Annotated in this window: 43 protein-coding genes, 1 tRNA gene and 2 pseudogenes; 25 read left to right on the forward strand and 21 right to left on the reverse strand. The window is 58.2% G+C overall.

Annotated elements, in window-relative coordinates; all coding sequences use genetic code 11:
• The 4 genes from VGK14_RS06265 to VGK14_RS06280 all read left to right on the forward strand — a co-directional run.
• Positions 1–982: hypothetical protein (locus tag VGK14_RS06265; protein ID WP_331508092.1), on the forward strand; the 982-nt coding region annotated here is incomplete at its 5' end.
• Positions 983–1,008: 26 nt separating this feature from the next.
• Positions 1,009–2,109, forward strand: coding sequence for a glycosyltransferase family 4 protein (locus VGK14_RS06270; RefSeq protein WP_331508093.1), 1,101 nt, complete (start codon positions 1,009–1,011; stop codon positions 2,107–2,109).
• A gap of 13 nt (positions 2,110–2,122) precedes the next feature.
• Positions 2,123–2,818 (forward strand): polysaccharide deacetylase family protein, encoded by a 696-nt coding sequence (locus tag VGK14_RS06275; protein ID WP_331508094.1) that lies wholly within the window; start codon positions 2,123–2,125, stop codon positions 2,816–2,818.
• 98 nt (positions 2,819–2,916) lie between these two features.
• The gene (locus tag VGK14_RS06280; protein WP_331508095.1) at positions 2,917–3,927 is read left to right on the forward strand and encodes a glycosyltransferase family 9 protein; all 1,011 of its coding nucleotides are present in this window, start codon (positions 2,917–2,919) and stop codon (positions 3,925–3,927) included.
• Between the two features lie 313 nt (positions 3,928–4,240).
• Here VGK14_RS06280 and VGK14_RS06285 read toward each other — a convergent pair whose 3' ends face one another.
• From VGK14_RS06285 to VGK14_RS06315, 7 genes are read right to left on the reverse strand one after another with little or no spacing between them, the layout of a single operon-like run.
• Complete coding sequence (locus tag VGK14_RS06285; protein WP_331508096.1) at positions 4,241–5,161, reverse strand: glycosyltransferase family 2 protein; 921 nt, start codon at positions 5,159–5,161, stop codon at positions 4,241–4,243.
• Positions 5,154–6,884 (reverse strand): carbamoyltransferase, encoded by a 1,731-nt coding sequence (locus VGK14_RS06290; RefSeq protein WP_331508097.1) that lies wholly within the window; start codon positions 6,882–6,884, stop codon positions 5,154–5,156. The genes VGK14_RS06285 and VGK14_RS06290 overlap by 8 nt, the downstream gene beginning before the upstream one ends.
• Before the next feature lie 12 nt (positions 6,885–6,896).
• The gene (locus VGK14_RS06295) at positions 6,897–8,369 is read right to left on the reverse strand and encodes a lipopolysaccharide kinase InaA family protein (RefSeq protein ID WP_331508098.1); all 1,473 of its coding nucleotides are present in this window, start codon (positions 8,367–8,369) and stop codon (positions 6,897–6,899) included.
• Positions 8,345–8,506 (reverse strand): hypothetical protein, encoded by a 162-nt coding sequence (locus VGK14_RS06300; RefSeq protein WP_331508099.1) that lies wholly within the window; start codon positions 8,504–8,506, stop codon positions 8,345–8,347. The genes VGK14_RS06295 and VGK14_RS06300 overlap by 25 nt, the downstream gene beginning before the upstream one ends.
• On the reverse strand, positions 8,503–8,703 hold the full coding sequence (locus tag VGK14_RS06305) for a hypothetical protein (RefSeq protein WP_331508100.1): 201 nt from the start codon (positions 8,701–8,703) through the stop codon (positions 8,503–8,505). The genes VGK14_RS06300 and VGK14_RS06305 overlap by 4 nt, the downstream gene beginning before the upstream one ends.
• Before the next feature lie 23 nt (positions 8,704–8,726).
• Positions 8,727–9,578, reverse strand: coding sequence for a lipopolysaccharide core heptose(I) kinase RfaP (gene rfaP, locus VGK14_RS06310; RefSeq protein WP_331508101.1), 852 nt, complete (start codon positions 9,576–9,578; stop codon positions 8,727–8,729).
• 1 nt (position 9,579) lies between these two features.
• Positions 9,580–10,710 (reverse strand): glycosyltransferase family 4 protein, encoded by a 1,131-nt coding sequence (locus tag VGK14_RS06315; RefSeq protein WP_331508102.1) that lies wholly within the window; start codon positions 10,708–10,710, stop codon positions 9,580–9,582.
• A gap of 57 nt (positions 10,711–10,767) precedes the next feature.
• Between VGK14_RS06315 and waaC the strand changes: the two genes are divergently transcribed.
• The 4 genes from waaC (at position 10,768) to dnaJ (ending at position 15,765) form a co-directional block, all read left to right on the forward strand.
• Positions 10,768–11,742: a lipopolysaccharide heptosyltransferase I gene (waaC, locus tag VGK14_RS06320; RefSeq protein WP_331508104.1), complete on the forward strand. Its 975-nt coding sequence runs from the start codon at positions 10,768–10,770 to the stop codon at positions 11,740–11,742.
• Positions 11,743–11,986: 244 nt separating this feature from the next.
• Positions 11,987–12,562, forward strand: a complete 576-nt coding sequence (gene grpE / locus VGK14_RS06325) for a nucleotide exchange factor GrpE (RefSeq protein ID WP_331508105.1) — start codon at positions 11,987–11,989, stop codon at positions 12,560–12,562.
• Positions 12,563–12,628: 66 nt separating this feature from the next.
• Positions 12,629–14,560, forward strand: a complete 1,932-nt coding sequence (gene dnaK / locus VGK14_RS06330) for a molecular chaperone DnaK (protein ID WP_331508106.1) — start codon at positions 12,629–12,631, stop codon at positions 14,558–14,560.
• An 86-nt stretch (positions 14,561–14,646) separates the two neighbouring features.
• Entirely contained in the window at positions 14,647–15,765 is a 1,119-nt protein-coding gene (gene dnaJ / locus VGK14_RS06335; RefSeq protein ID WP_331508107.1) for a molecular chaperone DnaJ, read from the forward strand.
• 45 nt (positions 15,766–15,810) lie between these two features.
• On the opposite strand, the gene VGK14_RS06340 is transcribed toward dnaJ, so the two are convergent.
• Both VGK14_RS06340 and VGK14_RS06345 read right to left on the reverse strand, forming a co-directional pair.
• Positions 15,811–16,563, reverse strand: a complete 753-nt coding sequence (locus VGK14_RS06340) for a tetratricopeptide repeat protein (RefSeq protein ID WP_331508109.1) — start codon at positions 16,561–16,563, stop codon at positions 15,811–15,813.
• Entirely contained in the window at positions 16,563–19,553 is a 2,991-nt protein-coding gene (locus tag VGK14_RS06345; RefSeq protein WP_331508110.1) for a bifunctional diguanylate cyclase/phosphodiesterase, read from the reverse strand. Before VGK14_RS06345 ends, VGK14_RS06340 begins: the two co-directional genes overlap by 1 nt.
• Positions 19,554–19,850: 297 nt before the next feature.
• Here VGK14_RS06345 and VGK14_RS06350 point away from each other — a divergent pair, with 297 nt between their 5' ends.
• Positions 19,851–20,129, forward strand: coding sequence for a (2Fe-2S) ferredoxin domain-containing protein (locus VGK14_RS06350; protein WP_331508111.1), 279 nt, complete (start codon positions 19,851–19,853; stop codon positions 20,127–20,129).
• On the opposite strand, the gene VGK14_RS06355 is transcribed toward VGK14_RS06350, so the two are convergent.
• Entirely contained in the window at positions 20,126–20,695 is a 570-nt protein-coding gene (locus tag VGK14_RS06355; RefSeq protein WP_331508112.1) for a hypothetical protein, read from the reverse strand. The two genes, VGK14_RS06350 and VGK14_RS06355, sit on opposite strands and share 4 nt — an antisense overlap.
• Before the next feature lie 216 nt (positions 20,696–20,911).
• On the opposite strand from VGK14_RS06355, the gene VGK14_RS06360 reads away from it, so the two are divergent.
• Positions 20,912–22,051, forward strand: coding sequence for a L,D-transpeptidase Cds6 family protein (locus tag VGK14_RS06360; protein WP_331508113.1), 1,140 nt, complete (start codon positions 20,912–20,914; stop codon positions 22,049–22,051).
• Here VGK14_RS06360 and VGK14_RS06365 read toward each other — a convergent pair whose 3' ends face one another.
• The 5 genes from VGK14_RS06365 to folB all read right to left on the reverse strand — a co-directional run bounded on the left by VGK14_RS06365 (position 22,052) and on the right by folB (position 28,334).
• A complete protein-coding gene (locus VGK14_RS06365) occupies positions 22,052–23,719 on the reverse strand; it encodes a GAF and HD-GYP domain-containing protein (protein WP_331508114.1) in 1,668 nt (555 codons plus the stop codon).
• Between the two features lie 11 nt (positions 23,720–23,730).
• Complete coding sequence (locus VGK14_RS06370; protein WP_331508115.1) at positions 23,731–24,465, reverse strand: FHA domain-containing protein; 735 nt, start codon at positions 24,463–24,465, stop codon at positions 23,731–23,733.
• 16 nt (positions 24,466–24,481) lie between these two features.
• Positions 24,482–25,306, reverse strand: a complete 825-nt coding sequence (locus VGK14_RS06375) for a Stp1/IreP family PP2C-type Ser/Thr phosphatase (protein WP_331508116.1) — start codon at positions 25,304–25,306, stop codon at positions 24,482–24,484.
• Entirely contained in the window at positions 25,303–27,849 is a 2,547-nt protein-coding gene (locus VGK14_RS06380) for a serine/threonine-protein kinase (protein WP_331508117.1), read from the reverse strand. The genes VGK14_RS06375 and VGK14_RS06380 overlap by 4 nt, the downstream gene beginning before the upstream one ends.
• Positions 27,850–27,977: 128 nt before the next feature.
• A complete protein-coding gene (gene folB / locus VGK14_RS06385; RefSeq protein ID WP_331508118.1) occupies positions 27,978–28,334 on the reverse strand; it encodes a dihydroneopterin aldolase in 357 nt (118 codons plus the stop codon).
• Positions 28,335–28,374: 40 nt separating this feature from the next.
• Here folB and plsY point away from each other — a divergent pair, with 40 nt between their 5' ends.
• The gene (gene plsY, locus VGK14_RS06390; protein WP_331508119.1) at positions 28,375–28,986 is read left to right on the forward strand and encodes a glycerol-3-phosphate 1-O-acyltransferase PlsY; all 612 of its coding nucleotides are present in this window, start codon (positions 28,375–28,377) and stop codon (positions 28,984–28,986) included.
• 1 nt (position 28,987) lies between these two features.
• Here the strand turns inward: plsY and tsaD are convergent, their stop codons facing one another.
• Complete coding sequence (gene tsaD, locus VGK14_RS06395) at positions 28,988–30,004, reverse strand: tRNA (adenosine(37)-N6)-threonylcarbamoyltransferase complex transferase subunit TsaD (protein ID WP_331508120.1); 1,017 nt, start codon at positions 30,002–30,004, stop codon at positions 28,988–28,990.
• 98 nt (positions 30,005–30,102) lie between these two features.
• Here tsaD and rpsU point away from each other — a divergent pair, with 98 nt between their 5' ends.
• The 9 genes and pseudogenes from rpsU (at position 30,103) to VGK14_RS06435 (ending at position 38,200) form a co-directional block, all read left to right on the forward strand.
• Positions 30,103–30,315, forward strand: a complete 213-nt coding sequence (gene rpsU / locus VGK14_RS06400) for a 30S ribosomal protein S21 (protein ID WP_331508121.1) — start codon at positions 30,103–30,105, stop codon at positions 30,313–30,315.
• 16 nt (positions 30,316–30,331) lie between these two features.
• Positions 30,332–30,778: a GatB/YqeY domain-containing protein gene (locus VGK14_RS06405; protein WP_331508135.1), complete on the forward strand. Its 447-nt coding sequence runs from the start codon at positions 30,332–30,334 to the stop codon at positions 30,776–30,778.
• Between the two features lie 82 nt (positions 30,779–30,860).
• Entirely contained in the window at positions 30,861–32,612 is a 1,752-nt protein-coding gene (gene dnaG / locus VGK14_RS06410; RefSeq protein ID WP_331508122.1) for a DNA primase, read from the forward strand.
• Positions 32,613–32,665: 53 nt separating this feature from the next.
• Positions 32,666–34,567: an RNA polymerase sigma factor RpoD gene (gene rpoD, locus VGK14_RS06415; protein WP_331508123.1), complete on the forward strand. Its 1,902-nt coding sequence runs from the start codon at positions 32,666–32,668 to the stop codon at positions 34,565–34,567.
• A gap of 6 nt (positions 34,568–34,573) precedes the next feature.
• Positions 34,574–34,652: transfer RNA gene (locus VGK14_RS06420), tRNA-Ile, on the forward strand.
• Positions 34,653–35,050: 398 nt separating this feature from the next.
• A complete protein-coding gene (locus tag VGK14_RS06425) occupies positions 35,051–35,272 on the forward strand; it encodes a hypothetical protein (RefSeq protein WP_331508124.1) in 222 nt (73 codons plus the stop codon).
• A 302-nt stretch (positions 35,273–35,574) separates the two neighbouring features.
• Positions 35,575–36,807 carry a porin gene (locus tag VGK14_RS06430; RefSeq protein ID WP_331508125.1) on the forward strand — a complete coding sequence of 411 codons (1,233 nt, stop codon included), beginning with the start codon at positions 35,575–35,577 and terminating at the stop codon, positions 36,805–36,807.
• Positions 36,808–36,967: 160 nt separating this feature from the next.
• Positions 36,968–37,042, forward strand: a pseudogene (locus tag VGK14_RS14595) (SEC-C metal-binding domain-containing protein); the annotation flags it as partial.
• Between the two features lie 96 nt (positions 37,043–37,138).
• Positions 37,139–38,200, forward strand: a complete 1,062-nt coding sequence (locus VGK14_RS06435; protein ID WP_414691704.1) for a tetratricopeptide repeat protein — start codon at positions 37,139–37,141, stop codon at positions 38,198–38,200.
• A 9-nt stretch (positions 38,201–38,209) separates the two neighbouring features.
• On the opposite strand, the gene VGK14_RS06440 is transcribed toward VGK14_RS06435, so the two are convergent.
• From VGK14_RS06440 to rsmI, 3 genes are read right to left on the reverse strand one after another with little or no spacing between them, the layout of a single operon-like run.
• Positions 38,210–38,446: a hypothetical protein gene (locus VGK14_RS06440; protein ID WP_331508126.1), complete on the reverse strand. Its 237-nt coding sequence runs from the start codon at positions 38,444–38,446 to the stop codon at positions 38,210–38,212.
• Positions 38,447–38,451: 5 nt separating this feature from the next.
• Positions 38,452–39,501, reverse strand: coding sequence for a dihydroorotase (gene pyrC / locus VGK14_RS06445; RefSeq protein WP_331508127.1), 1,050 nt, complete (start codon positions 39,499–39,501; stop codon positions 38,452–38,454).
• Positions 39,498–40,346, reverse strand: a complete 849-nt coding sequence (gene rsmI / locus VGK14_RS06450; RefSeq protein WP_331508128.1) for a 16S rRNA (cytidine(1402)-2'-O)-methyltransferase — start codon at positions 40,344–40,346, stop codon at positions 39,498–39,500. The genes pyrC and rsmI overlap by 4 nt, the downstream gene beginning before the upstream one ends.
• 69 nt (positions 40,347–40,415) lie before the next feature.
• Between rsmI and VGK14_RS06455 the strand changes: the two genes are divergently transcribed.
• Genes VGK14_RS06455 through VGK14_RS06470 form a run of 4 tightly spaced genes read left to right on the forward strand, consistent with a single transcriptional unit; the run spans position 40,416 to position 43,288 of the window.
• On the forward strand, positions 40,416–42,014 hold the full coding sequence (locus VGK14_RS06455; protein ID WP_331508129.1) for a penicillin-binding protein activator: 1,599 nt from the start codon (positions 40,416–40,418) through the stop codon (positions 42,012–42,014).
• On the forward strand, positions 42,011–42,358 hold the full coding sequence (locus VGK14_RS06460; RefSeq protein WP_331508130.1) for a YraN family protein: 348 nt from the start codon (positions 42,011–42,013) through the stop codon (positions 42,356–42,358). The genes VGK14_RS06455 and VGK14_RS06460 overlap by 4 nt, the downstream gene beginning before the upstream one ends.
• A gap of 3 nt (positions 42,359–42,361) precedes the next feature.
• The gene (locus VGK14_RS06465) at positions 42,362–42,937 is read left to right on the forward strand and encodes a BON domain-containing protein (RefSeq protein ID WP_331508131.1); all 576 of its coding nucleotides are present in this window, start codon (positions 42,362–42,364) and stop codon (positions 42,935–42,937) included.
• Between the two features lie 42 nt (positions 42,938–42,979).
• Positions 42,980–43,288 (forward strand): DUF3579 domain-containing protein, encoded by a 309-nt coding sequence (locus tag VGK14_RS06470; RefSeq protein WP_331508132.1) that lies wholly within the window; start codon positions 42,980–42,982, stop codon positions 43,286–43,288.
• A gap of 3 nt (positions 43,289–43,291) precedes the next feature.
• Here VGK14_RS06470 and VGK14_RS06475 read toward each other — a convergent pair whose 3' ends face one another.
• Both VGK14_RS06475 and VGK14_RS06480 read right to left on the reverse strand, forming a co-directional pair.
• Positions 43,292–43,747: a TlpA disulfide reductase family protein gene (locus tag VGK14_RS06475; protein ID WP_331508133.1), complete on the reverse strand. Its 456-nt coding sequence runs from the start codon at positions 43,745–43,747 to the stop codon at positions 43,292–43,294.
• Positions 43,744–44,307: a YqhA family protein gene (locus tag VGK14_RS06480; RefSeq protein ID WP_331508134.1), complete on the reverse strand. Its 564-nt coding sequence runs from the start codon at positions 44,305–44,307 to the stop codon at positions 43,744–43,746. The genes VGK14_RS06475 and VGK14_RS06480 overlap by 4 nt, the downstream gene beginning before the upstream one ends.
• A 113-nt stretch (positions 44,308–44,420) precedes the next feature.
• Between VGK14_RS06480 and VGK14_RS06485 the strand changes: the two are divergent.
• Positions 44,421–45,325 (forward strand): annotated as a pseudogene (locus tag VGK14_RS06485) (hypothetical protein); the annotation flags it as partial.

Consider the following 45,325-nt stretch of genomic DNA (forward strand, 5'->3'; position numbering starts at 1 on the left):
CTATCTGGTGGTGTTGCCAATGCTTATTTTTTTACAGCGCCAACTTCCCAACAGGCTAATGCTTTTTGCCAAGGCGAATACGCTGCTGATACTGGCGGGATTGGGGCTATTGCTTGCTGTGCTGCTTCATCCAACGTTGGATATCCACAAAATGGGGCGGTTGGGCGATCCTCTAATCCTGGTCAGGAACACCTATCTGCAGTTGGCGCATGGGCTTGTCGATAAAGCGCATACCTACGGGGCCACCGTTCTCGGCAAATTCATCTCTTCTTACGGCATGGATGGGCTGCTGCTGACGCTGATTTATATCCTGATCGTCAAAGCCGCGACAGCGTCCGGATGGATGCAAATGGTGTTGGCAATCTACGCGCGGAAATTTCTCAAACCGAACCAATTGCCTGCATTTCAAAAGGTTTTTGCCTGGCTGATTGCGGTGGGGCTGACACATGCTGCATTTATGCTTTTGAGTGCTTTTTTGCTGCCAAAAAGATATTTAATGCCACTTGGATTCGTCATCATAGTATATGCAGCTTTCGGGCTGGCTGAGTTGCATAGGTCATGGCAACAGAAGCCCTGGCGTCCTTTCCGGAAAAACTGGAAATTCCCGCTCGCGGCTGCTGTGCTGACAACACAATTGGGGATGATGCTGTGGTTGTGGAGCCCGCATAAAAGCTACGAATTGGATGCAGCAAACTGGGTGGCGGCGCATGCCACAGCGGGGAGCCGCATATATGCCGATTCAGCGCGTTTGCGATATTACGCGAATGCTGACCAGTCTTTCCGGCACGACCTAGTATCTGTTGAAGAGATTCAGCAGCTTTTCACAGCAGGGCAAATGTCGCAATACGATTATATTCTGGTGCATGCATCCGGCGATCGTCAGGCATTGGCCAGCTTCCTGGCCGGGCAGTCGGGGTTGACAACCGTAGCTGTGTTAGATCATGGGCGTGATGCCATCACGGTCTATAGGCTGACACATTGATGTTTAGATAAGGGTGGAGAGGAAGCATGCGGATTCTTCATACTGAATCCAGCCTTAACTGGGGAGGCAAGGAATTGCGTGCCCTGGAGGAGGTTCGGTGGCTAAATAACCATGGTCACGAAGCATGGGTCGCGGCAAGGCCGAACTCCAAGATATTGGAATGGGCCGAGGCATGGGGTTTGCCTTTTTTTGTCGTACCGTTCCGCGGCGTCGCCCGCCCGGCAGCCATCAGCAAGCTTTACGCCCTGATCCGTAAATGCAGGTTCGATCTGATCGACTGCCATGACTCTCACGATGCCTTGCATTGTGCCATCCTGCGTCTGCTGGGCGCCAAGGTGGTCAGGACCTTGCACAGCGAAGGGATCAATACCCGCCTATTGCAAAGATTCGTCTGGCGCCATGGTAACGACCGCATTATCGTGGTATCTGAAGTGTTGAAGCAGCGCCTTGTTGCCATGGGGTTGCAAAGTGCAAAGATTGATGTGATCAACGAAGGGATCGACCTGACGGAGTTCGATTTCCGGCGTACTGGAGACAAAATTCGTGTCGAGTTCAACATCCCGTCCACCTGCAAAGTGGTGAGCAATATTGGCATGATTCGTCCCAATAAAGGTCAGCGCTACCTTGTCGAGGCCGCCGATGCAATTGTATCGGCTGTTCCCGAGGCTCGCTTCCTGCTCGTCGGTGAAGCAACGCGCCCGGAGTTCGACAGAGAACTGAGAGCGTGCCTGGAGGCTTCCCCTCAACGCGACAAGTTTATTTTGACCGGATATCGAACAGATGTAGCCGACTTCATCGCGGCATCCGATTGTGTGGTCGTCAGTTCGACCGCGGAAGCCCATTCTCGTGTGGTCCCCCAGGCTTTTGCAATGAAGCGGCCTGTTGTGGCTACGAATGTCGGTGGGCTGCCTGAGCTGGTCAAGCCCGGAATAACAGGTACGCTCGTGCAGACTGCCAACCCATCGGCCCTCGCAGCTGGGGTAATCCAGGTATTGCAAACCGACACAAGTGAGGTGTTGGATAACGCCTATTCCATGGCACTGGAGCGATTCCAAATAGATGGCATGATGCAGCGAACGCTGGAGAGCTATGAACGGGCTCTAGCAAAGCATCAGTCGATCCGATAACAGGCGAGTCGTTATGCGTTCAATTCCCATCCTCATGTATCACAATATCGGCCGTCCTTTACCAGGGGATCGCAAGCCAAAACTGTATGTGCGCGCCGATATCTTTTCCCGGCAAATGGCATTGCTGCGTTTGCTTGGTTTTCGCGGCATATCCATGAGTGAGGCCATGCCTTACCTGCGCGGGGAGTTGCAAGGCAAGGTGGTCGTCATCACGTTTGACGATGGCTATGCCGATACCGTCGATCTGGCGCTCCCGACGCTGCGGCGTTACGGCCATACCGCCACCTGCTATGTCGTCAGCCAAAGAATTGGTCAGCACAATACGTGGGATGCCGATCAAATCGGTGCCCACAAACCGCTCATGAGCAAGGAACAGTTGCTGTATTGGAGCGCTGCGGGCATGGGGGTAGGGGCGCATACGCAAACGCACCCCCATCTTCCCGATTGCGACGATGTAAGCCTTCTGAACGAGGTGGCGGGCTCCAAGGCTGAGCTTGAAGCCTTGTTGCAAACCCCGGTGGCTCAGTTCTGCTATCCATATGGCGCACTTGACCGGCGTGTGGTCGAGGCGGTGCGGGCAGCCGGGTATGATGCGGCTACGACTACCGGCAGGGGGCTTGCTGTTGTCGGTGGCGATCTGCATACGCTGCCACGGGAAAGGCCAAGAGTGTCCCGAATTTTATATAAACTGGGTTTGGGGTTGGGTTAGCGGTGGCATCCGAGTTTCTCCTGTCTTATCGCACATCTACAGCCACTGGGCTGCCAACATAACCGTATTATGTAACGCTATAAATGGAAATATTGCCGATGCAAACTAAAGATGGGCATTTGCCAAAAAATCTCGGAGATAAAGTACTTCTCGTGGCGGCCAGCCACACAGGAAATAATATTTTCTGTACTCCCGCAATTCGATTTCTCAAGAAACATTACCCTAATACGATATTTGATCTGGTTGCTTTAAACCAAAAAAGCGCTGAAGTTTTCTACGGCAATAACGACGTAAGCACGCTGTTTATTACCGATAAAAAACATAAGCTCACCAAGCTCGCCAAGAACTACTCGACAGTAATTTGCTTATATTACAAGTCGGTAGATGTCGTATCCGGGATCGAAAAGAATTTGGCATCTGTCCCTCCCTTGGTATCAGGAGTTCATCATGCAGATCAGGTACTTAATTTTGTAGCTGACTATACGGGCCATGAATTGACCGAGGTGGATCGTGCCTACGTGATTGGCAATGGGTCAACTACAAACTCATCTCCAATAGCCAACGCTGACATCGGAAATGACGATATTTTGATTTGTATGCATCTTGGATGCGCCAGAACGGCAATTCATGGGTGGAAATTTTTCTACAGGCATAAAACAATGCATCAGAAGCTTTGGCCGATCGATAGCTATATCGAGCTGGCAAACCAGCTGATTCGTGCAAATTCAAGAATTAGATTCGTGATAACCGGCACAAGGCATGAAGCATTTCTTGGCAAGAGATTTGAGAAAAGCGTTCCTGGTACCATCAATTTAATCGGGAAGACCTCAATTCCTGAACTATTTAAATTGATGAGGGATATGAATTTGTTTATCTCTCAAGATTGCGGCGTACTACACGTTGCATCTGCTTCCGGTGTCCCCCTGCTGGGCTTGTTTGGACCAACCAATCCCGCAAACACTGGTCCATATCCAATGAAAAAAAATCATATTGCGATAAAAAAGGAATCGATGGCAGCCATCAATCCCACGGAAGTTGTAGCCGCAGCCTTGAGGCTGCTGGATGATTTTCCCAAAACCAGAGTCCTTGAATCTCTTGGAAGCCACTGACCGCGCCCGTGAGATTGGGGAGCAGAAACTGCGCCAGTTCTGGAAAAAACTTCTAAATCGCTCAGATTCGCAACGCGGACGGCCGGCGTTGAAGGTCGAGCGCTCGCAACAGGAGTTCCGCCGCCGGTATCCGCATTACCGGATGGGCACCGGCACTTACGGCATACCTTTGGTCCATGGTTGGCATGATGGAACAACGCTGGTTATCAGCAACTTAAGCTGTGTTCGGACGATATCGCGGAATTCCTCGACTATGCTCGCTCACGCACCCCGCGTTGCCAATAGCCGCTGATGGCTGGGTGACAAAGACGGTCTAGCGGGTTTCCTTGAGTTCATCGAGTACCTCGCCGGCCACAATTCTTGCCGCTTCCAGTCTCTGCTGCTGGTCGAGAGAGCCTTGGCGTTTGCCGACACCTAAAAATCCCCGTATCGCCACTTTCATAAAACCCAGGCAAGTCGTGGCAAGAGACATTCTGGCGATGTGCGCTATGTCTTTTGCAGCATAGTGTTTCCTGCAAAAGAGAAAGAAGCCTCTTTTTTTTCTCAGATACTTATCCAGCGATGTGGACTCTTGCTCACTCCCTCCTCCGACATGAGTGATTTTTGCGGCGTCGCAATATCCGACTTGATACCCTGCCAATCTTAGCCGAAGGCAAATGTCGGCGTCTTCGCCATATAAAAAGAAATCCGGATCAAACCCCCCGATTTCCTGAAATACCTTCTTTCTCATCGCCATGCAGGCGCCCAGTATCCAGGCGTATTTTCCAGGCAGGGATTTTATTTTGGATGTATGCCTCAAGCGCTTTGCAGAAGGGTATTGTGTTCTGGGAAGTACAAATTTGTTCTTTGAAGGCTCATGAATCTCGGGGCCGACAATGCCCATGTCGTTATTTTGCGTGAGATACGAAACCAATGCGGATATCGCATTGGTATTCAGCAATTTTGTGTCCGGATTGATCAGCAGTAAGAAATCGCCATTGGCTACCGATGCCGCCAGATTGTTGGCTCGGCCAAACCCCAAATTCTCCTGGTTTTCGATAACGACGATTTGTTCGCCAAACGTTGCGCGAAGAGTTTTTACGCTGTCATCCCGGCTGTCGTTATCGACGACGATAATCTCGAGGCCGTCGATATCCTGCTCCAGTAGCGACCTGATGCATTCCGCAGCATAAGAGCCGGACTTGTAGTTGACGATGATTGCAGAAACCGGAATAGGGTTTCGAACATTAGTCATAGATATCCGATTTGGTAACCAGCACGTCTTCCATGATGAGATATTGCAGGTCCGAGCCGAAGAACATGTCGAGCGCGTCGGCCGGGCTGCACACCATGGGCTCGCCGCGGCGGTTGAGCGAAGTGTTGAGCACTACCGGGATACCGCGCCGCTTTTCCAGCTCCTCGATCAGCCGGTAATAGCGCGGGTTGGTGTCCATTGTCACCACCTGGGCGCGCGCAGTGCCGTCTTCGTGCACGACTTCCGGGATGCGCGCTTTCCAGTGTTCGGCGACATCGAAGGTAAAGGTCATGTAAGGCGCTGGATGGTCGGTTTGCAGGATATCCGCCGCCGCGCGGTCCAGCATGCTGGGGCAGAAAGGCCGCCAGCGTTCGCGGTATTTGATCTGCGCATTGATGCGATCGGCCACGCCCGGATGACTGGGATCGCCGAGGATGCTGCGGCAGCCCAGCGCACGGGGGCCGAACTCCATGCGGCCCTGGAACCAGGCCAGCGGATGGCCTGCTGCGAGCAGTTCCGCGCCCTTGGCCGAGGCGTCGTCTATGCGCTGCCATTGCGGCTTCGCCGGGTGCGCCTCGCAGGCGGCGATGCATTCCGCGGTGGTATAGGAAGGCCCCAGATAGGCGTGACGCATGGGTTCGACATTCTCGCCCAGTTCCGCCGCGACGTAGGTGGCCGCGCCCAAGGCGGTACCGGCATCGCCGGAGGCCGGCTGCACAAACAGCTCCTTGACGCCCGGCAGCGCGATGATGCGCTGGTTGAGCTTGACGTTGAGCGCGACGCCGCCCGCCATCGCGATACGTCCGGTCTCGCGGACGATATCGCCGACGTAGTGGTCGATAAGCTTGAGTGCGACGGTTTCCAATAAATCTTGCACCGCCGCCGCGTAATGGATATACGGGTGGTCGATCTCATCGCCATTCCGCTTTGGCCCCAGCCAATCCACCAGCGCCTTGGCGAAATAGTAACCCTTGCCGTTTTCCTTGTAGCGGCGTAGCCCCACGACGTTGATGAGCTTGGTATTGACGCGAAAATTCCCGCCATCGAATTCCAGCAGCCGCGATAAGTCGTATTTCTTCGGGTCGCCGTAAGGCGCCATGCCCATCACCTTGAACTCGCCGTCCAGCATCTCGAAGCCGAGGTATTCGGTAATCGCGCCGTACAGCCCGCCCAGCGAATCCGGGTCATAGAATTCCTTGATCTTGTGGATCTTGCCGTTTTCGCCGTAGCCGAAAAAGGTTGTCGCGTATTCGCCCTTGCCGTCGATGCCGACGATCGCGGTTTTTTCCTTGAAGCCGCCCAGATGATAGGCGCTGCTGGCATGCGCCAGGTGATGCTCTACCGGCACGAAACGCGCGCGGCTCAGGCCGAGCTCTGCCATCAGCGCCAGCACATGGTCGCGGTTGCGGCGGAAGCGGCGGTTGCCGTTGAAGATCGCATCCAGCGCGCGGTCCGGCGCATACCAGTAGCGTTTGGCATAGTGCCAGCGGGCGGGCGAGGTCAGCGGGATTTCCGCGTAGGGAAACGCTACCACGTCCACCTGCTCCGGTTGAACGCCGGCTTCGCGCAGGCAGTATTTCGCGGCCTCGAGCGGATACTTGTTCTTGGCATGCTTGTCGCGCAGAAAGCGTTCTTCTTCGGCCGCGGCGATCGTCTTGCCGTCGACCAGGATCGCGGCGGAGGCGTCATGCCCGACGGCGCCGGATAAACCCAAGATTATCATTGTTTGCTAGTCTCACATTACCCCGGCTGCAGCCAGCACCGGGTCATTTCCATAAACATCGCGCAGCGCTTGCCGCATTGGCTCCAGCAGGGCGGCATCGTGCTCCCAATTTCTCAGCAGCCGCCGCAGGTCGCGTGCATGCCGTCTCCGGAACAGCCAATCCCAGCGATATTCCTTGAGGCTGTCCAGGTCGATCAAGACGGGCTGCATGTCGACGATCTTGATATTGGCTGCCTTGAGATCGCCATGGGCGAAGCGCAGCCTTTGCATTTTGTGCAGCAGCTGCGCGACATTCATCGCTACTTGCTGCCGCTGCTGCGGCGCGACTTCTGCCATCCATGCGCCGACATCCGGTCCTGCCACGTATTCCGCCAGAAACCAGGCCCGGCGCCGGATGAAGCCCCAGCGCTGCTCCAGCAGGGCCACCGGCGCGGCCGTGGCGATGCCGGCGATGCGCAGGCGATAGGTATTGGCCCACGACAGCGCCGCGCGCGATTTCCTCAAGGCCCGGCCCAGTCCGTGACGCAAATTCTTGATATTGTACCGTTTGACGACAATTTTGCGTCCGGCCTGCTCGATCAGGCCAACCGTGCAGGTGTTGCCGGTCTTGAGGCGCGTGCTCTGCTCCAGCAGGATGTCCGGAGCGGCCAGCAGACTGTCCAGTCGATCCATCCATGCCCGTGCGACGACCAGGAATTTCGAACGATCCTGTTCCACATGCACATCGCTGCATTCGCGGAACACCTTGCGGTCGGCATACTCGGTGATGACCTCGCGGCGGATGCGCCTGACTTCGCGCTCCAACGCTTTCTGTTGCGCGGGCTGCGGCATCCGCCCGCGCTGCTCGCAATAGTACTGGTACAGCTGCGCTGCCCAGCCGTCATCATTGGCATCCAGCTTGGACAGTAAGCGTGCCAGGTTGGAAATGGCGGTGCGCCGGGCGCACCAGCCCGGCAGCAGGCGGATGCCGTCGCCGTCCAGCGTGTAGATCCGCTCGCCTTGTACGAGGAAATTCTTGAGATAAAGATCGGTTTGCAGCAACCCCGCCTCATGGTGCGCGGCGACGGTTCGCGTCAACGCCATTGCCAGCGCCAGCCGCTGCGGGCCATTCAGGGTGTTGTACATGACATCTTCGGCATTGGCTGAATCGGCGATCGACTGGTACAGCAGTATTTCGCCAGCCCCGTCCGGCAGTGTGGACGCATGCAGCAGCGTCGGCGTCGACAGGCGTTTTTCGGTCAACCATTGGGAACCCTGCCGGTCGCGTGCAGCATGGCGCGCCGCATGCGGTCCGAGGAATATCTTGGCAAACACTGCCTGTTGCCGCCACATCCCTTCGCAAACCAGGCGCTTACCCGGCACGCGCCGGACGATGCGGCTGCATTCCAGCGTCGTGCCATCGGCCAACGTCAGCGTAAAAGCATCCCCGCCCTGTACCGACAATGCCAGCAGGTCGGACGTCACGGCTTGAGCTGCAGCTTGCATAGCTTGAGTTCGCCGGATTCCGCCACGGTTTCTGCCGTCGTGCCGGCCATGGACGGCACCCGTTCCGTAATCAGCCAGATTTCAGCCTGGCGTTGCAACGCCAGCGGCGCCAGTATGCGGATTGCAGTTTCGTTCACGCCGCCCGCCTTGTAACCGACAGCAGTGAGCCAGTATGGCAGCGGCGGCTTTTGCAGCCGCAATTCGCCGGTACCATCCAGTCGCCGCTCGCGAGCATTTCCCGCGCCGCTTCGGCAATGCGCACTTCCTGGATTCTGTACACGGCGCGCGCGCCGAGACTGACCAGCCGCGCTGGTATCAGGGGCGCTAATAACACCAACAAAGTGTTGACGGACGGTTTCACTGGATTTTTTCCTGCGTTGAAGCTGGCGATGTGTTCGGCCAACGGCCGTGGAATTTGCGGTAAAGCGTGCGGGCCCTGGCTTCCACCTGTTTCCAGAACGGCTGTCCATGCGCCAGCGCATGGCGCAGAGTGCCGCAGTAGAGCCGTACGAAGCGCAAATAATCGCGCCGGCTCAGGCCCGCATCCATCGCCGAAAAGTAGAGCGCGGCGATATCCTTCATGCGTGCGGTATGAGGAATGGTGTCGCGGATGCCGACGCGGTGCAGGTCGAGCAGATACAGCAGGATTTCGCCATCGGCCAGCCGCGCTCCATCCAGGCAGAAATGGCAGATGTAGAAATCGCGGTGGCTCAAGCCATGATTGTGCAGCCGCCGGGAGATGTCGGCCACGGCCCTGATGATGCTGCGTTTGAGCCTGAGATCGGGTGGTTCGGCGGCCCAATTGTGACAGAAATCTTCCAGCGAAACGATATCGCCGAGGTCGCGCGTGACAACGAACGAGCGCCGCCGCGCCGGGTTGCAGCTGCGGCTGGCATAGGCGACGGCGGGCGTGGTGGCGATGCCCAGTTCGCCCAATTTGTGTATCGCCCGCCATTCGGTGTCGGCGCCGAGGACAGGCAGCTTGCCGGTGAGCAGGTTTTTGAAGATTTCCTTCCAGCCCACGCCGGAATGCTGTTTGACGAAGTAGGATTTCCCGCCCAGGCTGACCCGGATCGTCTTTCGGCCCGGCACGTCGCGGAAGACTTCGCCCTGCAACGCCATGATGCGCTCGAAGGCGTCGCCAGCCGGCAGCAGGGCACGGAAGTCCTGCGGGATGAAGTCTGCGCTTTTGCTCGGGAAAAAGTCCAAGTCAACCTCTCTTTTCGGCTGCAAACTGCTCCAGCAGTTCGGCTTCCATGGCTGAGGAGAAGCGCGCCGCGATGTTCGCGGTATAGCGCAGGCCGCTTTCGCTCCATGGTGTCCGGTCCGATTCGAGCATGTGAGCCAGTGCTTGGTTGAGATCCACCTGCCGGTAAGGCGAGGGCAGCACCTGCCCTGCGCCTGCGGCCTCGATGTGGACCGCATAGCCGCATACATCGGTGACTAGCACCGGCAGGCCGGCCGTCATCGCCTCGATCAACACGATGCCCGCAAGCTCCGAGCGTGCCGGGTGCACCAGCATGTCCGCCGCTTTCATGAGTTGCGGGATATCCGGACGGCCTGAGGTGATGATTATGCGCTCGCCCACGCCAAGCCGTTTCGCCAGTGCCGCCATCGCATCCGGCTTGTCTTCGCCGACCGCCAGCAGCCAGGTGTTGCGCCGAGCGGCTTCCGGCAGCGCGGCCAATCCTTCGATGGCCCGATCCAGCCCTTTGCGGACGAAGGCCGAGCCCACCATGAGCACGATATTCGCCTCTTCGGGCAGCCCAAATTCCGCCAGTACTTTAGCTCTTGCCGCAGTGCGGTCGATATCGGCAAAAGCTTCGGCCGGAATGCTCGGCGGCAGTAGGCGGAAACGCTCGTCTGGCGTGTGGTACCAGCGCTGGAAAATGTCTTTCTCGCGCGACGACAGCAGCAATATCCGGCAGTTGCCGTCTCCTTGCATCACCGCCTTTTCGCATGCCGCAAAAAAACGGTAGCGGCCGGTTAGCCGATACAGGCAATTGCGCTCGGTATAAGCGCGCTCGATAAAACAGGGATCGGCGGCATAGTAGGCGTCCAGCCCCGGCATGCGGTTGAAGCCGACGATCAAATCGGGTTTGTCGGCAGCCAGTTGCGCGGTGATCGCATCGATCAGCTGCTGGTGGCGCTGATGGTTGAAGATGCCGGAAAACGGCAGGCAGGCTACTTCGATAGTGCCTTCGGGCCGGTCGCCATGCCACTGGCCGGTATAAATCTTGACCGCGTGGCCGCGCGCGACGCAGGCCCTGGCGATGCGCAGCATGTCGCGCTGGGCGCCGCCATAGGGAAAGTATTTGAAAATGATAAAAGCAAACTTCATCAGGCGCATGCCCTGCCGCAAGCCGGAAAAGTGTGAATTGTATGCGAAAATGCGCCCATGCCCCGCTTGCTGATCGTTAAAACCTCGTCTCTTGGCGATGTCGTCCATAACCTGCCGGTTGTGACCGACATCCGGAAACAATTTCCAGGCATGGTCATCGACTGGGCGGTGGAAGAAGGGTTTGCCGACATTCCCGCGCTGCATCCCGGCGTCTCCGAGGTTATTCCGGTGGCGATGCGGCGCTGGCGGCGCAACCTGGCCTCAAGCCGGACCTGGCGACAAATATCCGCCTGCAGAGCACGGCTGAAATGGCAGCATTACGATTGGGTGCTGGATACCCAGGGACTGCTGAAGAGCGCGCTGCTTGCTTCGTGGGCAACCGGTCCGCGGCACGGCCAGGACGGCGACTCCGCTCGAGAACCGCTGGCCTCGCTGTTTTACCGGCATCGGCATGCGGTGGCGCGCGGGCAGCATGCCGTTACCCGCAATCGCCAACTGGCTGCGTTGGCGCTTGGCTATGCGCAGCCCGAAACGCCGCCGGATTATGGCATACATGCCAGCCTCGACAGGCTGCCGCCAGGGTTGCCGCAGCGTTATGTCGTCGGCTTGCATGGCACCAGCCGGGATTCCAAGCTATGGCCAACGGAGCACTGGATCGCGTTGGGCCAAGCGCTGGCCGCAGACGGCTTGGTCCTGTTGTTGCCGTGGGGCAATGCGGACGAACTGGTCCGCGCCCGCATGATTGCAGCAAGCGTTCCGCAAGCGCTGGTGCTGCCCCGGCTGCCGCTGGCAGAACTGGCTGCCGTGCTGGCAAACGCGGCAGCGACCGTCGGCGTGGATACCGGTTTGATCCATCTCGCCGCTGCGCTGGATGTGCCTGCCGTCGCTGTCTATACCGACACCGATCCGGCATTGACCGGCGTGTTCGGCGCCGATCCCGGGCGTTTTCGCAATCTGGGCGGAATTGCCGAAACTCCCTCCTGCGATAGCGTCATTGGGGCATTGAGCCAGGTTAAGAGCCTATTTCGGTAGGTTTCATCCCCGCCGGTTGTCGAAAAAGGTGGCGCTGACCGGTTGCAGCGACCGGTCGGCGCCAGCGGTGCTTTCCTGCAGGAAAACGGCGTCTCAGGTGCTCTGCGGCAAGTGGGTGTTGCGGTGTAAATATTTATTCTTAAAGGAATAATATTGTATGGCGCAATTTTTTTGTTGGTCTGGCTTGTTTTTTTTCGATTTGTCTCCATTTTCGGAGTTACGTATTTAATGACGAGGAATTCTCATGTCGCAAGAAAACCAGACCCCGGAACAGCCTGTCGAAGGAGAGCAACTGTTATCGGCGCCTTCCGGTGACGAACCGGCCGGCCGCCAGCCGGAGCAGGGCAATGTGGAAATGATGCCCAGCCTGGAAGACATGCTGCAGGACGCCGACCGGCGGGCACAGGAGCATTATGACGCCTGGATGTATGCCAAGGCGGAAGGCGAGAACATCCGCCGCCGCGCGCAGGACGATATCGAGAAAGCGCGCAAGTTCGCGTTGGAGAAATTCTCCTCCGAATTGCTCGCGGTAAAGGACAGCATGGAAGCCGCGCTCAATGTGGGAACCGCAACGGTCGAGAGCTACAGGAACGGCGTCGAACTCACGCTCAAGCAGCTTGCCAGCGTATTGGAAAAATTCAATGTGCTCGAAGTGGCGCCGGTCGGCGAGAAATTCGACCCGCACAAGCACCAGGCGATCAGCATGGTGGAAGCCGATGCCGAGCCCAATACCGTGATCAACGTGCTGCAAAAGGGCTACACCCTGCACGACCGTGTGCTGCGCCCGGCGCTTGTCGTGGTGTCAAAAGGCAAGAATTAGCGCTTGAAAATCAGCAAACCGTCTCTATATACCGACTATCGTAAAAGACTTTTTTAAGGAACCAACATGGGAAAGATTATTGGCATCGACCTGGGCACGACCAACTCCTGCGTCGCCGTGATGGAAGGCGGCAAGCCGCGCGTGATCGAGAATGCCGAGGGTGCTCGCACCACGCCGTCCATCGTCGCTTATGCCGAAGATGGCGAAATCCTGGCCGGCGCATCGGCCAAGCGTCAGGCGGTGACCAACCCCAAGAACACCTTGTACGCGGTGAAGCGCCTGATTGGCCGCCGCTTCGAAGAAAAGGAAGTGCAGAAGGACATCAACCTGATGCCCTACACCATTACCAAGGCCGACAACGGCGATGCCTGGGTGGAAGTGCGCGGCAAGAAAATGGCGCCGCCGCAGGTTTCCGCCGAAGTGCTGCGCAAGATGAAGAAGACCGCCGAGGATTACCTGGGCGAAGAAGTGACCGAAGCCGTCATCACCGTGCCGGCCTATTTCAACGACAGCCAGCGCCAGGCCACCAAGGACGCCGGCCGCATCGCCGGTCTGGAAGTGAAGCGCATCATCAACGAACCGACCGCTGCTGCGCTGGCATTCGGTCTGGACAAGCAGGAAGGCGACCGCAAGATTGCGGTGTATGACCTGGGTGGTGGCACGTTCGATATTTCCATTATCGAAATCGCTGAAATCGACGGCGAACACCAGTTCGAAGTGCTGTCCACCAACGGCGACACCTTCCTGGGCGGCGAAGACTTCGACAACCGCCTGATCGACTTCCTGGCCGACGAGTTCAAGAAGGACAACGCCGGCCTCGACCTGCGCAACGATCTGCTGGCCAAGCAGCGCCTGAAGGAAGCTGCGGAAAAAGCCAAGATCGAGCTCTCTTCCAGCACCCAGACCGACGTCAACCTGCCCTACATCACCGCGGATGCCACCGGACCTAAACATTTAGTCGTCAAGATCACCCGTGCCAAGTTCGAGTCGCTGGTGGAAGATCTGATCGAACGCACCATCAAGCCGTGCGAGCTGGCGATGAAGGATGCCGGCGTCAAGCTTTCCGATATTCAGGACGTGATCCTGGTCGGCGGGCAGACCCGCATGCCCAAGGTGCAGGAGAAGGTGCAGGCTTTTTTCGGCCGCGAACCGCGCAAGGACGTCAACCCGGACGAAGCCGTGGCCGTCGGGGCCTGCATCCAGGGCGGCGTGCTGCAAGGCGAAGTGACGGACGTGCTGCTGCTGGACGTGACTCCGTTGAGCTTGGGCATCGAAACCATGGGCGGCGTGATGACCAAGCTGATCCAGAAGAACACCACGATCCCGACCAAGGCGTCGCAGGTGTTCTCGACCGCGGAAGACAACCAGTCGGCGGTGACCATCCACGTGTTGCAGGGCGAGCGCGAGATCGCTTCCGGCAACAAGAGCCTGGGTCAGTTCAATCTGGCTGACATTCCGCCTGCGCCGCGCGGCATGCCGCAGATCGAGGTTGCCTTCAACATCGATGCCAACGGCATCCTGCATGTGGCGGCCAAGGACAAGGCTACCGGCAAGGAAAGCAACATCACTATCAAGGCCAGTTCCGGCTTGTCCGAGGAAGAAATCCGCCGCATGGAAGAAGACGCTGCCGCGCACGCCGAGGAAGACCACAAGGTGCGCGAACTGGTCGATGCGCGCAACGCGGCCGACGGCATGGTGCACAGCGTGAAGAAGTCGCTCTCCGAGCACGGCGACAAGCTGGACGCCGGGGAGAAGGAAAAGATCGAGGCCGCGCTCAAGGAAGTCGAAGACGTCCTCAAGTCCGACGACAAGGAAGCCATCGAAGCCAAGACCAACGCGCTGATGGAAGCTTCGCACAAGCTGGCGGAAAAGATTTACGCCCAGCAGCCGGAAGGTAGTGCCGGGGCTGGCGCAGCACATGCGGAGCAGGCCGAGAAGCAGGCTGACGATAATGTCGTCGATGCCGAATTCGAAGAAGTCAAGGACGAGAAAAAATAAGTCTTTAGTCGCTGGTGGCTAGTCGTTGGTAACTCCTGTGGGTTTCAACTGGCGACTGGCATTTATTAACTAACGACCGAATCCTTATGGCAAAAAAAGACTATTACGAAGTGTTGGGCGTCAACCGCGACGCTGCCGAAGACGACATCAAGAAGGCCTACCGCAAACTGGCCATGAAATATCATCCGGACCGCAATCCGGATAATCCGAATGCCGAGGAGCATTTCAAGGAAGCCAAGGAAGCCTACGAGATCCTGTCGGATGCGCAGAAACGCGCCGCCTACGACCAGTATGGCCATGCCGGCGTCGACCCGAGCGCGGGCGGCGGGCCGGGCAGCCAGGGTTTCGGCAACTTTGCGGACGCGTTCGGCGATATCTTCGGAGACATCTTCGGCGCAGGCGGCGGACGGCGTTCCAACGTCTACCGCGGCGCGGACTTGCGCTACAACATGGAAATCTCGCTGGAAGACGCCGCGCGCGGCACCGAGACCAAGATTCGCATTCCGGTCATGGCCGAGTGCGAAACCTGCCACGGAAGCGGGGCCAAGCCCGGTACGCAGCCGGCCACCTGTTCCACTTGCGGCGGTCACGGTCAGGTGCGCATGCAGCAGGGATTCTTCTCGATCCAGCAGACCTGTCCGAAATGCCACGGCAGCGGCAAAATGGTGTCCTCTCCCTGTCCGGCCTGTCACGGCGACGGCCGCATCAAGCAGCAGAAGACCCTGGCGGTCAAGATTCCGGCCGGGGTGGACGAGGGCGACCGTATCCGCCTGACCGGCGAAGGTGAGGCCGGCGTCAACGGCGGGCCGCCGGGCGATCTGTACGTGGTGGTGCATCTCAAGAAGCACGCCATTTTCGAGCGCGACGGCGGCGACCTGCATTGCGAAATGCCGATCAGCTTTACCATGGCGGCACTCGGCGGCGAAATCGAAATTCCTACGCTGGATGGCCACGCCAAGATGAAAATCCCGGCGGAAACCCAGACCGGTGCGGTATTCCGCCTGCGCGGCAAAGGCATCAAGGCGCTGCGCAGCAATGAACACGGCGACCTGTTGTGCCATGTGATGGTGGAAACGCCGGTCAAGCTCACGGAGCGGCAAAAGGAGCTGTTGCGCGAGCTGGAAGAAATCAATCAGCTGGACGCCCAGAAACACAGCCCGCGAGCGAAGTCGTGGATGGCTAAGGTAAAAGAGTTTTTCCAGTAACCCGAGGCTGAGGCAGCATTAAAGGGTCAGGGAGAACTTCAGCGATTATGCCGGTTTCCCCGGTGCTGCTGGCTTTTTCTTCGATTTTGTTTTGCTTTTAACGGCTGGTTTCGGCACGTACTTGCTCAGCCACCAATCACTGGCAAGCTTCTGGGCCTGCGCTTCCTGCTCCTGGGTAAGCAGACCGGCGAGCTTGTCGCGCTGATCCATCGCCGCCTGCAACTGTTCTTCCCTGGGCTCGTCCTTGCCGTCGTCGCGTTTGCCGCCGGCAGCGGCGATGGCATACCACATATAAGCCTGCACCAGGTCCCGCGCAGTGCCTTCGCCGTTCGCATACATATTGGCCAGCATCAATTGCCCCGGCAGGTCGCCTTTATCGGCCAGCATGTGCGCCCAGCGCAGCGCCTCGGTGAAATCCGCTGTCACGTCATAGCCGTTGTAGAGTTTTACCGCCAGCAGGCGGGCCGCATCTTGCTGGCCCGCTCCGGCGGCGCGGCGCAGCCAGCGCAGCGCTTCATCGGTGTTCTTGGGAAGACCCTGGCCGTAACTGAAACGCGAAGCCAGTTCGAACTGCGCGGTAACATCGTTGGCGTTGGCCTTGGCCAGCAACCGCGGCAAGGGCAGCTTGTCGTACTCGGTTTTTTTCGGCGGCTCCGCTTTGGGGGCTTGCGGCTGCGCAGCGTCAGCCGGGCTGTCGGCCTTGGGCGAGCCTTGGGCGGGGTTCGTGCTGAACGTTTCATCAGCTCCTTGGGCAGCAGCGGCCATGCTCAACATCAGCATCAGTAACAGCCGCTGCATCAGGCTAGCCTTTTTTCTTCAAGCAGCAAAGTGGCGAAATCTTCCGGTGGCAGTGCCTCGCTGAACAGGTAACCCTGGATCTGGTCGCAGTTCAAGGCCTTGAGAAAATCGAGCTGTTTCTGCGTTTCCACGCTTTTGGCCACCACTTCCAGCCGCAGGCTATGCGCCATGCTGATGATGGCGCGCACGATGGCCGAATCGTCGGCGCTATCCACCAGTTCGCGTATGAAGGATTGGTCGATTTTCAGCTTGTCGATATGGAAACGCTTGAGATAAGCCAGCGTGGAATATCCGACGCCAAAGTTATCCACCGCTACCCGGATCCCATGCTGTTTGATGCGATGGATCACCTGCGCCGTTTCCTCGACATCATGCATGATCGTGCTCTCGGTCAATTCGATTTCCAAGAGGAAAGGATTGATGCCGCTTTCCCGGAGAATGTCCTCAATCTGGCGGAACTGACGGAACTGGCGGAAAGAAATATTGATCGAGATCGGCATTGCGCGTACGCCGGCCTGCTGCCACGCCTGGATTTGCCGGCATACGTTGCGCATCATCCATTCGCCCAGTGGTACGATGACGCCGCTTTCTTCGGCCATCTCGATGAATACCTGGGACGAAACCATGCCCATTTCCGGATGCTGCCAGCGCAGCAGCGCTTCGGCACCGACCACCTGACCGCTTTTCAGATCTGCCTGCGGCAGGTAGTAGACGAGGAATTCCTCCTGTTCCAGCGCACGGCGCAGGCTGTTCTCCAGCGTCATGCGCTGCAGCGACCGGGCATTCATTTCGGGTGCGAAGAACTGATAGCCTCTGCGGCCACTGCCCTTGGCGCGGAACATGGCGGCCTCGGCATTCTGGATCAGTACGTCGGTCTCGGTGCCATCGTTGGGGAAAACGCTGATGCCGATACTCGGCGTCGCCATGACCTCATTTCCATCCAGCAGATAAGGCTGCGATAAGTCATTGATGATGGATTGCGCCATGTGTCCGGCACCCTCCATATCCAGCCCTGGCAGCAGAATATGAAACACATCGCCGCCGTGGTGCGTTCCGGCAGACTGCGCCGGCACGATTTCGCGCAGGCGCTCGGCAACGACCTTCAGGAGCTGGTCGCCTGCAGCATGGCCGAAGGATTCGTTGATCTGTTTGATGCGATCGAGATCAAGCGATAGCAGTGCGAGCGGGCTGCGATTGCGCTGTGCGCTGGAGATCGCCACCCCGATGCGTTCCTGAAACAGGTCTCGATTGGGTAGGCCGGTCAAGGCATCGTAATTCGCCAGTTGGTGGATACGTTCTTCGGTGCGCTTGATTTCGCTGATATCGCTGAACATCCCGATGTAGTGGCTCACTTGCCCGCTGTCGTCACGCACCGCGGTGATTGACAGCCATTCCGGATAAATATCGCCATTCTTGCGGCGATTCCAGATTTCGCCGCGCCAATGGCCGGTGGTCAGCAGGCTGTTCCACATTTTCTGGTAGAACGCCCTGTCGTGGCGCCCGGAAGAGAACATGCGCGGATTCCTGCCGGTGACTTCGTCCGGCGTATAGCCGGTCACCTCGGTAAATGCGCGATTGACCGAGAGAATCCGGTTGTCATGGTCGGTGATGGTAATGGCTTCGCTACTGCTCTCGAACACCTGTGCGGCGAGCTGGAGGTCGGTCTGGGCGCGCTTGATTTCGCCGATATCGCTGAAAATTGCGATGTGGTGGCTCACTTGCCCGCTGTCGTCATGCACCGCGGTGATTGACAGCCATTCCGGAAAGATATCGCCATTCTTGCGGCGATTCCAGACTTCGCCATGCCAGTGACCGGTGGTCAGCAGGCTGCCCCACATTTTCTGGTAGAACGCCCTGTCGTGGCGTCCGGAAGAGAATATGCGCGGATTCCTGCCGATGACCTCATCCGGCGTATAGCCGGTCACCCCGGTGAATGCGGGATTGACCGAGAGTATGGCATTGTCGCGGTCGGTGACGATAATGGCTTCGCTGCTGCGCTGGAACACCTGTGCGGCGAGCTGGAGGTTGGCCTCGGCCGACTTGCGCACGGTGATGTCTTCTATCGTGCCGATTACCCGTACCGGCTGGCCATCGGCGGAACGGCTGACCACTTTGCCGCGCGACAGTACCCATTTGTAGCTGCCGTCCTTGCATCGCAGACGATATTCCCGGCAGAAATCCGGCAGTTCCCCTCGAAACAGCTGTACTGTGCTATCCAGCACTCCCGGCTTGTCTTCCGGATGCATGCGCGCGTCGAAATCCTCCACGCTGGCATCCGTTTCACCCGGCGCAAAACCGAGAATATTCCAGTAGCCTGACGAATAAAACATCTGGTTGGTCTGGGTGTTCCAGTCCCATACGCCGTCACCGCTGCCGTCCAGCGCAAAACTCCAGCGTTCCTCGCTTTCGCGCAAAGCCTGAGCCATCGCCTCGCGCTTTTCATCGTCGGCCAGCTTTTGCATGGCAAAAAATATGTCTTGCGCCATTTCTTCCAGCAGCTCCACCAGCGCCGGCGTAAAAAAACCGGCTTCATCGGTATATAGCACCAGCGCGCCGGCTACATCATGATTTTCATGCAAAGGCAAAGCTGCCATCGACCGGGCTTGGCCACGAATCGCAGGCGACGGCTCGGGGCCGGTGTTTGCGGAAAGATCGTTGCAAATATAGGTACGACCCTCGCGTATTGCAGCGCCGGCCGCGGTTGCCGGTTCCAGCTGTCGCTGCAGCATGGATGCATCTCCGCCCTCCTGCGTCGCCGTTCGGATCTCGCCGGATGCTTTATCCAGCAGGCCGATCCATGCCATGCTGAAATTTCCGGTCTCGACCGCGATGCGGCAGATGTCAGAGAACAGAGTGCCGCGCTCGCGGTCATGGGCGATCGCCCGGTTGCTGCGAGTCAAGGTACGATACATCTGCGACATGCGCAGAATGTTTTTTTCGTGATCCAGGCGTTGTGCGACGTCCGATTGCGTAGAATTGTCAGCGTTCATATGCATTTCTGGGAACTGTTGGAAGCTGTCTTGAAAATTGCTGCGGAGGGTGTCTGCGGCGTTGCGCGGTATCGGCTACGGCCGTCGTGCGGCTTAACGTCGCTGCGCGAGTTAGCTTGCGCAGCAACTTCGTTGTCGCTCCCTCGCCGTACTATCTGTACTGTAGCTCCGGCATAACCTGCTACGCAGGTGAGCCTGCACTGAAACTGCTTTTTCTCGGTCACTGCATTCCGTGCGCCTTGCATCCATCGCTCCTCGCGAATTTTAAGACAGCTTCTTTAGAGATATAGTAACCCGATGAGCGTGATAAAAACCGTGACAGTATGCATCAACCGCAGGGCCAGTCCGGACACGCCTTCCTGCGGCGCCAGGGGCGGAGAGGAGATTGCGGCGGCATTGCAGGCCGCAGTCGCGGAACGTGGCTTGCCGATAAGCGTAGAGACTTTCCACTGCCTCGGCCGATGCGAGCAGGGGCCCAATCTCAAGCTTTCGCCGGGCGGGGAGTTCTTGCATGATGTTCATCTTGAGGACTTGCCACAATTGCTGGACAGGATCGCAGCGTTTGCGAAAGATTAGGACGACCGCTTCTGCAGTTTCATCATCAGTTCCGCAGCCTTGATGTCGTCATCATTGCGCAGCACGCTGCGTTCCTTGAAAGCCAGCAGCAACAGGCCGCCATTGATAAGTACGAAAATAACTTCCAGCCACAGGATCGGGGTAACGATGACCCGATAAGGCGGGCGGGAGAACAGGAAATAGAAACCCTCGAATGTCGGCAGCGCGGCACGTGTCATATGGGAGATGTACTCGAAAGGCGGAAACAGCATGACCGCAACCAGGTTGGCCGCGACGATGAAAAGCGTTGCTTTGCGGTAGCTTAGTTTGCGGCGGCTTTGCCGGGACTTGTTCTCCAGCGTCACCAGCCAGAATATCCCGGCATTGATCAGCACCACGACAATTTCCAGAAACAGAAAGCTGGCATTGACGACGGCGTTGGGCATGCCGGACAGAACGCAGCGAAATCCGCCGAAAATGGCCACGTTGTTGCTGGTGACGGAATAATCGTCAAATGGCGGAAACATCAGGATCAGCGACAGGTTGAACGCTGTCAGCGCCAGCAGGATTTTCTGCGCCTTGCTCATGACTCTCCTTCCTTGCGCTCTGGACGCGGTGGATGCTCTAAACCGCTCGCTTGACCAGGCTTATTGCAGGACATGAAATTTGCTCGGTCGGCATATCACGCCGCAGCCCCGCAAAATTTCCCTATCGCTCAAAATCCTGTGCGATCATCATGCGGATGAATGAAATATCCCGATTAAACCTATAATCGCAACAAGCAATTTGATTATACGTCAGCCATGAAAATCAATGCCATTGCGCTCATGCTCGCGCTGCTCTGCACGTTCCGGGCGAGCGCGTCCGACCCGGTTTATGAAATCAGTCAGCTGCTGAAAAAGGGGAAAAAACAGCAGGCGCTGGAGCAGGTCGATGCCTATCTGGCCAGCCGCCCGAAAGACGCCTGGGGACGGAACATCACGCAAATGCGTTTTCTCAAGGGCACCTTGCTGGCGGAGATGAAGCGCAATCCCGAAGCCGTCCAGGTATTTCTGAAACTGATACAGGATTACCCGGACTTGCCCGAGCCCTATAACAATCTGGCGACGCTGTATATCGCTCAAGGGAAGCCCGAGGACGCACGCGACGTACTGGAACGAGGGTTGCGTACCGATCCTGCCTACGCTACAGCTTACCGCAACCTTAACGAAGTCTACGCGCAATTGGCCGGCCAGGCATACGACCATACCCTGCAGGCATCCAAGGGCGGGCAGCCGGCGCCGGCGTTGGTCAAGGAGTTATGTGACAACTATGGGCGTATGGCCAACCAGTCGGTAGGTCGCCGGCAGTCCATCGGCGGCGACCTCAGCCTGATCAACGACATTGCCAAGGCGCGCGCCAGTGCCGGCGGCCCGCCCAGCAAGGTGGACATCGATGAAATGGCGATCGGCCCGGTGGCTGCGGAACCAGCACTGCCTCCGGCATTTACCAATCCGGCCGTGAATGTGGCCGCGCCGATCGCCAGCGTGGTGGTGCCAAAAACTTCGGATACTCCCGCCAAGCCTGGCGCAGTCACTCAAACACCGCCCCCGGGTTCGTCGGAAGAGCAGGCCGTACTGGCGGCAGTGCGAGCCTGGGCCGCTGCCTGGTCGCGCAAGGATGCCGGGGGCTATCTGGGCTTCTATGCCAGGGATTTTCGCACGCCGAATAATCAATCGCGGGCCGAATGGGCCAAATTGCGCCGCGAGCGCATAGGCAAACCGAAATCCATCAAGGTAACGGTGGAAGTTGCCAAGGTGGTCTTCAGCGATGCCAGCCACGGCAGCGTCAGTTTCCGCCAGGGTTATCGCTCGGACAATCTGCAGACTTCCACGCGCAAAACGCTGCTGATGATCAAGAGCGGCGGCAAATGGATGATTCAGGAAGAGCGGGTGGGAAGCTGATCAGGCGCAATAGCCGGGAATTTTCGACTCGTCCACGCTATCGATCTGCTCCGGCTCGAGGAATTGCCTGGCATAGTCGAGATAGATTTTTTCGCGGATGAACAGATCGAACAGGTCGGGATCCACATGGTTGTCCAGTTTCATCTTGCCCAGAATGAATAACGATTCCGACAGCGTTTTCGCCTTCTTGTAGGGCCGGTCGCGCGCGGTCAGCGCCTCGAAAATGTCGGCAATGCCCATCAGCCTGGCCGGAATCGACATCTGCTCGCGCGTCAATCCGCGCGGATAGCCTTTGCCATCCATGCGCTCGTGATGGCCGCCGGCGTATTCCGGTACCCGGCGCAAGGCTTTGGGGTAAGGCAGCGACTCCAGCATGTTGATCGTCACCACGATGTGGTTGTTGATGATCTGCCGTTCTTCGCTGGTGAGCGTGCCGCGCGAAATGTTCAGGTTATAGACTTCGTTTTCGCTAAGGAACGGCACTGTCTTGCCATCGGCATCCTGCAATTGGTAAGCGGCAATCCGGGTCACCCGTTCCTGATGCTCCGCGGTCATGAATTCGCCGCCGATGTTCGCCGTGCGCAAGAATTCCCGGTCGTCGTCGAGTTGGCGCTTGTAGGCTTGCAGTTGAATCTCCAAGGTCTGTACGTGCGTGAGCTGGCCTTTTTTCACGGCCTCCATCTGCTTGCGCAATATGTCCGCCTCCGCCTGCTTTTTGAGCAGTTCGAAGCGCAGGTCGATCAGCTGGATGCGGTCGAAAATCGTCGCCAGCTTGGTGGGCTTGTCCACCACATATTCCGGGGTGGTTACCTTGCCGCAGTCGTGCAGCCACGCGGCGATGCGCAGCTCGTACAACTCCTTGTCCGACATCGTAAAGCTCTTGAGTGGCCCGTCGCTGGTTTTGATGGCCGCATCCGCCAACATCATCGCCAGTTCCGGCACGCGCCGGCAATGGCCGCCGGTATAGGGGGATTTCTCGTCGATGGCGTCGGCGATCAGTTCGATGAAGGACTCGAACAAATCCTTCAGGCCTTCGATCAGGTTATGGTTGGTGAGCGCTACCGCAGCCTGCGATGCCAGCGATTCGGCCAGCTGCTGGTGCGCCGCCGAGAACGGGATCACCTTGCCGGTGGCCGGATCGATCGCGTTGAGCAATTGCAGCACGCCGATGATTTCCTTCTCGTGGTTCTTCATCGGGATGGTGAGGAAGGATTTGGAGCGGTAGCCGGTATTCTGGTCGAATTTCCGGGTGCCGGAAAAATCGAATCCCTCGGCCTTATAGGCGTCTTCGATATTGATCGTGGTGTCGTTCAGCACGGAATAAGCCGCTACCATGTTGGTGTTGGCGCTGCCGTCTTCGCGGTAGAGCGGCAATGGCGGGAAGGGGATATCCTTGCCGGTGGTTCCTCCCATGGCGATGCCGAGGGTGTCGGTACGCATGATTTCGAACTTCAGGCGCTGATCGTCCGTTACGGTATAAAGCGTACCGCCATCGGCATTGGTGATTTGCTTGGCGCCCAGCAGTATGGTTTCCAGCAGGCGGGCATTGTCGCGTTCGGCGGAAAGTGCCACACCGATGCGGTTGAGGCGTTCGATGTTTTCCAGCAAGGCTTTCTGCTCGGACACGAACTGCTTGCCGCTCGAGTTGTCGCTGGGTTCAGGCCGCATGGCGGACAGTATCAGCCCTTGGAAAGGAAAAATTCCATCTTGACGCCGGCCAGTTCGATCACGTCATGGTCATTGAGTTCGTGCGCCTGCGCCCCCACCGATTGGCCGTTGACGACCGGATGCCTGGTTCCTTCGACATGCGTCACGAAATAGCCGTGAGGGCGGCGGGTAATCACGGCCACCTGTACGCCGGGCTTGCCCAGTGTGGTAAGGGCTTTGTTCAGGACCAGCTCGCGGCCCGCGCTGGGACCGCTCAACACCTGGACATGCCCGACCGGCGCGTCTTCGTGCGGTGACGGTGCAGCGGCTTTCAGCGTTTCCTGAACGGTGGTGGTGCTTTGCAGCTTGGCTGCGATGGAAGGGGATGGAGCCGGAGCAGCGGCTTTCATTGCCGACGGCCGGATGATCATGGTTTTCTCGAAATCGGCGGGAGAGCCGCCGGCCGCGGCGTTGACCGTAGCTTCGTTCACGTACTTGAGCTGGTATTTGCCCAATTCGATGACATCGCCGTGCTGCAGAATGTGCTTTTTAATGGGCTTGCCGTTGACGATGGTACCGTTGGTGCTGTCCAGGTCTTCGAGAAAGGAATCGTTGCCTATCGTGCGCACCACGGCATGGCTGCCGCTTACCGCAAGGTTGTCGATGTGCACGTCGTTATTCGGGCGCCGGCCTATGGTCAGCAGATCCTTGTCGAGATCGTGCTCGCCGAGAAACGCGCCGTCGAGGGTCAATATCAGTTTTGCCATGTTTCGCCCTTAAAGCCTACCTGAACCATCCTGTGAGCCTTCCCAGCCAATCGCGCTTTGCCGGGAAAGGCCTCAGCGGGCGCGCCAGAATGACCGAAATATTATCCTTGCCGCCGTTATCGTTAGCCATTTGCACCAACTGGTGCGCCGCAAGCTCAAGATTGGCGGAAAGTGTACTCAACGTCAACTGAATCTCCTCGTCTTCTACCAAATCGGATAGCCCGTCCGAGCACAGGAGGTAAATGTCGCCGGGCTGCACTTCATATTCGTGAAGCTCCAGCTCCACTTCCGGGTCGATGCCCAAGGCGCGGGTGACCAGGTTTTTATTGTTGGATACCTTGGCCTGCTCGGCCGTGATCAGGCCCGATTTGAGTTGTTCGTTCAGCAACGAATGGTCTTCGGTGAGTTGTGTGAACGTGTCTCCGCGCAAGCGGTACATGCGCGAGTCGCCGATATGGCCGACGCAAACGCGGTCATCGGTGAACACCGCGGCCACCAGTGTGGTGCCCATGCCGGCGCACTGCGGCTGGCTCTGCGAAACATTGTAGATGGCGGAATTGGCCTGGTGGACGGCATCGCGCAGGATCAGGCTTTCGCGCAGCAAGCCGCTGTCCTCGTCGGCTTTGCCCGCTGGCTGCTCCAGCAGTCTTTCGCGTATGCTGGATACCAGCGTCAGCACGGCAATTTCGCTGGCTACCTCGCCCGCCTTGTAACCGCCCATGCCGTCGGCCAGCACCACCAGCCCGGCTTCCGGTTCGCTCGCTACCGCATCCTCGTTATGCTCGCGCCTTAAGCCCACGTCGCTAAGCCGGACGACTTCCAGTATCCCGGTGAGATTCATTTTTTAGCCATCCCCGCTTTGATCGTTGCCCAGCATTGGCGCATGTCGGCCACCACTTCGGCGCCGCGCTGGTATCTTTGCTCGAAATCCTTGGCCAGCAATTTGTCGATGATAGCAGACAGGCAAGGCGGTAAATCGGGTCGCATGGTGTGCGCGGGAACATGCGGCTCATTGGCGATCTTGAACATCAGCGCCGCCATCGAATCTCCCTGGAACGGCAACTGACCGGTGGTCATCTGGTACAGCATCACCCCCAGCGAGAACAGGTCGGAGCGGCCGTCCACTTTCTTGCCGGAAAGCTGCTCCGGCGACATATAGGATGGCGTGCCCAGCACCATGCCGGTCTTGGTGCGGGAGGAATCGGTAATGCGCGCGATGCCGAAATCGGTGACCTTGACGCTGCCGGTATCCATCTCGTACATGATGTTGGCGGGCTTGATGTCGCGGTGCACCACGTTGTTGGCATGGGCGTAGTCGAGCGCGTCTGCCACTTTGAGCGCGATATCCATCACGCGCGGAATCGGCAGCAGATGGTCGGGCTTGGTATGGGGCACCAGATCCTTGCCCTTGAGGAACTCCATCGCGATATAGCACAGGTCGTGTTCTTCCCCGGCATCGTACATGGTGACGATGTTGGGATGGTTGAGCCTTCCCGCGGTCTCGGCCTCGCGGAAAAAGCGTTCCTTGACATCGGCCAGCTCGTCCGGCTCGAATTCTTGCGCCAGTGCCATGGTCTTGATTGCGACTTCGCGGCTGATCTTGGGGTCTTTCCCCAGATAGACCACGCCCATCGCGCCTTTGCCCAGTTCTTTTTCCACCTGGTAGCGGCCCAGCATGGGTTTCTCCATGCTGCCGTCGGCCAGGATGCTGCTATTGGTGCGTCCGCCGCCGCTGCCGCCCAGGATCACGGTTTCCGCCATCGCCTTGGAACGCGCCAGGCGCTGCTCCAGGTCGCGGAATTTGGGGTTGAACTCGGCCATGTAGCCGAATACCGCTTCCGCCTTGTTGAACTGGCGCTTGCGTTCGAAATCCAGCGCCAGGTTGTACAGCAGGTCCATCACCGAATCGTCCAGCGGGCACTTGCGGAACTTGTCGAACGCCATGTCCAGCTGGCCCTGGCCCTGGAACATCAAGCCCAAGCTGCGGTTGCTTTCCGCCGATTCGGCTTCGGACTTTTCCTTGCCGCGCTCGGTCACCAGGAAGCGCTTGGTGGTCAGCAGCAAGTGCCCGGCCAGCAACAGTACCGCCGGCCCCATTAATTGCAGCCACATCGCCTGCTGCGTCATCAGCAGAAAATGGGTCAGCAGCAGTGCGGCCAGCCCCCCGGCGGTAATCGCCGCAGCCGTGCCGGCCTTGAGCCGGGGCAGCGCCAGGGTCAAATAAAGCGCGACCAGCAGCCAGGCAGCGCGTTCGGCCCAGGGTGCCCAGGCGGGAGCCACGAAGAAATGTTCGTTGAGTATGCTGGCCACGGTGTGGGCCAGGGTCTGCACCGGGGCCATCACCGGCGATATCGGCGTGACCTGGTTGGCGCCCACGCCCACTGCGGTGGCGCCGATCAATACGATCTTGCCGGCGTATTTGGCGACCGGTACCTTGCCCTGGTACACGTCGTAGAACGAATCCTGCGGGAAAGCCGGCTTGCCGTCGCGGTCGCCGTAGAAAAAAGTGCTCATTTGCAGCGAGCTGTCGGTGGTGATGTTGAGCTTGCCCAGCTTCACGCCTTCGCCCAGCCTGGCCTGGATATCCGTCGGCTGCAGATTGAGATAACGGGCTGCGATCTGCAGCGCGAGCGAAGGATAATATTGATTGTAGTAGCGCACCACCAGCGGCTCGGAGCGTATCGCGCCATCGACGTCCGGGTTGGCGTTGAGATGGCCGATGGCGGCGGCGTTCCGGGCGATTTCCGGGATAGGCGGCAGTACGGATACCGCGGATAGCGGCAGCAAGCCATTCGCCGCGGCATTGCCGCGATCCGTCACCTTGCCCACCGAATTTTTGACGATATAGTCGGGCAGCGGCTTGTCCGGGTTGCCTCGCGGTTCGCCCAGCGTGAACGGCATCGCCAGCACCACGTTGCCGGCTTTCTTGATGCTTTCGGCCAGATGATGGTCGGCGTTCAGCGCGTCATGCGCTTCTTTGAGCAGTGCGTCGAGTTGAGGGCCGTCAGGCGTGGATTGCAGGGCGGATTTGGCAACGAACTCGGCGATCCTGTCGATATGCCTGATGCCGGGGTCGAGCTGTGGTTCGATGAAGAATACCGTGTTGCCGATCACCTTGGCCTGGCCCGCCAGCAGGTCGGTCATTTTGGCATGCACGTCGCGCGACCACGGCCAGCGGCCGATGTTGGCGATGCTCTGGTCGTCGATCGCAATCACCGCGATCTTGTCGCCGGGATTGCGCGTCGAAGCCTGAACGCCGATATCGTAGGCCTTGCGTTCCAGGCTTTGCAGTAAATCGCTGTTGGCGGCAACGAGAAAGAGCAGCGAAACAACTATCCCGGCGAACCAGTCTTCTTGCCAGACATTTTTTTTCAAGCTGCGCACCCCCCCGATATTTTTTATTTTCCGGTGCAACTCATCCGGATATTTGCATCAGGATAATCATCGCATAAGCATTTGGATTTCGCCATGCAGGCGGGCTTATTTTTGGCTGTGTCGGTGCACGCCGGCGATCAAGGTTTGGCGCCCCTTTCGATCACCACTCCCAATTGCTTCACGTCCGGCAGGATGCTTGGCTTGGCAACCCGCACCTTGATCCAAGGCGTGCCGAACTCCCTGATCACCAGTTGCGCGACATCTTCGGCCAGAGCCTCCACCAGGCGAAAGGATTTCTCCGCCAACTGCTGGCGAATACGGGCGACAATCTGGCCGTAATCGATGGTGTCCTCGATCGCGTCGGTCTGGCACGAACGGCTGTGCGGCATCGCCAGTTCGATGTCCAGTACCACGGTCTGCGGCCGCATGCGTTCCCATTCCGGCACGCCAAGCACTGTCTGGATTTTGACTTCTTGCAGGAAAATGATGTCCATTTGATAGAATCCGTATTTCCTCGAATTCTAATCCATTCCTATGAACGTAGCATTGCTCGTGTTGGCCGCTTACCTGCTTGGCTCGATCTCTTTCGGCATCGTCGTCAGCCGCGCCTTCGGCCTGCCCGACCCGCGTACTCACGGCTCCGGCAATCCGGGCGCGACCAACGTGCTGCGCAGCGGCAAAAAACTCGCGGCGCTGCTGACGTTGCTGGGCGACGCTGCCAAGGGCTGGCTCGCGGTATGGCTGGCGCAGCGCTCCGGATTGGCCGATGTCTGGATGTATGCAATTGCCGTGGCGGTGTTTGTCGGCCACTTGTGCCCGGTGTATTACGGCTTCAAGGGCGGCAAGGGCGTGGCGACGGCTGCCGGCGTGCTGTTGGCGTTGTCGCCCTGGCTGGGCTTGAGCGTGTTGGCCACCTGGCTGCTGGCCTTTGCGATGTGGCGCATTTCTTCGCTGTCGGCATTGATTGCCGCTGGCTTCGCGCCGCTCTATGCCGCAGCCTTTTTCGGGCTGGGCGCGCAGGCCGCAGTCGTGCTGTTGCTGGCGGTGATGCTGATCTGGCGCCACAAGAGCAATATTCAGAAACTGCTGAGCGGGGAAGAAGCGGGCTTCGGCAAACCCAAGCCCGGCCACCAGCCGCCGCAGTAAATCAGGGTTCAGTCAGCTCCGACAAATCCCAGCGCGGCCTGACCGAGAATGCATGGTTGCCAGGCTGGGCATATTTCAGCCGCATTGCGCCGGCAAAAGCGATCATCGCGCCATTGTCGGTGCAGAATTCCAGGCGCGGATAGAACACTTCAAAGCCCTTGTCCGCAGCGGCCCGATTCAGCGCTGCGCGCAATTGCCGGTTGGCGCCGACGCCGCCCGATACCACCAACCTTTTCAGTCCGGTTTGTTGCAGTGCGTTGGTGCACTTGGTCGACAGCACTTCGACGGCTGCCTGCTGAAACGCATGTGCGATATCGGCGCGGGTTTGTTCGGTCAATGGCCGGTGCTGGGTAGCCAGCGTCAGCACGGCAGTTTTCAAGCCACTGAAGCTGAAATTCAGGTCGCCGCTGTTCAGCATCGGGCGCGGCAGCTTGAAGTGGTGCGGCCGGCCCTGTTCCGCCAGTTGTGAAACCGCCGGGCCGCCGGGATAGGGCAAATCCAGCAGTTTGGCAGTCTTGTCGAACGCTTCGCCCGCGGCGTCGTCCAGCGTTTCACCCAGCAATTGGTAATCGCCGATGCCGCCCACTCGCATGAGTTGCGTATGGCCGCCTGAGACCAGCAGCGCGACAAACGGAAACGCCGGCGGGTTTTCTTCCAGCAACGGCGAGAGCAGGTGCCCTTCCAGGTGATGCACGCCGACCGTGGGCAAATCGAGCGCGAAGGCGAGCGCTTCGGCGATGCTGGCGCCTACCAGCAATGCTCCGGCCAGCCCGGGACCCTGGGTGTAGGCGATGGCATCGATGTCGCCCAACGTCGCGCCGGCTTCTGCCAGCACCTGTTCCGTCAGCGGCAATGCGCGCCGGATGTGGTCGCGCGATGCCAGTTCCGGCACCACGCCGCCGTATTCCGCATGCATCCTGATTTGCGAATGCAGCGCGTGGCTCAGCAGCCCGCGCTCGCTGTCGTAGAGCGCGATCCCGGTTTCGTCGCAAGAGGTTTCTATTCCCAGAACAAGCATGGCCATCTCATGAAAACGCCGAAAAGTGATTGATTCTTCAAAGAAGGCTGGCTAGAATACCAAGTTTTCCAGAATCTCATCAAGGAGAGTGATTTTCCATGTCCAACGTACGCGTGAAAGAAAACGAGCCATTTGACGTGGCGCTGCGCCGCTTCAAACGCATTATTGAAAAGACCGGTTTGCTGACCGAGCTGCGTGCTCGCGAATTTTTCGAAAAGCCCACCTGGGAACGCAAGCGCAAGGCTGCTGCTGCCGTGAAGCGCCATCACCGCCGTCTGCGCAATCAGACCCTGCCGCCCAAGCTGTATTAATTCCTCGTCCTGTTTGATGTCGCTCAGGGCGCAAATCACCGAAGACATGAAGTCAGCCATGCGCGCGAAAGACAGCGCGCGGCTGAATGCCGTTCGCCTGCTGCTGGCTGCGATGAAGCAGCGCGAGGTGGATGAGCGCATCGAGCTTTCCGACACGCAGGTGATCGAAGTCATCGAGAAGATGCTCAAGCAGCGCCGCGACTCGATCAGCCAGTACGAGGCCGCCAAGCGGCAGGATCTGGCCGATGCGGAGAAATACGAAGTCGGCGTGCTGTCCACTTATCTGCCGCAGCCATTGGGCGATGCCGAAGTTGCCGCGTTGCTGGATGCCGCGATTGCCGAAACCGGGGCTGCCGGGGTCAAGGATATGGGCAAGGTCATGGCCCTGGTCAAGCCGCAGATCGTCGGCCGCGCCGATATGGGCAAGGTGTCCGGGCTGATCAAGGCGCGGCTTGGCGGCTAGCGCCTCTAGCCACGCCGCTGCAATTGAAAAGGGAGCGATAAGCTCCTTTTTTTATTTTTTCGCGCGATAATTCCCCCCATCCATGATCCCCAATCATTTCGTGCAGGAACTGCTCAACCGCGTCGATATCGTCGACGTGGTCGATGCCGCGGTGCCGCTCAAGAAAGCCGGCGCCAATTACATCGCCTGCTGCCCGTTCCACGGAGAAAAAACGCCGTCGTTCACCGTCAGCCCCACCAAGCAGTTCTACCATTGTTTCGGCTGCGGCGCGCACGGCACCGCGATCGGGTTTCTGATGGAATACCAGGGGCTGGGCTTCGTCGAGGCGGTGGAGGAACTCGCCAAAAAAATCGGTGTGCCAGTGCCGCAGGAGGCGCGCGATGCGCCAAGAACGCCGCGTGCGGCGCCGAACCTGTACGAGATCATGCAGCAGGCGTCGACGTTTTATCGTACCGAACTCAAAAAATCCGAACGCGCAATTACTTATCTGAAAGGCCGGGGTTTATCCGGCGAGATCGCCGCGCGCTTCCAGATGGGCTATGCACCTCCGGGCTGGCAAGGCTTGCGCGATGTTTTTTCAGCCTATGAATCGGAGTCGCTGGCTACCGTGGGGCTGACGATCCGCAATGACGAAGGCCGCGTTTATGACCGCTTCCGCGATCGCGTGATGTTTCCCATCCACGACCAGCGCGGCCAGGTGATCGGTTTCGGCGGTCGGGTGATGGGCGGCGCAAACGATGATGGGCCTAAATATCTGAATTCGCCGGAAACCCCGCTGTTTCAGAAAGGCCAGGAGCTTTACGGCCTGTTTCTGGCGCGCCAGGCCATTCGCGCCGCCGGCAAGGTGGTGGTGGTGGAGGGCTACATGGATGTGGTGGCGCTGGCGCAACATGGGATCGAGTACGCGGTGGCGACCCTGGGGACGGCGACCACGCCGCTGCACATTGCCAAATTGACACGCCAAACCGATGACGTCGTGTTCTGTTTCGACGGCGATGCCGCCGGGCGCAAGGCGGCGTGGCGCGCGGCGATGAATGCATTGCCGGCGGTTACCGACGGGCTCAAGCTGTCTTTTCTGTTTCTGCCGCCGGAGCATGATCCGGATACTTATGTGCGCGAATTCGGGCGCGAGGGTTTCGAGGCCGCGTTGCGTGAGGCGCTCAAGCTCTCGACTTATATTATCCAAGAGTTGTCGGAGCGTCACGAACTGGGCGCGCCCGAAGGCCGGGTGCGCTTACTCGACGATGCCAAGCCTATTCTGCAGCGGATACAAGCTCCCAAGTTCGGGTTTATGTTGCGCCAGCAAGTGGCAAAACTGGCTGGGATCACTCAGGCCGAAATCGAGAATCTGCTTAAGCTGGAAGCCCCCAAGCCACGCTCGCAGGCTTTGGCGAAAGCGCCGCGTAGCGCGCCTACACTTGCGCGGAAACTCTTGCAGATGCTAATGATGCGCCCTTCCCTGGCCTTGCAACTGGAGACGGACTGGTTGCCCGGCGGGGCTGCCGAGCGTGACGCATTGGTGCGGACGATTGAATTGACTCAATCCGACCCCATGATAAATAGCGCTGCGCTATTACAGGGGCTGCATGGCTTGGTCCCGGATCGGCTGTTGAGCGAATTGGCCGGCGAGCTGCTGGGGTGGGATGAGGAAGACGACTTCGACATCGAGCAGGAGTTTGCCGGAGCATTGCATCAGCTCCAGGGTGCGAGCGAGCAGCGCGAAGTGGCTACCATCCTGCAGCTGGCCCAGGAGCGTGGCTTGCAAGCGCTTTCTCCCGAGCAGCGAGAGATATTGCAACAATTTCGGCGTAGTGGCGCTCCAAAGATTAATTAGTGACTTGTGATATAATTTAAGGTTTCCCGCTTATCCCGGATTGGAATCGACCTATGGCCAACGACCAGCAAAACGACAAATCCGAAGTGCAACAATTGAGCACCGACCTTGACGTTCGCCGCACGCGTCTGAAAAACCTGATCGCGCTCGGCAAGGAGCGCGGCTATCTGACTTACGCCGAAATCAACGATCACCTGCCGGACGACATCCAGGATCCGGAGCAGATCGACAGCATTATCGGCATGATCAGCGATATGGGTATCCAGGTTTATGAAGAAGCCCCGGACGCCGAAGCGCTGTTGATGTCTGACGCCCCGCCTGCGGTCACCGACGAAGATGCCGTGGAAGAGGCGGAAGCCGCGCTTTCTACCGTCGATTCCGAATTCGGCCGCACCACCGATCCGGTGCGCATGTATATGCGCGAAATGGGTACTGTCGATTTGCTGACCCGCGAAGGCGAAATCGAGATCGCCAAGCGCATAGAAGACGGTCTCAAGCACATGGTGCAAGCGATTTCCGCTTGCCCGAGCACGATTGCGGAAATGCTGGAACTGGTCGACAAGGTCGAAAAGGACGAGATGCGCGCCGACGACCTGGTGGACGGTCTGATCGACGCCACCGACGGGCTGGAGGAAGCGTTGGCTGCCAGCGAAACCGCAGAAGAGCCCGAAGAAGGTGAGGAAGACGAAGACGAGGACGGCGCCAAGGCCGCTGCCGTCTCCGCCGAAGCGTTGGCCAAACTGAAGGCCGAAGTGGTAGCCCGTTTTACCGTAATCCGCCAGGCCTATGACAAGATGGTCAAGGTGCTGGAAAAGCACGGTTCGCAGCACAAGGACTACCAGAAATATCAGGAGGCCATCCTGGAGGAAATGATGGCTTTCCGCTTCTCCGCCAAGCAGGTCGAAGCGCTGTGCGACAGCCTGCGCAGGATGGTGGAGAAGTTGCGCGGTCACGAGCGCAACATCATGGATTTCTGCGTTACCAAGGCCGGCATGCCGCGCCCGCATTTCATCAAGATATTCCCCGGCAACGAGTGCAACCTGGAGTGGCTGGATGGGGAACTCGCCGCCGGCAAGGCTTACGGCGCCAAGCTCGAGCGCTACCGCCACGCGATTATCGACCAGCAGCAGCAGCTGATAGACATGCAGGCCAAGGTCGGTATCCCGATCAAGGAAATCAAGGAAATCAACAAGCAGATGTCCACCGGCGAGGCCCGTGCCCGCCGCGCCAAGCGCGAAATGATCGAGGCCAACCTGCGCCTGGTGATTTCCATTGCCAAGAAATACACTAACCGCGGCCTGCAATTCCTGGACCTGATCCAGGAAGGCAATATCGGGTTAATGAAGGCCGTGGACAAGTTCGAATACCGTCGCGGCTACAAGTTCTCGACCTATGCCACCTGGTGGATCCGCCAGGCGATTACGCGTTCGATCGCCGACCAGGCGCGCACGATTCGAATTCCTGTCCACATGATCGAAACCATCAACAAGATGAATCGCATCAGCCGCCAGATTCTGCAGGAGACCGGGCTGGAGCCGGATCCCGCAACGCTGGCGGAAAAAATGGAAATGCCCGAGGACAAGATCCGCAAGATTCTCAAGATTTCCAAGGAACCGATTTCGATGGAAACGCCGATCGGTGACGACGACGATTCGCATCTCGGCGATTTCATTGAGGACCAGTCCACGATGGCTCCGGTCGATGCGGCGGTTTACGCCAATCTGCGCGAAGCGACCAAAGAGATTCTCGATTCGCTGACGCCGCGCGAAGCCAAGGTGCTGCGCATGCGCTTCGGCATCGAAATGAACACCGACCACACGCTGGAAGAAGTCGGCAAGCAATTCGACGTCACCCGCGAGCGCATCCGCCAGATCGAAGCCAAGGCCCTGCGCAAGCTGCGCCATCCGACACGTTCTGATAAGCTGCGCAGCTTTATCGACAATAACAACGAATAATCACCCGGGCCCCTAGCTCATGCCTGGTTAGAGCAGCGGACTCATAATCCGTTGGTGCTCGGTTCGACTCCGAGGGGGCCCACCAATTGAATCAACGACCTAGGATCAACCTTGGGCCGTTGTACTTTTCGGTATCGGAAAGTGTGGGAACTGCACCACATTTCCCGAGCCCTTTGACTCGATCCGTGCGGCTGCGCCGCCAGATTGCCAGCGATCTGATCATCGCGCAGCTTGATAACAAGCTGGAATCTTCGTCGCCAACGGAATGATGAAAATTCAGAATCTACGAGGCAGGCAGCAAATAAAAAGGCTTGGAGCCTATTTCAGTAGGTTCTTATGCTCAAGCTTGACCGGTGTAATGATAAGGCCGCCAATTATGGCTTTTTTCTGTAAGCTTCAGGAAAGGTAGCAGGCGTAATGTTGGCTTCACGGTAAACCGTAGCTCGCGGAACCTGAATACGTCAACATTTGAAAGGAAACGTCATGAACAAGTTGTTAGCTGCTCTGATTGCTGGTCTGTTTGCTGTTTCTGTTAATGCCTTTGCCGCTGATGCCGCTCCCAAGGCTGATGCTGCAGCGACTGCTGAAACCGCTGCTCCTGCCGCTGAAAAGCCGGCTGCTCCTGCTCCCAAGAAGGCGCATAAGGCCAAGAAGGCCAAGAAGGCCAAAGTAAGCAAGCCGGCTGAAGCTGCTCCTGCCAAATAATTAGCAGGTCTGCTGAAAAACGGGGCTTTTGCCCCGTTTTTTTATTGTCGTTTCAAAAGCGCTTCGGCAGCATCGACCTCATGTTATGTTGCAAAAATGCAACACCACTTATTCCCTAATAACCTCAAAAACGACAAAATCCTTGCAAGCGCTGCGCGTGGTTTGGCATGATGAACCTAACTTCTCGCAAGGGGAGTTCGCGAACTCTCCCAGCCTCAAGCAAAAAAAGAGGCGGGGGTAAAGCAGTAACGGGGTTCGAGGCATCGGGCCCCGAAACTTTAGAAACTAAATCAGGAGGTTTTATGAACAAGAATCTGAGCAAGGCAGTTGCTGTTGCCGTTCTGGCAATGGGCGCTACCGCAGCAAACGCCGGCATCGTTATTCCTGCCGGTGACTGGACCGTCGATATCGGCGGTAACGTCAACGCTTACTACCAACACGACAAGTTCAGCGGCACTGCCGTTGGCGGTTCCTTGGCTTCTCTGGGTTCTGGCGCTGGCACCAAGCAAAACAACATCAATACCGGTCTGCTGCCTTCGGCACTGGGCATTGGTGCCAAGTCGCGTCAAGGTGATTTCGATGTCGGCTTCCAGTTCACGTTCTTCACTGGTGTTGACAGCACCGGTGGCTTGGCTGGAGGTGGCAGAAACGGCGCGTTGGGCAACAACAGCCTGAACATTCGTCAATCCTTCTTGACCTTCGGCGACAAGAGCTGGGGTACCATCAAGATGGGTCGTGATTTGGGCGTGTATGAAGGCGACGCCATTCTGTCCGACATGACCCTGCTGGGCGTAGGTTCCAAGGCTGGTCCGAACGGCAGCTCCACTGTTGGCCGTATCGGTGCTGGTTATCTGTACGCTGACTGGAAGACCCAAATCCAGTACGCTTCCCCGAACTGGAACGGCTTCAGCTTTGCTGCTGCTGTCGATACTCCATGGCAAGCTACATCGTTGTCGGCTGTTAGCGCAACTGGTGGCGATAACAGGGACATGGGCTTCGAAGGCAAGGCTTCCTATGAGTGGGCCGGCGACTTCGCTGGCAAGGTCTGGGTTGGCGGTATCAGCCAGAAGGTGCACAAGCTGACGGCAACCAAGTCTCCGACTGCCAATGGCTGGGATATCGGCGGTAAGGTCGGCGTGGCTGGCTTCGAACTGGTCGGTTCTTACTACGACGGCGAAGGTATCGGCAAGACCGGCTTCCTGACCGACGGCTTCTCTGCCGCTGGTGCAAAGCGTGACTCCAAGGGCGGTTACGTTCAAGCCTCCTACAAGCTGCCGGTGGGCACCAAGCTCGGCGTGAGCTGGGGCGAGTCCAAGCTGGACCGTGCTAATGCCGCGGACCGAGTCGCGATCAATGCTTCTGCAAACGGCTTGGTTGAGAAAGACCGTTCCTGGATCATCGGCGCTTACCATCCGCTCACCAAGAGCGTGAACCTGGTGGCCGAGTACACCGATACCAAGGGTAAGAACCTGAAGGTTAATGCTGGCGATGCCAAGGACAAGACGTTCTCCCTCGGCGCGATCCTGTTCTTCTAAGATTTCTTAGGAAAACATTTCGCTTGAAAACGGCGCCTGCGGGCGCCGTTTTTTATTGCTGGCTGGAATTAGCTAGAAAACATTCGCAATCTGCAGAGTTGGTAAGCATCCGGGAGATAAGGGATGCGAATCATGATATTTTTCGAGAAGAATCCCACGCATGTCCGCCCAGAAAATCGGCCGTAACGACCCATGCCCTTGCGGCAGCGGCAAAAAATACAAGCAGTGCTGCCAGCATAAGCAAAAAGTGCACGGGGCAAAAGCTGGTACAGCGGTTGCGGCAATTCCAAATGCATTAAGAGCCGCATTGCAGCATCACCAAGCAGGAAACTTGCTTCAGGCCGAGGCGATTTATCATCAAATCCTCCAGCTGTCGCCCAATCATCCCGATGTATTGCATTTGTTGGGGGCCATTGCGCTGCAGGGCGGCGATATCGAGCTTGCGATCAAGTTGACGACACGGTCGATCAAGGCCAATCCGTCGAATCCCGAGTCTTACGGCAATCTGGGGCTTGCGCTGCATGAGCAAGGCAGGCTCGATGAGGCGGCCCAGAGTTATCACAAGGCGCTGGCGATCAAGCCGGATTATGCCGATGCCTTTTACAATCTTCATGCGCTTCTGATTAACCGGGAGGACATGGGCCCTGCCGTTCAGCGCATGCAGCGAGTACTTGAAATCCATCCGTCCGATATGGATGCCAGATTTACCTTGGGCATGCTGTTGGACTATGCGGGCGATGCAGACGCTGCGACGCAGCATTTTAATTTGGTCGAACTGGGCCCCGCGTTAGGCAGGGCAAGGCTGGACGCCTGGCGCTACCTTAAATCTGCCGCCGGTAGGCAACTACCTATGACAGGCAGCAATTTTCAGACATTCAGGCTTGGCATCGAGGCGGCGGCTATTGACGGGTTGGTGCTGGAGTTCGGCGTGAGGCATGGCAATACCATCGGCCAGATTGCCGCGTTGGCGGGTCAGCAAGTGCATGGTTTTGATAGCTTCGAAGGGTTGCCCGAAGTGTGGCACCACGAGCCCAAGGGTAGCTACACCACCAAGGGCGTGATTCCCCCGGTGCCAAAAAACGTGAAGCTACATGTCGGCTGGTTTGCGGATACGCTACCGAAATTCCTTGAGGAATTCAGCGGCCCGGTGCGCTTTATCAATATCGATTGCGACATTTACAGTTCGACCCAAACGGTGCTCGATCTGCTGGGCCCGAGGATCGTGGCCGGAAGCGTGATTGTGTTTGATGAATATATCGGCAATGAGCATTGGCGCGAAGATGAATTCAAGGCTTTCCAGGAAGCGGTCGCTCGGAATGGCTGGAAATATGAATACCTGTGCTTCAGCTTTTTTACCAAACAGGTAGCCGTGCGTATCGTTTCCACCGATTAGGTTACATGGCTAGGGTTTGCATGCAACAAGCACGGAGCGTTTTTGCGTGATCAGGTTTTCCTCCTTATAGGCCATTTCATATCCACTGCGACAGAACTTGCCCGCTTGGTAATAACAAGCGTCCCAACCGGCAAATCCGCTGCAGGTAATGCCTATCCATTCTCTATGATCGGCATGGTCGGAACGCGGCGGTGTGCTGCATCCGAACAAAGATACCGCCAGTATTAATCCCAGTTTTTTCATCATTATGCTTACTCTGCCACGTAACCAGCCAGTTTCCATGCCACGGACGCTCCGGCGCGAAGCGGCACAAGGGTTTCATCGCCGAAACCCTGTTCAGCCGGAATGCTCCAGGATTCCTTTATCAGCTTAAGCTTGTCAAGATTGCGCGGCAAGCCATAGAAATCCGCCCCATGGAAGCTGGCAAAAGCCTCCAGCTTATCCAATGCCCCGGATTGCCCGAAAGCCTCCGCGTATAGCTCGATGGCCGCGTGGGCAGTATACATGCCGGCACAGCCGCAGGCGGCTTCTTTGGCATTTTTGGCATGCGGCGCGCTATCGGTGCCGAGGAAAAACTTGGGGTTGCCGGAAATGGCGGCGGCCACCAGTGCCTGCCGGTGTGTTTCACGCTTGAGAACGGGCAGGCAGTAGTGATGGGGGCGGATGCCGCCGGCGAACATTGCATTGCGGTTCATCAGCAGGTGATGCGCAGTAATCGTGGCGCCGATATTGGCCGGCGCGGCCACGACAAAATCCGCCGCGTCCTGGGTGGTGATGTGCTCGAACACGATTTTCAATGCCGGAAAGCGCTGCGTCAGAGGAATCATGTGCCGCTCGATGAATACGGCTTCACGGTCGAACACATCCACGTCCGGGTCGGTGACTTCCGCATGCACCAGCAATGGCATGCCGACTTTTTCCATCATTGCCAACGCCGCACTGCATTTTTCCAGGTCGCTTACGCCGGAATCGGAGTTCGTGGTTGCTCCCGCAGGATACAGTTTGACGCCGTGAACGAAGCCGCTGGCCTTGGCTTTGACGATTTCGTCGGGTGCGGTATTGTCGGTAAGATAGAGTGTCATCAGCGGTTCGAATGACATTCCGGCAGGCAATGCGGCGAGAATGCGCTCGCGGTAGGCTGCAGCCTGCCCCGTCGCGGTGACGGGCGGCCTGAGGTTGGGCATGACGATGGCGCGGGCGAAACGCTTTGCGGTATCCGGCAGCACGTCGCGCATGGCCGCGCCATCGCGCAGGTGCAGGTGCCAATCGTCGGGGCGGGTGATGGTGAGGGTTTGAGTCATGGTTGTTCGGGTTTCAGTGTCAGGGCCAGTTCGTACAGCGCATTTTTCTTGGCGCCGCTGATTTCAGCCGCCAATTTTACCGCTTGTTTGAGCGGCAGGTCATGCAGCAGGGTGGATAGAATGCGCTGCGTCTCGGGGTCCGCGGCTTGCTCCTCAATGGCCGGCGCGCCTTCTACCAGCAGCACGAATTCGCCGCGCTGGCGGTTGGTGTCGGCCTCCAGCCATGCCGGCGCCTGAGTAAGCGGGCAGGTGTGGATGCTTTCGAAAGTCTTGGTGAGTTCGCGCGCAAGCGTCAGTTTCCGGTCGCCCAGCACGGTTGCCAGATCGGCTACGCTCTCCAGCACGCGGTGGGGCGCTTCGTAAAACACCAGCGTATGCGGCAATTGGCGCAATTTCTCCAATGCATGCCGTCGCTGGGCAGCCTTGGCCGGCAGGAATCCGTAGAACAGGAAGTGCGGTGCAGCGATGCCGGAGGCCGACAGCGCTGCAATGGCGGCATTGGCGCCGGGGGTCGGCACTACCCGGATGCCGGCCTGGCGTGCCAGATCGACCAGGATCGCGCCGGGATCGGAAATGGCCGGAGTTCCGGCATCGGACACCAGTGCGATCGATTTGCCGGCCAGCAGCAGTTCCACCAGCTTTTGCCCGGCATTGCGCTCGTTGTGTTCGTGCAAGGCCGTGAGTTTGGTCTGGATGCCGAAGTGGCCGAGCAACTGGGCCGTATGCCGGGTATCCTCGGCGGCCACGACGTCGACGGTCTTCAATGTTTCCAGCGCCCGTAGCGTGATGTCCTGCAGATTTCCAATCGGCGTGGCGACCACATATAATGTGCCGCTATGATTCAACGTATATCTGCCTTTCTGTGTCTGGCCTGCTGGCTGTGCGCTGGCACGTCTCCGGCTTTCGCTGTTGAGGTGAAAAAAACCGCACCCTCGCCGGCGACTGAACAAAAAAAACCGCAAAAAAGCGTGGAAGAGCGCTATCTCGACGGATTGAACTGCCTGAAGTCGGCGGATAGCGGCTGCGCCGGTGCGGCGCTTGCCGCTCTCAATCCGGTTTCTCCTTATGCCAGATTGCTGAAGGCGCAGATTGCAGCGGTATCCGGCGATCTCGACACCCCACTGCGCCTGCTGATTCCGTTGCAAGCCGAGACGGGATTGTTGCCGCAGGCGTATGCGAGTTTACACGCAACGCTGGCGCTCGCCTACGAATCACAGGACAACGTGTTGTATGCGCTGGAGCAGCGTGTCCGGGCCGAGCCGTATCTTGGCTCACCGGCGGAGACTGACGACAACCAGGCGAGGATATGGAAGCTGCTTTCCACGCAAGCTAAAGAAGCGCTGGTGGAAATGCGCGGCGAGAGTCCCGATCCTATTGCGCAGGGATGGATAGATCTTGCGCTGGCTGCGGCTTATGGCGAGCGCAGGGAGCGCAGCATCGAGCAATGGCGCGTGGCTTATCCCGACCATCCGGCGGGGGAGGCGTTGCTGGCGACCATCGCCGGCTCTGCGCCGGTCAAGCCCCATATTGCAGAGGTGACTCCCTTCAAGCAAAAAATAGCCTTGTTGCTGCCGCTGGAATCACCGGTTTATGGCGTCGCTGCCAGGACCGTGCAGGCCGGCTTCATGGCCGCATACAAGGCAGGTGGAGGTCAATCGGAAATCGCGGTTTACGATAGCGGCGCGCCGGACGGGGTGTTCCAGTCCTATCAGCGTGCGGTGGCTGACGGTGCGCAGTTCATTGTCGGCCCGCTGATCCGGGGCGAGGTGGCGGCGCTGGCCGCGCAGCCGCTGTCCGTTCCGGTGCTGGCCCTGAATCAGCCTGAAGAAGCGAACGCCAAGGCGCAGGAACATTTGCAGGTGTTCGGCTTGCCCGCGGAGGCGGAGGCCCGGCAAATCGCCCGGATGGCCCGCGGGCATGGCATGCAGACGGCATTGATCGTTGCCGCCGATAACCCCCTCGGCCAGCGCATGGCCAAGGCGTTTGCCGGGGAATGGCGCGGCCTGGATGGAAGTATTGCCGCCCAACTTCTCATTCCCGCCACCGACAAGCTGGCGGAGTTCAAGGCGGAAGCCGTAGCCCATCCGGCAGACATGATTTTTCTCGCCGCTGATGCGATGCAGGCTCGCATCGCCCGTCCGTATCTCGATTTGGCGATTCCCACCTATGCAACATCGCACATTTACGACGGCGCGCCGAAGAGCGTGCAGAATCTGGACCTGGTGGCGGTGCATTTCATCGATATGCCGTGGATCGTGGATTCTGGCAACCCCGCTTTTGCCGCTTATCATCCTGCCGGAAATCCGGGCAATGCCGAATTGCAGCGGTTGTTTGCGCTCGGAGTGGATGCCTACCGGCTGGTACCGCTGCTGGCCGCCAGTCCGCCTGCCGCCAAAAAATTACTGGATGGCGCGACCGGCAGTATAGAAATGACCAACCAGGGAACGCTGGTGCGAGAACTGCCCATGGCGCAATTCCGCCGTGAGGGAGTGGTGCTGGAAAATGCCCCATGAGGGGCGACGGGCCTGCCGCCGAGAAATTGGCGGTGGAATTTCTGCAACGGAACGGATTGCGGCTGATCGAGTCCAATTTCCGCAGCCGTCATGGCGAAATCGATTTGATTCTGCGTGACGGCGATACCATCGTTTTTGCTGAAGTGCGCCTGCGGTCGAATTCGGCCTTTGGCGGAGCGGCCGCCAGCATTACGCCTGCCAAGCAGGCAAAAATCATTCGTACCGCACAGTTCTACCTCCAGCATACGCGAAGCCAAGCGTCTTGCCGCTTTGATGCGGTCTTGCTGGAGAGCCTCGACGCCACGCGCGTGGCGTGGATAAAAAACGCTTTCGAAGGAGAATAGAAAATGCGCTTGTTACTTGCACTGATCACCGCCGCCATCCTGGCCGGCAATTTGGCCGGCTGCGTTCCGGTTGTGGCCGGGGGTGCCGCAGCGGGGGGGCTGATGGCTGCCGATCGCCGCACATCGGGGGCTTATGTCGAGGACGAGGCCATCGAGCTCAAAGCCGAAAAGCAGATCAACGAGAAGCTGGGCAACAGGATACATGCCAACGTCACCAGTTATAACCGCAATGTGCTGATTACCGGCGAAGCCTACGATGAAAGCGCCAAGCAGAGTGCCGAAAGCGTCGTCAAAGGCATAGAGAACGTACGCAGCGTTACCAACGAAGTTATTATTGGCCCGTCCAGCTCGATATCTTCGCGCAGCAACGACGCTTACCTGACTTCCAAGGTGAAGGCGCGCATGGTTAGCGAAAACCGTTTCCCGGCAAATTATGTCAAGGTGGTAACCGAGGATTCCACGGTCTACCTGATGGGCATGGTGACGCGCAAGGAAGCCGAGGATGCCGTGGATATCGCGCGCAATACCGATGGCGTGACAAAAGTCGTGAAGGTGTTCGAGTACGTCGTGGTGGAATAGGCTGCGGTATAATTATGCAATTCAATTGCACGATACCCAGCCATGAACACTGAAGAAATTATCATAGAAATTATCATCGAGGGCCTGACCAAGACGGGCAAGCCGTTTCGCCCCAGCGATTGGGTGGATCGCATGTGCAGCACTTACGCCACTTTCGGGGATGACCGCAAGCTGCGCTATTCCCCGTACCTCACGCCGCGCGTCGTCAATGGCGTGCGGTGCCTGGTCGTAGACCTGAAACTGAAGGATGTCAATCCGGAAGGCTACGCCCAACTCAAGCATTTTGCCGAGGAGAATCAGCTCGGCATCAAGAATGCCGCCGGAGCAGCATTGGAATCGTTGCCCGCGTGAGGTTTATTTCCCTTTACCTTCGATAAAATTCTCCACGGTCTTGCGCGTGATGAGGCCGTGGTGAAGCTTGACCAGCTTGCCCTGCGGGTTGTACAGGTAAGTGGTGGGAAGCAAGTCAACAGGGCCGAACTGGCGGATGACGGAGTCATCATTCAGCGCTACCGGGTATGACATCAGGTTGTCGTCGACGAAACGGGCGATTTCCTTCTTGCTTTTGTAGTCGACCGCGATCCCGATCACTTCCAGGTCTTTGCGCTTGTCGTGCAGCATGATGAGGTCGGGGATTTCTTCCAGGCAGGGCGGGCACCAGGTCGCCCAGAAATTTACCAATACCCATTTTCCCCTGTAATCGGCCAGAGTGTGCGTTTTGCCCTTCAGATCCTTGAGATTGAAGCCATCCGCCCAGGCCGGCGCCGTCAGCAGGCAAAGTGCGAGAAGCAGTCCGAAGCGGCGTATCATTGATGCGGCCCCTCTGCGGGATCGGCATGCTCGGAGCGGCTTTCGCCCTTATGCATCAGGAATAGCGCCAGGCCAACCAGCGCAATGCTGCCGGCAAAGTTGAGCAGATCGACAGGGCCTTCCATTTTCATTTTCAGCGCGTGTTCGAACAGCGTGACGATGAGAATCATGACGATGACTTTGGCCAGCCTGGCTTTCAGGTCGTCCAGATTGCGGATGACGAGGACCTTGCTGGATTTCTCGCTGTTCTGGGCGGCATCGATGTCGCTGATGAACAGTTCGTACAGGCCCAGCGAGAACATCAGCATGACCGTCGCCAAGAGATAGCCGTCCACCACCTCGACGATGTGCGAAATGGTTTCGTCATGCAATGCCTTGCGCGCGGCGACTTCCATGGCCGGATCGGCATAATGCACGACATGCTGTACCAGATAGAATACGTCGGCCGTCGCCATGAAAAATACCGCGAATCCGGCCGCCAGGCTGGCGATGACCGCCAGCACTACGACAAAACGGCTGTTCCAGAGAAAGCTTTCAAACAAAGTCTCAATAAATTTCATGCGGACTGTCTCGGAAGAATCGATTGCCGCAATATACCATTGTGCCGGGTTGATGGCACAGCAGTGCTTTATGCATTAAGATTCCCAACGTCAGTCATTTCAATTGAATATCCATGGCACTGCATTTGAGCGTTCCGCCGCAGGAAGACAAGCCTCTGGTCCAGGCGGAAACGCGTCTTGGAGTCGTGCAGGGCTTGCTGGCGCTGACGCCGACGGGGCGGCCGATTGCTGCCGCACATTCTTTGCAGGAACCCCTGGCGTTGCTGAACAGGCAGGCGGTTCGTGGTGATGTCAGACTCAAGCTGATCGAGTTGTATCGCCCCGTGGTGCTGGATACTGCAATGGAGCTGGCCGTACAGTACCATCACCATGCGTTGCCGTTGCCTCCCGATGCCGAAGCTGCTGCCAAAGCCGCACGAGCGCTGCTGACCGAACTGGCCTACGGCTACAAACTGGTGATCCTCGATCACATGGGGCGGGTATTTTTCATTGGCGGCGAAAAAACGCTCGCCACGTTGATCCAGCGTGCCATTCATGCTCTCGACCAGTTGCTGCAGGTGTCCTACTACACTTATACGCCAGCCCCCGATGGCGTCTGGTCGGAAATTCACCGGCTGTATCTGGTGGCCGCACAGCAGGCGGTTCTGGGTGCTGCCGTGCCTGATCGCTCCGGCCAGTCCAGTGTCGGCCGGGTTTACCAGCATGCGCTTTTGCTGGCGCTGTCCAATCCGCAGCGACTGGTATCCGACGATCTGGACAGCGTGCGCGATTATATTGCCCGCTACGGGCATCTCGCGCAGATCCAGCCGTTCGGCGTCCCCGAGAGTCCGGCAGGCGTCTTTCTGGTCAGACTCAAGTCCGATCAGCCGCCGGTTCCGCTCGCCAAGCATAAGGGCGAGGTAGATATGCGCACCGACATCCTGCTGATTACAGTGGAGCTGGCCCGTCAAATTAGTACGCATGTGAGCGGTTTGCAGGAGAATATGCCGCCCGATGAGCTCGGGTTGCCGGATGTTGC

The sequence above is a fragment of the Novimethylophilus sp. genome, from assembly GCF_036504375.1.
Lineage (GTDB): Bacteria > Pseudomonadota > Gammaproteobacteria > Burkholderiales > Methylophilaceae > Novimethylophilus.

Excerpts from the sequence above, each read along its gene's own strand:
- pyrC (WP_331508127.1), bottom strand. The coding sequence starts at position 39,501 with ATGACTCAAACCCTCACCATCACCCGCCCCGACGATTGGCACCTGCAC.
- dnaG (WP_331508122.1), top strand. The coding sequence starts at position 30,861 with ATGATCCCCAATCATTTCGTGCAGGAACTGCTCAACCGCGTCGATATC.
- VGK14_RS06295 (WP_331508098.1), bottom strand. The coding sequence starts at position 8,369 with ATGCAAGCTGCAGCTCAAGCCGTGACGTCCGACCTGCTGGCATTGTCG.
- VGK14_RS06470 (WP_331508132.1), top strand. The coding sequence starts at position 42,980 with ATGAACACTGAAGAAATTATCATAGAAATTATCATCGAGGGCCTGACC.
- tsaD (WP_331508120.1), bottom strand. The coding sequence starts at position 30,004 with ATGCTTGTTCTGGGAATAGAAACCTCTTGCGACGAAACCGGGATCGCG.
- VGK14_RS06365 (WP_331508114.1), bottom strand. The coding sequence starts at position 23,719 with ATGCGGCCTGAACCCAGCGACAACTCGAGCGGCAAGCAGTTCGTGTCC.
- VGK14_RS06440 (WP_331508126.1), bottom strand. The coding sequence starts at position 38,446 with ATGATGAAAAAACTGGGATTAATACTGGCGGTATCTTTGTTCGGATGC.
- VGK14_RS06375 (WP_331508116.1), bottom strand. The coding sequence starts at position 25,306 with ATGAATCTCACCGGGATACTGGAAGTCGTCCGGCTTAGCGACGTGGGC.
- VGK14_RS06315 (WP_331508102.1), bottom strand. The coding sequence starts at position 10,710 with ATGAAGTTTGCTTTTATCATTTTCAAATACTTTCCCTATGGCGGCGCC.
- VGK14_RS06340 (WP_331508109.1), bottom strand. The coding sequence starts at position 16,563 with ATGCAGCGGCTGTTACTGATGCTGATGTTGAGCATGGCCGCTGCTGCC.
- VGK14_RS06405 (WP_331508135.1), top strand. The coding sequence starts at position 30,332 with ATGTCGCTCAGGGCGCAAATCACCGAAGACATGAAGTCAGCCATGCGC.
- VGK14_RS06355 (WP_331508112.1), bottom strand. The coding sequence starts at position 20,695 with ATGAGCAAGGCGCAGAAAATCCTGCTGGCGCTGACAGCGTTCAACCTG.
- rpsU (WP_331508121.1), top strand. The coding sequence starts at position 30,103 with ATGTCCAACGTACGCGTGAAAGAAAACGAGCCATTTGACGTGGCGCTG.
- rpoD (WP_331508123.1), top strand. The coding sequence starts at position 32,666 with ATGGCCAACGACCAGCAAAACGACAAATCCGAAGTGCAACAATTGAGC.
- VGK14_RS06285 (WP_331508096.1), bottom strand. The coding sequence starts at position 5,161 with ATGACTAATGTTCGAAACCCTATTCCGGTTTCTGCAATCATCGTCAAC.
- plsY (WP_331508119.1), top strand. The coding sequence starts at position 28,375 with ATGAACGTAGCATTGCTCGTGTTGGCCGCTTACCTGCTTGGCTCGATC.
- VGK14_RS06425 (WP_331508124.1), top strand. The coding sequence starts at position 35,051 with ATGAACAAGTTGTTAGCTGCTCTGATTGCTGGTCTGTTTGCTGTTTCT.
- VGK14_RS06430 (WP_331508125.1), top strand. The coding sequence starts at position 35,575 with ATGAACAAGAATCTGAGCAAGGCAGTTGCTGTTGCCGTTCTGGCAATG.
- VGK14_RS06370 (WP_331508115.1), bottom strand. The coding sequence starts at position 24,465 with ATGGCAAAACTGATATTGACCCTCGACGGCGCGTTTCTCGGCGAGCAC.
- VGK14_RS06475 (WP_331508133.1), bottom strand. The coding sequence starts at position 43,747 with ATGATACGCCGCTTCGGACTGCTTCTCGCACTTTGCCTGCTGACGGCG.
- VGK14_RS06360 (WP_331508113.1), top strand. The coding sequence starts at position 20,912 with ATGAAAATCAATGCCATTGCGCTCATGCTCGCGCTGCTCTGCACGTTC.
- VGK14_RS06345 (WP_331508110.1), bottom strand. The coding sequence starts at position 19,553 with ATGAACGCTGACAATTCTACGCAATCGGACGTCGCACAACGCCTGGAT.
- dnaK (WP_331508106.1), top strand. The coding sequence starts at position 12,629 with ATGGGAAAGATTATTGGCATCGACCTGGGCACGACCAACTCCTGCGTC.
- dnaJ (WP_331508107.1), top strand. The coding sequence starts at position 14,647 with ATGGCAAAAAAAGACTATTACGAAGTGTTGGGCGTCAACCGCGACGCT.
- VGK14_RS06290 (WP_331508097.1), bottom strand. The coding sequence starts at position 6,884 with ATGATAATCTTGGGTTTATCCGGCGCCGTCGGGCATGACGCCTCCGCC.
- grpE (WP_331508105.1), top strand. The coding sequence starts at position 11,987 with ATGTCGCAAGAAAACCAGACCCCGGAACAGCCTGTCGAAGGAGAGCAA.
- VGK14_RS06275 (WP_331508094.1), top strand. The coding sequence starts at position 2,123 with ATGCGTTCAATTCCCATCCTCATGTATCACAATATCGGCCGTCCTTTA.
- VGK14_RS06465 (WP_331508131.1), top strand. The coding sequence starts at position 42,362 with ATGCGCTTGTTACTTGCACTGATCACCGCCGCCATCCTGGCCGGCAAT.
- VGK14_RS06350 (WP_331508111.1), top strand. The coding sequence starts at position 19,851 with ATGAGCGTGATAAAAACCGTGACAGTATGCATCAACCGCAGGGCCAGT.
- VGK14_RS06270 (WP_331508093.1), top strand. The coding sequence starts at position 1,009 with ATGCGGATTCTTCATACTGAATCCAGCCTTAACTGGGGAGGCAAGGAA.
- VGK14_RS06460 (WP_331508130.1), top strand. The coding sequence starts at position 42,011 with ATGAGGGGCGACGGGCCTGCCGCCGAGAAATTGGCGGTGGAATTTCTG.
- VGK14_RS06280 (WP_331508095.1), top strand. The coding sequence starts at position 2,917 with ATGCAAACTAAAGATGGGCATTTGCCAAAAAATCTCGGAGATAAAGTA.
- waaC (WP_331508104.1), top strand. The coding sequence starts at position 10,768 with ATGCCCCGCTTGCTGATCGTTAAAACCTCGTCTCTTGGCGATGTCGTC.
- VGK14_RS06480 (WP_331508134.1), bottom strand. The coding sequence starts at position 44,307 with ATGAAATTTATTGAGACTTTGTTTGAAAGCTTTCTCTGGAACAGCCGT.
- folB (WP_331508118.1), bottom strand. The coding sequence starts at position 28,334 with ATGGACATCATTTTCCTGCAAGAAGTCAAAATCCAGACAGTGCTTGGC.